Below are 46,597 nucleotides of genomic sequence, written 5' to 3'. Positions count from 1 at the left end.
GGCTGCGGGAGCCTCCCGCAGCCGCCCGGGGGTTCTGCTGAGCAAAACCAGCCAAGATCGGGGCGCTCGGTTACTGTGATCACCGCACGACCGGTCGATCTTGAGCTGAGGAGCGCAATGTTAAGAAGATACGCGGCGGGTGCGGCGGCGGCACTCGCCCTCGCGGCCACCGGACTCGGGGCCACCGGATTCGGGGCGGGCACGGCCTCGGCCGCCGCCGCACCCGTGTACTACCTCGACAGCGTCGGCGGCAACGACGCCGCCGCGGGCACCTCCCAGAGCACCGCGTGGAAGAGCCTGGCCAAGGCCTCGTCCGCCACCCTGCCCCCCGGCGCCAAGCTGCTGCTGCGCCGCGGCGGCACCTGGTCGGGACAACTGCTCATCAGCGACTCGGGCAACGCCGCCGCCCCGATCGTCGTGGACGCCTACGGCACCGGCGCCGCGCCCGTCGTCAAGGGCGACACCGAGGCGTGCGTCCACCTGCGGGGCAACCACATCGAGCTGTACAACCTGCAGATCGGCGTCAGCCAGGACGCGGGCCGCTGCTCGTGGGCCGGGGTCAAGGTCACGGGCAGCGACAACGTGGTCGAGAAGAACCACATCACCGGCGCGGCCGCGGGCGTCTTCATCGAGACCTCCGCCCGCTACACCGCGGTGACGAGCAACGACTTCGTGGACAACAACCACATGAGCACGCTCACGCCGACCGAGCAGAACCCCAACGACGACTCCGGCGCTTTCGCGATCCTGGTGCAGGGCGACGACTCCAACATCGCCTGGAACACCATCACGGGCTCCATCGCCTTCAGCTACGACTACGAGCTGGACGGCGCGGCCGTGGAGATCTTCCTCGGCTCGCGCAACCGCGTGCACCACAACATCGCGGTGGACAACGACACCTTCACCGAGCTCGGCACCTCCACCAACGACGACGGCTCCACCAACGACCCCGACGGCACCTCGGGCAACGTCTTCGAGTACAACGCCATCTACGGCGCCAAGGGCAGGGCGGGCCTGATCACCCGCGGGCCGCGGCACGACGACGGCCGCCTGGAGCCCAACGGCCCGGTGTCCGGCACCGTCTTCCGCAACAACTCCATCAACCTGCCGAACGCCGACGCCGAAGGCGTCGTGTGCGACGCCGGCTGCACGAACGCGCACCTGTCGCTGAGCCAGAACGTCGTCGCCGCCGCGAAGAAGAGCGGCTACGCCGAGGCGGGCTTCACCGACAACCACCACAACGTCTTCTCCGGCGGCCAGTACCAGATGCCGCCCGGCACGGCCAACGTGCACAAGGACCCCCTGTTCGACCCCGCGAACCCGCTGCGCCTGCGCGCGGGCAGCCCGGCCATCGGGCTCGGCGTCACCAAGTACAACGACCTCGACCTGGCCGGAGCCGCCGTCGGCGGGAACGGCACGATCGAGGCCGGGGCCTACGAGTTCTGAGGAGGGCTGTCATGCGATTGTTCACAGTCGGATCCGTGCTGACGGCGCTCGCCGCCGCCGTCCTGATCGCTCCCCAACCCGCCGCGGCGGCCACCCAGCTGGTCGCCAACGGGACCTTCGCCGCCGGGGTGTCCGGCTGGAAGCAGATCGACCAGGCCGAGGTGAGCGCGGACGCGGGCCGGATGAAGGTACGCGCCAAGGCCGCGGTGGACCAGCCGTGGAAGGCGATGACGGCGACCGAGACCACCGCCACCCTCACCCCGGGCAGAAACTACACCCTCTCCTTCGACGCGCAGGCCTCACAGGCGTTCACCGCCACGACCACCGTCCAGTACCTCAAGACCCCGGGCCAGGCGCAGTCCCTCAACCGGCAGGTCGCGCTCACCACCACGAGCAAGCGCCACACGTTCGGCTTCACGGCGCTCGCCCCGGTGGACACCTCCGACCTGACCGTCGAGGTGACCTTCCAGATCGGGCAGCAGAACCTGGCCCCGACCGTCTGGTTCGACAACGTCTCGCTGCTGGAGACGCAGCCGACCCGCCCGACCGCCCTCTACGTCTCCGGCGGCTCCAACCCGGCCCGATGGGTCGCCGCCAACCAGGCCACCGACCCGGACCGGGCCCGGGCGATCGAGAGCAACATCGCCACCAAGCCGATCTTCGAGTGGTTCGGCAACTGGTCCGGCGACCTCACCGCGGCCGTCGACACCTACGTGGGCGCCGCCCAGACGGTCGGCAGGCTGCCGATGCTCGTCGCCTACAACATCCCCAACCGGGACGCGTGCGCCACCGAGTCGACCGGCGGCGCCGGCAACGCGGCCGCCTACCACACGTGGATCACCGAGTTCGCCGGGGCGATCGGCACCAGGCACGCGATCGTCGTCCTGGAACCGGACGCCGTGGCCGCCGCCCCCTGCGTGACCAAGGTCGGCAAGAACCCCGAGGACCAGTACCGGATGCTGCTGGACGCCACGCAGGTGCTCAAGGCCACCGCGCCGAACACCTGGGTCTACCTCGACGCGGGCAACTCCACCTGGGTGCAGAACAAGAGCGACCTGGTCGAACGGCTGGGCAAGGCGGGCATCGCGAACACCCGCGGCTTCGCGCTGAACGTCTCCAACTACAACCTCACCGCCCACACCGAAGCCTACGCCGCGGACGTCAAGAACCTGCTGGCGGCGGCGTACGGCACCAAGACGTACGTGATCGACACCAGCCGCAACGGCAACGGCCCCTACAGCGACTCCACCCCCGGCGACAACTGGTGCAACCCGCCGGGCCGCAAGCTCGGCGCCGCGCCGGTCAAGCCGTCCGGCGGCGCCGAGTACCTGCTCTGGGTCAAGGTGCCGGGCGACTCCGACGGCCAGTGCGGCATCGCGCCGCCGAACACCCCGGCCGGCACCTTCAGCCCCGACCTGGCGATGGCCCTGATCAACGGCACACCGTAAAGGCCGACGCCCGCCGGCGGGTCACCAGGTCACCGGGACCTCGTGGACGCCGTACAGGAAGGAGTCGTGCTTGAACGGCAGCTCCCCGGCCGGCACCGCCAGGCGCAGGCCGGGGATGCGGGTGAACAACGTGCTGAACACGATCTCCAGCTCCAGCCGGGCGAGGTTCTGGCCCAGGCACTGGTGCACGCCGTAACCGAGCGCGAGGTGGTGGCGGGCCCCGCGCGGGAGGTCCAGCCCGGCGGGGCGGTCGAACCGCGCGGGGTCGTGGTTGGCCGCGCCGTTGGCGACGATGATGCCCTCGCCGGCGCCGATCACCACCCCGCCGATCTCGATGTCGGCCAGCGCGACCCGGCAGGTGACCGCGTCGGCGACGCTGAAGTGGCGCAGCAGCTCCTCCACCGCCGGGCCGATCAGGGCGGGGTCCGCCATCACCTCCGCCAGCTGGCCGGGATGTTCCAGCAGGGCGACCGTGCCGAGGGAGATCATGTTCGCGGTGGTCTCGTGCCCGGCGACCAGCAGCACCATGGACAGCTCGGCCAGCAGGTCGTGGTCGTACATGCCCTCCCGGCGGTACCTGTCCACGAGCCTGCCCAGCAGGCCGTCCTCCGGCCGCCGCTCGTTGCGCGTGACCAGCGTGCCGACGTAGGCGCGCAACTCGCCGAAGGCGGCCGCCGCCTCCTCGGGCGGCGTGCCGTGACCGAGCATCGCGCCGGCGCGGCTTTCGAAGAAGTCATGGTCGGCGTACGGCACGCCGAGCAGTTCGCAGATGACCAGGGACGGGACCGGCAGGGACAGCGCCCGCACCAGATCGGCCGGTCGCTCCGTGCTGTCGTGCAGCCTGCCGACGAACTCCCCGGCGATCTGCCGGATGCGGGGACGCAGGGCGTGCAGGCGTTTGACGGTGAACTCGGCGGCGAGCATCCGCCGGTGCACGCCGTGCTCGGGCGGGTCCATCCCGACCAGCGGGGCGGCATTCGCCGAGCGCCTGCCGCCGACCAGGGAGGGATGACCGGGGTGCCGGCGGTCGGAGGAGACCCGCTCGTCGGTCAGGATCCGGCGCGCGTGGTCGTAGCCGGTGACCAGCCAGGGCGTTTGCCCGTTCGGCAGGCGCACCCGGGCGACGGGCCGTTCGGCACGCAGCGCCGCGTAGCCGGGGGGAGGGTCGAAGGGGCAGGTCCGGCGCATCGGGAACGCGGGAAGATTCTGGTACATGACAACAAGCTACATTGCTTCTTGTGTCATGAGTGGCGTTTGCTAGACGGAACTGGATTCCGTATGAGTCGGATCAGTGTTCCGTTTTTGGCGAATGGATCATCGTGTGCCCCATTCGCGTTCGCTCACCTGATATATCACCCGTATGTAACATCTCAAACACTTAGGGTGACAGTTGGGCTCGCGGAGTTGGTAGGCAGAGGGAGGGCGGGGCCCGGACAGCATGGCGTCCGGGCCCCGGGGAGCGTCAGCGCTTCATGAGGGCGAAGACGCCCCAGCCGAGATACTCACGCGTGTAGCGCGCGTAGCGGGCGGGCTCGGTGCGGAGCTCCTCCCGGACCTCGGCGGCCAGTTCGTCGTCCGGGTTCCGGTCCAGCCAGCGGCGCAGGTTGAGCCACTGGGCCGCGGCGTACCGGTCCCAGCTGTCCTGGTCGGACAGCATCATTTCCACGACGTCGTACCCGAGACCCTGGAACTGCTCGATCAGGTCCGGGAGCGGCAGGAAGTCGGCGATGCCGCCGGCGTGGCAGGCCTTGGCGATCTCCTCGTCCTGCGGGGTCCGCCGCCAGTACGGCTCACCGATCAGCATCAGGCCGCCGGGGCGGAGGCTGCGGCCGAGCAGGTCGGCCGTACCGGCGACGCCGTTCCCGATCCACGTGGCGCCGACGCAGGCGGCCAGGTCGACCGGCCGGTCCGCGACATGGCCGGAGGCGTCGCCGTGGACGAACGCGACCCGTTCGGCGACCCCGAGTTCGGTGGCGCGGGCGCGGGCCCGCTCGGTGAAGACCGTGCTGATGTCCACCCCGGTGCCCGTGATCCCGTGGTCACGCGCCCAGGTGCACAACATCTCGCCCGAGCCGCAGGCCAGGTCGAGCGCCCGCGTCCCGGGGGCGAGACGCAGCGCCTCGCCCAGGGCCGCGTACTTGTCCGCGGTCAGCGGGTTGTGGATCCGGTGGCTGCTCTCGCGGATGGTGAAGATGCGGGGAAGGTCCATGACGGGGTTCCTTTCTGTCATGCCTTGCGGTGGGAGAAGTGGTTGATGGCGCGCCGCGGGCGCGCGGACGCGCATCGGCGCGGGAGGCCGATGCCGGCCGGGAACGCGATGAAGGAAGGCTCACGGGCGGCCGGCGTCAGGGCACGCGGAGGTGGGGATGAAGGGGGTTGATGAGACAACGTGGAGACCCTTGAAAAAGGGGGCCCCGCCGGACGGCAGGCGTGCCGGAACTACTCCCGCGGGGAGAGGAGGCAGGCGAAGGTCAGGACGAGGCCCGGGAAGTGAGGATGATCCGGGCGCCGCGCACAGCGGCAGTCTCCATGACAGTCATCAACTCACCTCCTGCGATCTCCGTAAGCGACCTGGTTGTCGCTGCGGCAACGATGATAACACCCGTCGCGGACGTGACCGCCACCTCAACGACAGGCCGGGGATGACGTGGGACCGGCTCAGCCGGTGGTCACCAGGCCGCGCGTGGCGAACCGCCCTCGCCCCGACGTTCGCCGACCGTGATCGGCGCCGAGGTGATCGCGCCGCCGGCCAGGTCGGCCCGGTAGGCGCGCCACCCGTGCACGTACAGGAGGTTCTCGCCCGTCCCGTCGACGCTGAAGCGCAGGCTCAGCGAGGCGCCGGACGGCAACTCCGGCCGGGCCAGGACCTGCGCCGGGCCGCCCGTCAGAGGGATGCGTTCGACGGTGTGCCCGATCGCGTGGATCAGCGCGCCGCCGTCGGGGGTGTGGGCGAGCGACTCCATCGGCAGGGCGCCCGTGGCGGTCTTGATGATCCGGGACGCGGCGCCGTCCGGGACGGTGCCCAGGCGGGCGAGGTCGAGCACGGCGATGGCACGGCCCCCCTGCACGTAGGCGAGCGAGCGGCCGTCCGGGGCCCAGGACAGGCCGCTCAGCATCGGGTACGTCGTCGTCTTCCAGTCCCGGCGGCGGCCGGTGGCGACGTCGAGCACGGAGATCTTGGCGCCGCCTCCGATGAGCGGCGTGGAGTAGGCCAGGCGGGTGCCGTCGGCGCTGAGGGCGAGGTCGTACACCAGCGTCAGCTTGTCGGGGTCGGCCGGTGTGACGGCCACCGGCCGCCCGGGGCGTCCGTTGTCGTCGAGGCGTACCAGGAAGAAGCGGATGGAGGGGTTCGCCGATCCGGTCCAGCCGGCGACGGCGAACGTGCGGTTGTCCCGGGCGGCGGCCACGAGGTGCCAGGAGCCGGCCACGCCGGGCGGCAGCGGGACGTCGGCGATGAACGCTCCGGTCCCGGCGTCGTGCACGGTGGGCGGCACCGGGGTCTGGACGGCGGTCTTGGACCTGCCGGGAAAGCGGGCGAGCGGGGTACGCGCGGAGACGAAGAACCGCGGCGGGCCGGTCGCGGCCAGGGGCGCCGCGGTCGCCATGGGCTCGGCCAAGGACGTCGCCATCGGGAACGGGTGCTTCGCCGGCCCGGAGGACGGCATGGCGGAGGGGAGCGGCGGGGACGCCGAGGGCCGGGACGCGCTGACGAGTGACACCCGGTCGGCCGCCGGGTCGGCGCATCCGGCGGCCAGGACGGCCAGGACGGCCAGGGCCAAGCCCGCCAGCGCGGCGGAGGTACGGGAGGACATGCGGAGATCATCGTACGGAATGGCCGCCCTTGGCCAGGACCGGGCCGGTCGTCAGGCGATGAGCAGGCGGAGGCCGAGATCGGCGGCGTCGAGGCCGGCGAGGTCGCCGTTGCGTTCGGCCCACCGGCCGGAGTCGAGGTCGTCGCGCAGGCTCCGCACCGCCCGCTCCTCGGCCCGCGGCCCGACCCTCGTCCACACCGACATCGCCCGGCGCACGCGCTCCTCCAGGTACCCCTCCGGCCGGCGCCAGTACGCCTCGAACAGGCCGTCGGCGCAGTCCCACGGAACGGGCACCGGCTCGGCGCGGGCGCCGATCGCGCCGGCCATCCGGGCCAGCGAGGGGAATCCCGCCAGGACGGTGACGAACTCGGGCAGGTAGTCGCGGGTGAGCCAGAACCGGTCCTGCCATCCGGGCTCGTCGGTGTCGAACGTGAGCACCACCACGCGGCGGGCCACGCGCCGCATCTCGCGCAGCCCCGCCATCGGGTCTCTCCAGTGATGGACGGTGGAGACGGCCATCGCGACGTCGAAGGAGCGGTCCTCGAACGGCAGGCTCTCCGCGGCGGCGGCCACGCACGGCGCCGCGCCGGCCGGCCGCTGCCCCCGCATGACCGCCGACGGCTCCACCGCGGTCACGTCCCGATCGGCGGGCTCGTAGGAGCCGGTGCCGGCCCCGACGTTCAGCACCGTCCGCGCGTCCCCGAGCGCGTCCCAGAGTCGCGCGGCGATCCGCGGCTCGGTACGCCGCGTCGCAGGATAGGCGCCGCCGATCGCGTCGTACAGTCGTGCACCGAGCATCTCCAGTTGTTCCCGCGGTGTCACCTTCAGTCCCTTCGCCCGTGCCTCGAGTTCCCTGTCGATGGCCGCCACCATGGCGGCGGCGCGGTCACGCCGCTCCAGCAGCAGGCCGCGCAGCCGGCGCAGGTGCGCGACCGCGTCGGTGGACGGGTCGCCGACCAGGTCCGCGACCTCCCGCAGCCCGAAGCCCAGCCGCCGGTAGGCCACCACCTCCCGCAGCCGCTCCACGTCGCCCGCCGAGTAGGCCCGGTACCCGGCCGCGGTCCGCGCCGACGGCCGTACGAGCCCGATCTCGTCGTAGTGATGCAGCGTGCGGACGCTGACGCCGGCCAGGCCGGCCACCCGTCCCACGGTCCAGTGATCCTCCACGGCTCCGACTATGCCGCCTGACGCCGCGTGAGGGTCAAGAACCTGCCCCGCCGCGGCAGGAGCCGAACCAGCGGGAGAGGTGGGCGTCCAGGTCCTGCTGATCGTCGCCGATCCAGGCGACGTGGCCGTCGGGGCGCAGCAGGACGCACGGGACGTCCAGCTCCGCGGTGGGATCGGCGAGGTGGTCGACCCGGTCCGACCAGCCGGCGGCGGTCAGGCGTCCGGTGCGGTCCAGCAGCAGGCCGCGGCCGCGACGCAGCAGGCCGTACAGGTGGCCCTGCCGCACGCCGATGTCGTGCAGGCGGCGGCCGAGCAGGTCGGGGCCCCGGCCGAGGTCGTAGCGGATGCCGGTCCCGGCGATCTTCTCGATCAGATGGCGGTTCACCTCCTCGAAGTCCATCAGTTCGGTGAGCAGCCTGCGCACGGCCCGCGCGCCGGGTCCGGCGGACAGCAGTTCGGACTGGGCGCGGGTGTTGTCCAGTACATCCGCGGCGACCGGACGGCGTTCGGCCTGGTAGGTGTCCAGCAGCGTGTCCGGAGCCCAGCCGCGGACCTGTGCGGCCAGTTTCCAGCCGAGGTTGTACGCGTCCTGAACGCCCAGGTTGAGGCCCTGCCCGCCCATGGGCGGATGGATGTGTGCCGCGTCGCCGGCCAGCAGCACCCGCCCGGCCCGATACCGTTCGGCCAGCCGGGTGGCGTCGCCGAAGCGGGACAACCAGCGCGGGGAGTGCACGCCGAAATCGGTTCCGGCGATGGTGCGCAACTGTTGCCGGAAATCTTCGAGGGTGGGCGGTTCCGCGCGGTCGCTGACGTTCGCGGCGGGGACCAGGACGCTGTAGTTTCCTTCCCCGAAGGGCCGGAGCCAGAACCGCTGCCGGGCTCCGCTGATTCCGGCCACCCTGGCGGCGATCTCCTCCTGCGGCACGCCCACTTTCATCTCGCCCATGAGCGTGTCGGCCCGTGAGGGCTCGCCGGGAAAGGCGACGCCGAGCAGTTTGCGTACCGTGCTGCGCGCGCCGTCACAGCCGACGAGATAGCGCGAACGCAGCTTTTCCCCGCCGGCCAGTTCGACGGTCACGCCCTCGTCGTCCTGATCGAGACCCACGACCGCGCGACCGCGCCGGACCTGCGCGCCCAGTTCTTTCGCATGCTCTTCGAGGAGACCTTCGATGACCGGCTGCGGGATTCCCAGCAGATAGGCGTACGCGGAATCCAGGCTTCTGGGCGCGGGTTTGGGAATGGCGGCGAAGAAACCTCCGGCCGGACGCTTTCTGCCATGCGGGAGAATGCGGTCCAGCAGTCCGCGCATCGCCAGCAGTTCGAGGCTGCGCATATGCAGCGCGACGATGCGGACGAATGACGCGGGCTCGGTCTCCTTCTCCAGGACGAGTACCCGTACATTGTGCAGCCGCAACTCGGCGGCCAGTGTCGCGCCGGTCGGCCCGCAACCGGCGATGATCACATCGAACGTGACCTGATGGGAGTGCATGGGTGTTGCCTTTCGGGAGTGCCTTGGTGGCGAGGCACTCCCGGCGACACCTACGTCAATCGCCCGGCCGCGACGGGAAGGGGAGCACCCACATCGATACAGCGTTCATGGGTCTCACCTCCTCGGGCCGCGTCACGGTCAACCGCAAGGTACAAGCCCGATCATCATGTCGTCCAATCATTTCCCGGCTCAGCCGGTGGCGACCCAGTCCATGTGCTCGATCCAGTGGTCGAACAGCGCCCGATCTCCCCGCACCTCCAGCGTGGCGGCCGCGTCCAGTGGGCGACGCCTGCTGATCACGAGCAGCAGGTCGATGGCCGAGCCGCGCACCACGACGTCCGCCTCGGCGGCGGCCGTGCGCTCCAGCACGATCCGGTCCTGTTCCCGGCGTGCCACCCAGTCGCCGGGCGCGTCGGTCGCGTGGAAATGCAGCGTCTGACCGTTCCCGCGCATCGCGTCGGCGTAGCCGGGCACGTTGTCCCAATAGCCTTGCGACGTCATCGTGTCCAGCCAGTCCTCGGCGGCCGCGACGGCCAGCTCCGGCGCCAGCTCGTACGGCACGCCGAGCGCCACGGCCGCGTCCGCGCGATGCACGCAGACCTCGCCGAACAGCCGGCGTGACCAGAACGGCACGCCCGCGGCGGCGCCCGACGGGTCCCACACCGGCGTGTCATCGGTGGCCGACGCGAACGCCCGGCTCGCCTCGGCCGCGCCGTCGCTCAGCCAGGCGCGCCACTGGCCCGGATCGGTCGGGCCGGGGACGATGCCGGCGAACGCCCTGCTCGGATCGGTCAGCCGCTCACCCACGAGCATCGTCACCATCCGCTGCGTCCCGCCGACATGGTCGACCAGTTCGGCCAGCGTCCACTTCGGGCAGGTCGGCACGGGGGCCGACGCGTCCTTGCCGTCCACCCATTCGGCCAACGTGCTCGTCTGCTCCACAACCGCCTTCAAGTACGCGGATGTGTCCATCACTGCACCTCCAAGTGCTTTGTGGTCCTTTCGGGGCCGGATCGGCCGGTATAGCGCAGCCACACTACGCCCGACCGGCACGGGATGGCAGCCACCAGTTGCGGGCGGATGGGGCCGGAGACGCGCGGCGATGCGACCGCGTGGCTGCCGGCCGTGCTGGCGCTGCTGGACAACGTGATCTGGCTGGGCGTGGTCATCGGCGTCACCACGCGGCCGACGGCCGTACAGGGTAAATGCGGCCGACGGTCGTACAGGGTAAATCTCGTTGCGGGATCTCCGCAGTCACACGATCATGTGTCACAGTCACAACTTCAGTGGTCATAGAGGAGCTCATGTCAGCAGTTGTCGTTGTCGGTGCGGGAATCGTCGGCTCGTCGGTGGCCTACCATCTGGCGCGCCGGGGCGTCTCCGTGACTCTGCTCGACCAGGGACCGTCACCGGCCACGGGAGTGACGGGCGGCTCTTTCGCCTGGATCGGTGGTTGCGGAGGGGATTGGCCCGGCGGAGCGCAGGACCTGCGCGGATCCGTACTCGCGGACTACCGGCGTCTGGAGAGCGAGCTGCCTGACGTCCCGGTCCGCTGGACAGGGTCGCTGACCTGGGCCGATGACCAGGCCGAGGGTGATTCTCCGTTGGGGCCCGGCCGGTCCTGGGTCGGTAGGAGCGATATCGCGGCGCTGGAGCCCCATCTGCTGAATCCTCCCGAGCGGGCCATCCATACGCCGAGCGACGGAGGTGTCGATCCGGTCGCCCTGGCCGGCGCGTTCGTGGATGCCGCTCGCGCCCACGGAGCGACGGTGATCTTCAACTCGGTGGCGACGTCGCTGAAGATGGAGGGTGACCGCGTCGAGGGGGTGGTGTCCTCCACCGGATTCCACGCCGCGGAAACGGTTGTGCTCGCCGCCGGAACCGGCATTCCCCAGCTGGGCGAGCCGTTGCCGCCGGATGTGCCCGTCGCCGTGTCCCCGGCCTGCCTGGTACGGCTCACGGCGCCGGCCGGCCTGGTCAAGACCATCGTGGCCGGCCGGGACTTCGAAGTGCGGGAGGTCCGCGACGGCGAGCTCATCATGACGATCCCGTGCGCCGCGGACCCATCGGCGGCATCGGCCGAGCAGGCGGCGCGGGACGCGCTGCGCCGCTTTCAGGCGGCCTTCCGCGGAAGCGGCGACTGCCGCCTGCTGGACCATCGCATCGGCGGACGGCCGATGCCCGCCCGGGGGCCGGTCATCGGATACCTGACACGAGATCGATCCGCTTACGTCGCCGTCATGCACTCGGGCGTCACCCTGGCGCCCACCGTCGGACGTCTCGTCGCGGACGAACTTGTGACCGGCCGACCGGCCCCCGAGCTACGGCGTTGCCGCCCGGCTCTCCCGCGGGGGTTCAGCCGGTGAGCCGGGCCAGGAACTGGCCCCTGGCGTGCTCGTCGGTCTCGCGGGTGCCGTAGCCGGTGGCCCACAGGCCGCCGCCCGGCACGGCGCCGAGCTGCTTGATCCGGTAGTCGTCGAGCAGTGGCGGTTTCGGCGCCTGCTGCCAGGCGGTGCCGTTCCAGCGCAGCAGCACACCGACGCTGCGCGTGGTGTCGTCGTCCTGCCCGCTGCCTCCGGCCCACACCTCGGTGCCGTTCCAGACCAGCGAGGTGATGGAGGATCCGTACCAGCCGGTGGTCGTCGGGGTCGGCGTCACCGTCCACTGGCTGCCGTTCCAACGCATGGCGAACGCCTCGCGCTGCTTGACCGAAATGCCGTTGGCCTCGTACGTGGTCCGCTGACCGGCCGCCCACACCTCGCCGGCCCGTGCGGCCACCGCGTCCAGGGTGGTCTCGACCAGCGCTTCCTTCGGCGGATCCGGCAGCCGGGACCAGGCGCGGCCGTCCCAGTGCAGCACCAGGGTGTGCGCGTCGGTGCCCGGCCCGTAGCGCTCGGTGGTGCCGACCGCCCAGACGTTGTCCGGCGCCAGAGCGTGCACCGCGGTCAGCTCGGTGTTGCCCGCGAGCGGCGGGAGGCTCATCTTCTGCCAGGCGGTGCCGTTCCAGCGGATCACGCCCGCCGTGGAGACCTCACCGATCGGCCGGTAGGACCTGCCGACCGCGAAGGCGGTGCTACCCACCGCGGCGACATCCTCGAGGTAGAAAGGGTTGTCCTCTTCGGTCGGGTACGGAGTGAGGGTCCAGGCCGTGCCGTCCCAGTGGTAGGCGATGGCCGAACCGGTGGCCCAGACGTTGTTCTCCGCGGTGGCCGACACCGAGGTCAGCGCGCCCCGGCAGGTGTTGTCCGGCCGGTCGTTCACCCACTTCTGGCCGTTCCAGCGGAACAGGTCGGGGCAGAGCGCGCCCGGGGTCGGCCAGCCCTCCGTGCGTACCTGCCCCACGGCCCATGCCTGGGTGCCGCTCAGCGCGACGACATCGTTGAGTTCTTTGAGTTGCCGCTCGGATTCGGTGTATCCGTAGGGGAAGGACAGGTGGTCCCATACCGGCGCGAGCGTCGCGCCCGCCGGGGGAGCGGTCGCCAGGCTCGTCATCGCCAGGCTCGCGGTGAGCGCGACCGCGCCGAGAATTCTGCTGGAGGTCAGGGATAAGATTTTTCGCTTGGTCACGAATGCCTTCGTACCATTGCCGGTCAGTCACGCACATGGGCTCGTGAACGCATAGGGGCCTTGGAGAAATCATAGGGGCCGTAGGGGGCGCACTGGGCGCTTCTATTATCGATACGCGTTTTGAGAAATAGTATTTTCTCGCTGGATCTCGGCCTTCTCCCGCCGTAGCCGGGCAGGTCGGTGCGACGCGCGCGGGCGCGGCCACCGCTGGGGAGCGGTCCCCGTCGGTGGGGCCGATGTTTCTAATTTTCGGACATATGAGGCTACGGGGTGGCATGACCGTTTTCTGACATGGGTCTTGACAAGTCATGCAGGGCTGATCACTGTATAAATCGCACTGTAAGCGCTTACATCAACCCGGCCCGCCTGCAGCCCCACCGGGGGCTTGGCGGCCGAAGGGAGACCCCAGTGGCACGCTTACGACCTTTGCTCAGGAGTGCGCTCACGCTGACGATCTTCGCCACCTCGGCCATGATCGGCACGACCGCGATGAGCGGAACGGCCACCGCCGCCGCGGATCCCGTGATCGGCCAGCCGTGCACGGCCGCCGATCTCGGCAAGCGCTACCCGTTCACCAAGAGCGCGACCATGACGCCGACGATCACGCATTTCAAGACGTTCTTCGTCACGTCCGGCACGACGGGCTCGCAGGTCGTCACCCTGGAGCACACGAACCAGATCCAGGTCGCGGTCGGCACCATCACCCAGATCACGGCCAACTTCAATCTCGGGGTGCTCGGCAGCGTTCAGGCGTTCGTGAACCGTACCGTCACCAAGACGACCTCCTCCACGGACCGCGAAAGCACCCAGATGACCTGGAACTTCGTCGCTCCCGGCTACTACGGCCTGTTCAAGGGGACCCGGAAGGTGACCGGTGAGTACGGCAGCATCAACTGCGGCCGCGTCGACAAGGGCGGTGGTCAGTACGCCACCGAGTGGTTCGAGCGCCCCGGCGGCGCCTACACGACGTACACGGTGATGGAGGAGGGCGCCATCCGGTGCGAGGACGCCGTACCCCCGAACAGCATCATGCGGCAGGCGCAGATACAGCTCGGCTGTGACGGCGCGGCGGCCAAGGAGCGGGCCGCGAAGCAGGCCCGGCAGCAGGCGGACGAGCCGTCCACGGCGGAAAGGACGGCGGGCAACGTGGTGGCGCCGATGGCCGTGCCGCCGGGTTTCACGTGCGAGTCGGGCACCTACCGGATCGGCACCCCCGACCGGCTGCTGAACTGGTGGAACCAGGACGGCACCGACGAGATCCGCCTGCAGGCCTGGTCGAGCTCCAGCCGCGCCCAGTGGAGCCTGTGCCAGGGGCCCGTGAGCAATGGCATGACCGAGCACATCCTCATCACCCGCTATGGCGATGCCAAGTGCCTGACGTTGCACTCCGGGGAGACGGCCAGCGAGGGTGGCAGGCTCGTGGAGGAGAGTTGCCGGACCGTGGACGATCGCCAGCGCTTCTACATCTACCGGGACGTGCCGGACTCGATCAAGGTCGGGTTCCAGATCAAGAGCACCGGCTTCATGGCCGGCCAGTCCGTGGTCGCGAACAACCAGGTGGTGCGGCAGTACAGCATGGGCATGGCCGACGGCACGGGGACGTACCTGCTGGAGAAGGTCTCCTGAAGCGGTGACCAGCTAGATCCGAGTTGTTCCGGGCCTCCGGGGGCCAGGTGAGCAGCCCTGGCCCCCGCGTGAGGACGGCGCTCAGCCTCCTTCGAATTCCTGGCGCACGGTGGCGGCGATGCGGGTGAGTGCGGCCCGGAGGTGGCGGCCCGGAGGTGGCGGCCCGGAGGTGGCGGCCCGGAGGTGGCGGCCCGGAGGTGGCGGCGCGATCGTGCCCCGCTACTGCCGTACCTGCTCAGGTGCGATGCCGCCGCGCCGGGCCAGCACCTTGGTCCCCGGGCCGTAGGCGGCTCCCGGGCCGGGCAGCACCGTCACGTTCGCGGCGGTCACCGGCTGTCCGCACTCCGAGCAGCAGACCTGCGGCGTGAATCCCGCCCCGCAGTCGTGATGGACCAGGGACACGGGCGGACCGCCCACCGGTGTCGCCCACTTGTCGCCCCAGGCCATCAGCGCCATCAGCACCACCACGAGTTCCCGGCCGGCCTCGGTGAGGTGGTACTCGTGCCGCGGCGGCCGCTCCTGATACGCCTGACGCTCCACGATGCCATCCCTGATCAGCCCATCGAGCCGGCGGGTGAGCAGGTTGCGGGAGATGCCGAGGTTCTCCGCGATGTCGTCGAACCGGTGCAGGCCAAGATGGATGTCCCGCACAATCAGCGGCGTCCACCATTCGCCGACGCGTTCCAGGGACTGCCCGATCGAGCAGTGCATCTCCGCGAAGCTGGTTCGTTGCATGGCCTCAGTCTAGAGGGTTGCTTGATTGAACTAACTTCTGTACGTTGCCGCTAAGAGAGTTCAATGAAAGGACTGACTCATGCCGTTCGTAGAGCTGTTCGTTCCCAAAGGCGCACTCGATCAGGCGCACAGGGAGAAGATCGGTGGGCGCTTGGTGTCGGAGGTGATGATCGCCGAGGGCGCCCCGGACACCGAGGTCGCCAGGTCCATCTCGTGGCTGGTGGTGAACGAGGTCGACGCCTGGTTCGTGGGCGGCAGGCAGGTGCCGGCGGGGGAGAAGCCGAAGTACGTCGTACGGGTGGGGGTTCCGGCCGGTTCGATGAACGACGACATACGTCAGGACATCGTGCGACGCGTCACGCGGGTGCTCGCGGACGCCGACCCGGATCCGGGCCGCTTCACCGAGGCCACCGCCGCGTGGGTGCACATCAACGAGATCCCTGAGGGCAACTGGGGAGCGCGCGGGGAGATCGTACGCATCGAGGACATCGTGGCCCTGGTGACCAGCGGCGGTCCGGAAGGGGAGTCAGGCTCGCCCCGGTAGGCCCGACACTTACGGGAGCACGGCCATGAGTCCCTGGGCAAGCCGGATCAGCCGGCACCCGTCCGTGCGGCGGTCCCGTTCCTGCGCTGGTTGGCATTGAAGCGCGCCTTCTTCTGGCGATTCCCGCACGTGTTCATGTCGCACCATTTGCGGGTGCCACTCTGACTGGTGTCGAAGAAGGCGGCCTGGCAGGTCGGCGACGCGCACAAGGCCAGCTTCCCGTCCCGTTCGCCGGCGATGATGCTGATCGCGTCGGCGGCGATGACGCTCAGGGCGTCTTCAACGCGGGAAGCCGAGCTGAGCCGCCATTGCCGATCGCCCTCGGGCGTCAGGACGGCCGCGGCCCGCCCCTGAACACTGCGGTCATTGATGACCTGGACGGCGGACGCGGGGAGAGGCTCCTGCATCGCGGCCGCTGTCGCGGCGGCGTGAATCGACTCCCTCAGTTCCCTGGCGAGTTCGAGCTGGGCGGTGGTGCAGGAGTCCACGGCCAGTCCGTACGCCGCCAGCCAGTCGATGAGCCGCTGCGGCGTGGGAATGCGCTCCACAACATTGCCACGCCGCTCCGTCAGAGTCCCCGTGAAGCTGGTCGCCAGCACGCTACCGAGGCGAAAGTCAGGGAACCCAGCACGCATGAAACCACCCTAGCCTCGATCGTCCATTCGACGACCGCCACAGACCCTGGGCCCTGACGCCGCGAGCGCGGCTGGTTGCACACCGGCGTGAAGACGCGCTAGAACCGTCTTAGCCGGTTCTAACGACAGCCAGGAGGTCTCATGCCCCGTGCAACCAGCGACGTGCACCCATTTGCAGCCCACGCAACCGACGCCGACCTCGACGATCTGCGCGCGCGACTGGCCGCCGCGCGGCTACCGGAGGCCGAGACGGTCTATCGCCCCGCGCCCGACCCCCGCCGATGGGAACAGGGCGTCCCTCTCGCCGACCTCATCGATGTCGTGAACTACTGGCGCACCGGATACGAGTGGCGCTCGTTCGAAGACCGCCTTGACCGGATCGGCCAGTTCCGCACGACCATTGATGGCCTGGGAATCCACTTCCTGCACCGCCGATCCACACGCCCGGACGCCACTCCGCTGCTCCTGACACACGGCTGGCCGGACAGCATCGTTCGGTTCATCGACGTGGTGGACGAACTGGCAGATCCGAAAGATGCGGACGCGCCGGCGTTCCACGTCGTGGTCCCGTCGCTACCGGGCTTCGGTTACAGCGACAAGCCGGCCACCACCGGATGGGGAACCGAAAAGATCGCGGCCGCATGGGTGGAGCTGATGGGGAGGCTCGGCTACGACACGTTCGCAGCCCATGGCGGCGACTGGGGAGGCAACATCACCACGGTTCTCGCCGGCAGGTTCCCGGCGCACGTTCTCGGCATCCACACGACGTTCGCGGAGGGACCTCCCGGGCTGACAATGGACGGGCTGACGGCGGCCGAGCGCAAGTGGGCCGAGGAAACCAACCATTTCTGGCGCCACCGCGCGGCGTACGCGAAGCAGCAGGCGACCCGGCCGCAGACCATCGGCTACTCGCTCGTCGACTCACCGGTCGGGCTTCTTGCCTGGATCCTCGACAAGTTCGCCGAGTGGACAGACACCGAGGACAGCCCGTTCGAGACGATCTCCAGGGACAGAATCCTTGACGACGTCACCCTGTACTGGCTGACGCGGACCGGCGCATCGTCGGCCCGCATCTACTACGAGAGCCACAACTCACTGGACCCCGAACTCCGAGTCGATGTCCCGGCGGCGATCACCATGTATCCCCGCGACGTCGAGAAGTGCCCGCGCCCCTGGGCGCAGGAGCGCTACCGGCGGATCGTCCGATGGCGGACACCCGAATTCGGAGGCCATTTCCCCTCGCTGGAGGTTCCCGACTATTTCGTCAAGGACCTGCAAGAGGGCCTCGCGGCAGTGCTGGCAGCCGGGTTGCACCGAGGATGATGTCCTTCAATTCGCTCAGGCTTCCGATGCGATGGCTGGCCTGCGAAAAGTCGTGTGCTTTCGTGAAATCGTTATGGATGACAGCGCAGTCAATACCGGCCGCCACAGCCGAGTTCAGTCCTCTGAGGGAATCCTCCACGACCAGGGTCTCTTCCTTGGTGGCTTCCAGGCGCTTCAGCCCGGCAAGGTATGGTTCCGGGTGCGGCTTGGCGAGCTTGTAGTCTTCGCGTACAAGGACGAATTCCATGAACTGCCTGATCTGGCGTTTCTCATGGATGATCTCGAAATCCCTGCGTTTTGCGGTGGTCACGATGGCCATGCGCACATGGTCTGACAGCTCGGCAAGCGTTTCGACGACGCCTTCGATCTCAATGGCTTCCGTCCTGAGATATTCCTGATAATAGTCGTCGCGAACCTTCCGCTGTCTGTCGATGGTCTGCTCATCGACGCCTGCCGCCCTGGCCTGAGCCCAAGTGCCCATTCCCTGGTTCATGTCGCTGAGATACTGATCCTTGTCCAGGGTCAGGCCGATGTCTGCCAGCGCGCGTTCTCCGGCTTTGTAATACCAGAACTCGGTATCCACCAGAACACCGTCATGATCGAAGAGCACACACTTTTTCACGGTCTTAATCTTTCCCGATAGGAGGCCGCGGGCCTGGTTGACGATACGGAGGCGCGGGCGGGCAGGAGCCCCTCGCCAGTGGTGGGAGAGCTCAGAAATTGGTATTAAGAGCGTTGTAGGCAACCTTTTCGGACATCCCCCCAGCAGAAGAGGCAAGCGTGCATCGAGCGGACGCGGCGCGAAGAAGAAGGACGTTACTGCTCTCCCTGACGGCCGCCGTCCTACTCTCGGGAGGCATCATGGCAGTCCCCGCCCAGGCCGAGGAGCCCACCCCTGACGCTCTGACCGAGGTCGCCGAAGCAGATGCCGAGGTCGTGAGGTCTCCGGACGGGAAGCTGCGGGTCGCGATCACCACCGTGGACGGGCGCCTCACCTACAGCGTGAACCGTCGTGGCAAGCCTGTCGTCGGCGCGTCCGGGCTCGGCGTGGATCTCGCGGGCCGCCCCAGCCTCACGCAGGACATGAGCATCGAGTCCGTCGAACGGCGCACGATCGACGAGACGTGGAAGCCGGTCTGGGGGACGTCGGGCAAAATCAGGAACCACGCCCGCGAGCTCACCGTCCACGCGATCCAGGCCGGCACGGGGTTCAGGCTCGACCTGGTGTTCCGGGTCTTCGACGACGGAGTCGGCTTCCGCTACCACTTCCCCGCTCAGAGCGGCCTGGACGCCTACACCGTCACCGCCGAGCAGACCGAGTTCGCCCTCGACCCCACCGCGCGGAGCTGGTCGATCGCCGCGGGCACGACCTGGGCCGCGGATGAGAAGCACTACCGCGACCTGCCCCTGTCCGACGTCCCCACCGCCCAGACCCCCATCACGCTCTCGCCCGCCGCCGACTCCTACGTGGTGGTGCACGAGGCCGACCTGACCGACTACCCCAGCATGACGCTGAAGTCGGTGCCCGGACGGCCCGGCCGCTTCTCCAGCGAACTGATCGCCCTGCCCGACGGCGCGAAGGCCAGGCTGAACGGCGAGTTCTCCACGCCGTGGCGTACCCTGACCGTGGGTGAGCGCCCCGGCGACCTGGGCGAGTCGCATCTGATCGAGAACCTCAACGACCCGTGCGCGATCTGCGGCGACACCTCCTGGATCAAGCCCGCGACGTACGTGGGCGTCTGGTGGGAGCTCCAGCGCAGACACACCACCTGGACCGCCGGGCCCAAGCACGGCGCGACCACCGCACGGGTCAAGCAGTACATCGACCTGGCCAAGCAGGCGGGCGCGAAGTTCGTCCTGGCCGAGGGCTGGAACACCAACGCCGGCGGCGCCTGGGCGGGCCAGGATTTCCTGACCCCGCAGGCCGACTTCGACCTGCCCGAGGTGCTCCGGTACGCCGCCGACAACGGCATCGGGTACATCGCCCACAACGAGACCCGCGGCGACGTCGACTACTACGACCGGAACCTGGAGAAGATCTTCTCCCGGTACGAGGAACTCGGCGTCCACGCGGTCAAGACCGGCTACGCCACGAAATTCCTGCTCGGCGGCGTCAACCGCAGCCACTACGACCAGGAGGCCGTACGCCACTACCAGCGGGTGATCGACGCGGCGGCCCGGCACCGCATCACCATCAACGCCCATGAGGCGATCAAGCCCACCGGCCTGGCGCGTACCTACCCGAACATGATGACGGGCGAGGGCGTCGCGGGCATGGAACAGCAGAATTACATGGGCGTCAACGGCAATCCGCCCGCTCAGGCCACCATTCTCCCCTTCACCCGCTTCATGGGTGGACCCGCCGACTACACGCCCGGCGTCCTGAACGTCACCTGGGACCCGGCCCGGCTCGGCACCCGCGTCCAGACCACCTCGGCCGCGCAACTCGCGTTGTACCCGACGTTCTTCAGCCCGGCGCAGATGCTCGCGGACACTCCCGAGAACTATGCCGCCCACCCGGGATTCGCCTTCCTCAAAAACATGCCCGCCACCTGGGACGAGACCCGCGTCCTGGACAGCGTCATCGGGGACTACACCACGACGGCGCGCCGCAGCGGCGACACCTGGTACCTCGGCGCGATCACCGATGAGAACGACCGCACCCTTCAGGTCCCGCTGTCGTTCCTCCCTCGCGGCATTTTCGTGGCGGAGATCTACGCCGATGCCCAGGAGACCACCTGGAAGACAAACCCGCTGCCCGTCGAGATCCGCGAGACGCTGGTCCGCTCGTCCACCCGGTTGTCCATGTCGCTGGTCGCCGCCGGCGGCCAGGCCGTCAAGATCAGGCCCGCGACCGCCCGGGACCTGGCCCGCCTGTCCTGGTACGCCGGCCCGCGCGCCGGGTACGGCACCCCCGAAGCCGTGCTGGACCCGGCCACCCAGCGGCTCACCGTGCGGGCGCCCCTGACCAACAAGGGCAGCACCGTGGCCGAATTCCAGGCCCGGCTGTTCGTCGACGGCCGCGCCGCGGGCCAGGTGCGGCGCCTCCGCGTCGCGGGCGGCGCGGCCGGGACCGTCGAGTTCGTCCTGCCCGCCTCCGAGGTTCCCGACCAGGACTTCCGGGTCGCCGTGGGCACACCCGGCGGCGAGCGCGGCAGATCGGTTCTGGTCAGGCAGCCGCGTTCACTGCTCGGCCTGGTCAGGGAACTGCGCACGTCCGGCGGGGTGACGTCGTCCGCGATGGCGCTCCTCCAGCCGCCGATCTCCCGGGCCAAGACCGCGCTCCGTCAGGGTGACGTGATCGGCCGTCTCCTGGCGCTGCAGGAAGTACGGCTGTCGCTCTACGGTCTTCCCCTCACCGAGGTGAGCGCCCAGGCCCGTACCGCCATCGACGACCGGCTCGCCGCCCCGCTCGGCACACCGACGGCGCTCTTCTCCCTCGCGCTGAAGGTGCGCCTCGCCACCGACACGGGAGCCCTCGGCCCGGCACTGTCCGGCAGACTCGGCACCGAGGTCAGAACCTCGATCACCGCTGCGGCCGCGAACGACCCGGCACAGATGAGGGAAGCGCTCGACCGGTTCACGGCCCTGGTCACGGCCGGCCCGATCCCGGCGGACGTCGCGGCCGACCTCCTGGCCGTCAGCGGCGTGCTCACCGCCGGGCCCCGCAGGATCGAAGCGGAGTCCGCGCAACTCCTCGGCGGGGCGTGCCTGCGTACCGACCACACCGGCTACACCGGGACCGGCTTCGTGGCCTGCATGAAGACCAAGGACAGCGGCGTACGGTTCGACGCCCCCGTCACCGTCGGCGGCCCCTACACCCTCCGCCTCCGCTACGCCAACGCCATGGGCACCGCCCAGACCATGACCCTCGGCGCCGGCACCCGGTCCGTCCAGCTCACCCTCCCCGCCCTGGCCGACTGGGACACCTGGTCGGAGCACCGGCTCAGCCTCCCCCTCACCCCGGCCACCCCGCTCACCTTCACCTTCGGCCCCACCGACAACGGCAACGTCAACCTGGACTCCATCAGCCTCGACGCCGACCCCGGAGTCATCCACCGATGACCTGACCATCCCGGCGCGGTGGTCCTACCAGGCCACCCGCAGGGAGGTCAGCCCGTACACAATGCTGGAGGAGCGGAACACGGGAGGTGGGGCGACCTCCCGCAACCCCGGAAAGCGCGCGAACAAGGCGCTGAAAGCGATCCGCAACTCCATCCTGGCCGGCGGCGCGCCCAGGCAGTGGTGCACGCCATGACCGAACGCCACATGACCCAGGTCGCCGTGGCCGGAGGCGCGCCGGCAGAGGTCGAGCCGATCGGGGTTAGGGACGAGCGCCGGGTTCCCGCTCGCGTACGGTCACGAGCTCTGAGCACGGCTCGAACAGAGAGCGGCGCAGGTACAGAGGTAAGGTCGCGGGCGGTCCTTCGATGCTTTGCGGCCCGTACTTCCAGGTGCGCGGTTACCGCCCGTCATGCCTGCCTGTCCATGCCCCTGGCAACCTGCGCGTGATCTAGTCGGCGGCCATTGGTGCCACCTTCGCCGCGACAATCTCGGCGACCTGTCTCGGAGTGAGCGCGGAGGAGTCGACAACGTGCGCATTGCTGCGGAGCCAGGGCAGAGCCTCGCGATACTTCGGAAGGTGATCAAGCCGCCAGTTCGTCCCGAGGCCCTTGGCGTCGGTTTCGATGCGGTGGGTCAGGGTGTCTTGATCGGTGTGCAGCAGGAAGTGATGGAGGGGAACGCCGGCCTTCTCCAGGCCGGTGCGGATCTCTGTCCAGTACTGCTCGATCAGGACTGTCTGAGGGATCACGAGGATTCCACCGAGGTAGTCCAGCAGGTGGGTAGCGGTTTGAACGACCAGGCCTCGCCACGGGGGCCAGTGCTGGAAGTCGCCGACGCGTGGCAGGGCCTGCACATGACGCAGCATGAGGCCGACCTCCTCGGTGTCGAGGATCGTCGACTCCGGCACGACCTGGACAAGTTCGGCAGCGGTAGTCGTCTTGCCTGCGCCGAAAGCTCCGTTCAGCCAGATGATCATGCGGGTCAGCCTATCGACGGGAAACCAAGCAACCCAGAACGATGCCTCGTGCATCTCCCCGTCCAGCACTAAGCCGGGGTGATCGTCGGGGCTTCTCGGCAAGCCGGTCCTGATGACCGCAGAAGGCGGAAGCCAAGACCCGGTCCTCGGCTTCGATCCCGTTGCCGGCAGGGTCGTCCTGCTCGGAGATCCGGCACCCAACTGACGTCGTCATCGCCGGAGCCGGGAGGCGCCGCGAGTTCGGGCGGCAGGGCTTGGAGCGATATCTTGAGACCGAGGCCGTACAGGCTTGAGCGCTACTGGACCGTTGCCTGTCCACTGGCCTGTTTCTGCAGTTCAAGGGGTAGCTGTCCCGTGTCCGCGCCACCGGCGGAGGGGACGCCGGGGCAGGGGGAGCATGATGGGGGCGAGTGGGTCCGGGGATCTTGACGAGGCCGTGGCGATCTTTGACGAGGTGCGGCCGCGGCTGTTCGGGATCGCGTATCGGATGCTGGGCAGCGCGTCCGAGGCCGAGGACCTCGTACAGGATGTCTGGTTGCGCTGGCAGTCCTACGACCGTGACACGGTGGACAATCCGGCGCCGTTCCTGGCGACGGTGACCACGCGGCTGGCCATCAACGAGGTCAAGTCCGCCCGCGTGCGCCGCGAGACGTACGTCGGGCCGTGGTTGCCCGAACCGGTGGACACCAGCGCGGACCCGTACCTGGGGGCCGAGCGCGGGGAGGCGCTCGAGTTCGCGGTACTGCTGCTCCTGGAACGGCTCGCGCCCACCGAGCGCGCCGCGTACGTGCTGCGCGAGGCCTTCGACTACCCCTACGGGCAGATCGCCGAGATCATCGGGCACAACGAGGCGTCGGTGCGCCAGCTCGTCAGCCGGGCCCGCAAACGCGTGCTCGACGGACGACGCACCCCCGTGCCCGCGGCCGACCAGCGCAGGTTGCTCGCGGCGTTCGTGGCCGCCGCCCGCTCCGGCGACCTGGCCGCGCTGGAGGAGTTGCTCGCCGAGGACGTGACCAGCTACTCCGACGGCGGCGGCAGCGCCGCACGGGCCGCCAAGTTCCCGGTCGAGGGCGCGTTCCGGGTGGCGAAGTTCATTGCCGCGTTCGCCGGTCATTTCTGGACGGGCGTGGAGGTGTCCTGGGCGGACGTCAACGGCCAGGCCGCCGCGTTGCTGAGCCGCGATGGCGTGGTGTTCACGGTCCTCGCGCTCGACACTTCGGAGCAGGGCATCGACCAGGTGCTCTGGATGATGAATCCGGCCAAGCTCACCGCGGTGTCCGTCGGCCCAGACCTGCCACCGGATGATCTGTGACGACGAAGGCCGCTGTCACGGGCGCTGGGTGGCGGTGCCGTGGACGTGGGCGAGTCGTATGAGGACGCGGCGGCCCGTGAGCTGTCCGAGGAGCTGGGCGCCGGTGTCCCGGTGCGTTTCATGTTCAAGTTCCTGTGCCGGAACGGGGTCAGTCCCGTCTGGTTCGGGGTGCACGAGGCCGTGATCACTGAGCCATTGCTTCCAGATTCGTCCGAGATCGCCTGGCATGCCTGGCTCACAGAGCTCGAACTGCGCGAGGTCGTTGATCGATGGCCTTTCGTTCCCGGCGGGCGAGAGGCGTTACGCCGATATTTGGTATCCGGGAACGAGGACCAGCCGCCGGCTGGCTGATCGGCGGCATCATGTCGAGTGGGGTGCCTCAGCCGCGACCGGCCTACCTACCTACGCATTCGGGGGAGTCAAAGAAACCCAAGGTGTGCCGTGTCAGGCTTGGCGGGCGCAGGACGTGAGGCGATCGGCGAGCGCGATGACGAGGTCGCGTAGTTCATCGGGGCGCTCGATGACGAACGGCCGGTCGAGTGCGGCGAGGATCCGGGGCAACCAGTCGAGCCGCTGCGCCCGTAGCTCGACGCGCAGCCAGCGCCCGGCCGCCGGATCCTGGCCGGCCGCGGGCTCGTGCTCCTCCAGGCTCGCGACACTGGCGGGCAGGTGCGCGCGAATCTGCTCAACCGTCCCGTGGATCCGCAAGATCACCTCATGCCGGTACTCGGCCGTGACGAATCCCGACAACACACGCTGTGCCGGATCGGGACCCACGGGCGTTTCGAAGGAGCCGGGCAGGGCTCTCGCGGCTGCGATGCGGTCGAGCCGGAAGGTCCGGTCCTCGCCGATCTGGGGGTCCTTGCCCGTCACGTACCACCGGCCCGCATGGGCGACGATCCCGTACGCGTGCAGTGTGCGCTCGCTGCGCCGACCGTCACGGTCGGTGTAGCGGATCGACACCGGTCGGCGGTGGCGCACCGCATCGGCGATGGTGAGCAGGAGCCCGGCGTCCGGATGCTCCAACTCGCCGGGCTGATCCGTGAAGGCGAGAGTTTCCAGAAGTGTGTCGAGCCGGCGGGCGATGTGCTTGGGCAGCACCCGCCGGATCTTCGCCGACGCTGTCTCGTTCGCCGTGTGCTCCGTCGTCGTCAGCCCTGCCCGGCGGCCGGTGACCAGGCCGAGCAGCACGGCCAGTGCCTCGTCGTCGCTGAGCATGAGCGGAGGCAGGCGGTACCCGGGAGCCAGCCGGTACCCGCCGTAGCGGCCGCGCACCGACTCGACGGGCACGTCCAGGTCGATCAGCTGGTCCACATACCGCCGCACAGTGCGCCCTTCGACGCCGAGACGGTCGGCGAGCTCGGCCACTGTCCGGATGCCGCCCGACTGCAGCAGTTCCAGGAGTGTCAGCACGCGGCCGGTGGGTCGGGACATGTTCGCAGACTAACGCGAATACGGGACCGATTCTGTCCACTATTTCGCCTAGCCTGCGACGTGCACGCCTCCAGCACAGCCAAGGAGATTCCCATGGAATTCGTCTCGATCCGCATCATCACCAGCGACGTCGCACGCCTCGTCGAGTTCTACGAGCGGGCTACAGGGATGCAGGCGGTACGAGCCACCGAGGACTTCGCCGAACTCAAGACCGCGGGCGCGACCCTCGCGATCGCCGGCACCCGCACCGTCCCGCTGTTCGCCCCGGGCTCTGCCCGCCCGGCGGACAACCACAGCGTGATCACCGAGTTCCTCGTGGACGACGTGGACCGCGTTCACCAGAACCTGACCGGCTTCGTCACCGACTTCGTCAACGAGCCCACCACGATGCCCTGGGGCAACCGGTCGCTGCTGCTCCGCGACCCCGACGGTAACCTCGTCAACTTCTTCACCCCCGTCACCCCGGCGGCCATCAAGAAGTTCGCCCGCTGACGCCACGCACAGCCGCTCACGCGAAGAGCCAGAAATCCCAGAGCTCCCGGTGAACGCGGCCGCCCAGTCCGGCAGCGCCATGAGCAGGGCAAATGGCCGTCCAGTTCAAACATGGTGGTCTGTCTGGCCGCCCGCATCCATGGCCGGCGGTTCCGGTCTGTCGCGGAGCCGGTAACCAATCGACCGGAGGTGCCGGTATTCGACGATGGCCAGCACCAGCGCCGTGGCCGTGCCGCAAGGGAAGGAGCACGGTGGCGGGGACGCGCGTGGTCGCGGGATCGCCGGCATCGGGGTGGGCCTGTCGCAGGTTTCGAGGGTCACGTCGCCGCAGCAGCGGCGCCACCTTTGGGACGCGGGGCGGCGGCGTCCGCGTGCGAGGCAGGAGATCAACTGTCTGCGGTGTGGTCCTGGGCCAGGAGTTCAGCCGCGAGTTCCATGCAGCGGATCCGGGCGGGGGAGAAGCCGTAGGGCATCTTGGTGACCGCCTCGGCAGCACTCATCTGTGCGGGCTCCTCACCCTTCAAGTCGGCGTCGTAGATCTCGAAAAGCTTCTCCTCGTCCGTGTCCAGCCCGGCCGCCTCGATGGCCCTCTCCAGGGCTTTGTGGTGGGCGTATCGCTGTGCGGCGAGTTCTTCCACGCGGGGGTCATGGGGATCAACACCGTCGTCGAGGGCGGCCTCGGCGGCGTCGAGACGGTCGTCCTCCGCCCTCAGCTCAGGGTGGCCGGCCAGCACGATGAACACGCTCGCCTGGACGGCGGCGCCCAGCGGGCCGAAGACCCGTTCCGTGACCAGCAAGGTGTCCAGGTCGGAGGGGCGCAGTGCCCCCGGGGGCAGGTGGCCGAGCCGGTCCGTCACCAGTTCGGAAAGCAGCCCGAGCGGACTGCCCACGGCCCGCAGGCGCCGGACAACGACACGCTGGCGTTTGACCTCGGCTTCCTTGACGGCCAGGGCTTCCTCCAGCCGGTCAAGGTTCTCCTCGATGTCCGGGGCTTCGCCGAAGGCGGTCCTCATGTCGTCCAGGCTGATGCCGACCTCTGCCATCTTGCGGACCCACAACAAACGAATCATGTCGTCGTATCCGTAACGGCGGCGGCCGTCCCCACCTCGCTCGGGCTCCGGCAGCAGACCGATCTCGTGGTAATGGCGAATCGCGCGCGGGGTGGTCCCGGCGAACGCGGCCGCGTCACCGATCTTGACCTGGCGGGGAGGCGTGAAGGAGGAGCGCATCGCGGAGGGAGCCTTTCGTGCTGTGGTACCTCTACGACATCACATGCCGCTACGTCATCTGCAACAACACACCACTCAGTCACCACCAACAGACCGGCAGGCCACCGTGCCGGAACCGGCCGCACTGATGACGCGCACACAGCCCGCTGGTCGCGGTGGCGGAGGGCAGCCGCCTGCCGGGGAAGGTCACCCTGCAGGCGCTCATGGATGGGCTGCAGGGCTGTCGGCGGCGGTCACGGATGGTGACGTTCCTCTTCATGCCTTGGCGGTCGGCGATCACGCCCGTATGTTGGTGATCGTTTTGCTGGCTCTCCGAACCGTGAGGTGATCATGGGATCCACGCGCACGAACCTGACCATTCTGGCGAGCATCCTCCTCATGGCCGGCCAGGTGGCGGGCGCGGGCCCGGCGCTGGCGGACGGCTGCCCGGCGACCACCGGCCAGTGGGAGGTCACCGACCTGGGTGTCACCGGGAACGCGCTGGACATCAACGACCTGGGACAGATCGCCGGCTCCAGCGTGAGCGCGACCGGCGAACAGCGGGCGACCGTCTGGGACGGCGCACAGGTGATCGATCTGGGCAGTCTCGGCGGTGGCCACGCCTACGCCGGCGCCCTCGACGAGGACGGCAACGTCGTCGGCAGCAGCTACACGGCGACGGAGAAGGGACACGTCTTCCACTGGCGCGCCGGAACGATGACCGACCTCGGGCCCTTCGGCGGCTCCCCCGCCCACGTGCACGACGTCAACGCGGGCATCATCGTGGGCGAATACCGGTACCGGCAGCCCAACGGCACGGTCCGCTACCAGGCATTCCGCATCCAGGACGGCGTCAGGACCGACCTCGCCGCCGTATCGGGCAGCTATGCGGCGGCCGTCAACCCGGCCGGGCAGATCGCCGGCACCCAGCGCCGCCTCGAACCGCCCGGCCCGGCGAACCAGCGAACCCACCGGGCCTTCCTCTGGGAGGACGGCGTCATCACCGAACTCGGCACGCTCGGCGGCCAGTGGAGCCAGGCCGAGGCGATCAACGGCGACGGCCACATCGTCGGCCAGTCGGCGCTCGACGCGGACGGCGTACTCGCGGGCGGCTACATCTGGAGCGCCGAGGACGGCATGCGGCGCCTGCCCGACGCCGGCGGCCTGGCCACGCCCAAGGCCGTCAACGACGACGGCGTGATCGCCGGCACGCACACCTGCACGGAGGCCGGCACCGCCGCCCACGCGGCGGTCTGGACCGGCCCCGGCGCGGCGCCGGCCCTGCTGCCCGACCCGGCGACCGGCACCGCCACGATGGCCAATGCCGTCAACGCGCAGGGCGAGATCACCGGCTGGGCGCAGGCCCCCGACGGCACTCGGCGCGCCCTCGTGTGGCGGCCCGCGCCCGGCAACTCCTGAGCTCAGCCGGCGGCAAGTTCGGCTGTGGGAGACGTCGTGTCCGGGGCGGGATCTCTGTGGTCAGAGGACTTGGTAGATCGTGGTGAGGTAGCGGGCGAGGCGGTGGAAGGGGATCAGGCCGCCGTCGGTCATCTTGTTCATGGCGTAGGCGAAGGTGAGGCGCCGGTCGAGGTCCATGACGGCGAGGGAGCCGCCCCATCCGCCCCACCAGGCGACCCTCCCGTTCGGCAGGAAGGGGGCGACCGGGGAGGGGGTCAGGCCGAAGCCGGTGCCCCATCTCACGGGTGCGCCGTTGACGAGGTCGGGGGCGTCGGCCTGGACGTCGAAGATCCGCTCGATGGTCGTCTCCGACAGCAGCCGGACGCCGCCGGCGGTGCCGCCGAGGGTGACCACGCGCAGCAGGTCGACCAGCCCGCGGGCGTTGGCGTGCCCGTTGGCCGCGCCGATCTCGGCGCGTCGCCACTGCGGGGTGTCGACCACGGCCGCGTCCGGTGCGGGGCCGGTGAAGGTACGCACCGCGACGCCGGCCGGGTCCATCCCGGCCAGGTCGAACGCGAGCGGGGGCGGCGGTACGACCGGGGCGATGCGGTGCCAGTCCTGCTCGCGCGCCCCGATCTGCACATCCGCGCCGAGCGGGCCGGCCAGCTCCCGGGCCACGAAGTCGGTCAGGGAACGTCCGTCGACACGGCGCACGAGCTCGCCGAGCAGGTGGCCGAAGGTGAGGACGTGGTACCCGGGGGCCGTGCCGGGCTCCCACCAGGGCGCCTGGGCGGCGAGCCGCGCCGTCGAGGCGGGCAGGTCGTACAGGTCGGTGGCGGTGATTGGCTGGTCCCAGCCGGACACGCCGGAGGTGTGGCCCAGGACGTGACGGACGAGCACGCCCGATTTGCCGTTGGCGGCGAAGTCCGGCCAGTAGGCGGCGACCGGGGCGTCCAGGTCGATCAGGCCCCGGTCGGCGAGGGTGAGAACGGCCAGCGCGGTGACGTTCTTCGTGGTGGAGAAGACGTTGACGATCGTGTCGGCCGTCCAGGGCTGGGTACGTCCGGCGTCGCGGTGGCCTCCCCACAGGTCCACCACGCGTTCGCCGCCCACATCGACGGCGAGACTCGCGCCAAGCTCCTCGTTCTTCAGGGCGTCGTCGAACAGGTCCCGGACGGCGTCGAACGCCTCGTGGGTAGTCCCTTGTGCGGACATGTCGGGCTGTCTCCTCAATGGTGGTTGCTGAATGCGGAGTCGTGATTCGCCGGCCGGTGATGGTGCGCGAGCGCGCCAGCCGTGGAGTGGATCAGAGGCAGGAGGATGGCCCGCCGTCATCGACGGTCAGGATGCCGCCGGGGCGATGGTGTTCACGCGGATGCCGTGGGCGGCTCTGAGGGCAGATAAGGTCCGACGACTTTCATGCAGTGGGCCCAGACCGCCTGCTCGTTCGCGGGAGTGTGGTGGCGCTCGCTGACCCTCTCCTGGCCCTTGGGCCCGAAATAGCGATCCGAGAGCCCTTCCACCTCGGGCGAGGTCGCGGCGTGGATCGTGGGCTCCGCGCCCTTCTCCACCGAGCTCATGAAGGGGACGGCGGCGGCGAACACCAGCTTCATGAGGAGGGGCCGCTGGTCGCTCTCGCCCAGGTTCGTACGCGCCATCCCGGGATGGGTGCAGTTGACGTCGATGCTGCCGATGCCCTGCCCGGTGAGGTGCTTGCGGAGGCTGCGCATCGCCCAGATGACGTAGAGCTTGGACAGCCCGTACGCGCGGGTGTAGGAGTAGTGGTCCTTCAGCTCGATGTCGTCGAGGTAGGGCCGGCCGCCCTGCGCGTGCGAGGCGGAGGAGACGGTGACGATGCGTCCATGCCTGCTCTTCTTGAGACTGTCGATCAGCAGCAGGGACAGCAGCACCGGGGCGAACAGGTTCACCGTCATGGTCTTCTCGTGGCCCTCGGCGGTGGCCTGCCAGGTGCCGCCGTACTGGTTGCCGGCGTTGTTGACCAGCACGTCCAGCTGGTCGTACGTGCCGTTGAACTCCTCCGCGAGCCGCCGCACGGCCGCCAGCGACTCCAGGTCCGCGACGAGCACGTCGACGTCGCCGTTGCCTGTCTCGGCGGCCAGCTCCCTCCGCACATTAAGCGCTTTGTCCCGGTTCCGGCCGTGGATGACGACCGTGTGGCCCTGGACGAGGAACGCCCTGGCCGCCTCCCGCCCGATGCCGCTGGTCGCACCCGTGACGAGGATGATCTTCTTGTCCATACGATTGCTCTCCATGACAACGGGTTGCGCTTCAGCGGGCGTCGAGCCAGGACTGGGACAACTCCCACAGGCGGCGGGCGGCGGCGGGGTCGCTGGCGTGCGGGGCGACGCCGCGCTCGAAGTCGCCGCTGTCGACGGCGGCCTCGTTCGCGTCGGCGAAGTACTTGCCTGACACGCCTTCCATGAGCGGGGAGGAGGCGGCGAACACGATGGTGGCGACACCCTGTTCGAGGGTCTTCCACTCCGTGGCGTCCACGACGGCCTGGAACTCGGGGGTGATGTCGACGTGGCGCAGCAGGCCGGTGTCGTAGATGCCGCCGGGATGGACGGCGTTGACGGTGATCCCGTCATCGGCCCACTGCTTGGCGGCCTCGACGGCGAACAGGGCGTTGGCGGTCTTGGACTGCGCGTAGGCGGCCCACCCGTCGTACGGGCGGTGCTCGAAGTTGATGTCCTCGAACACCACCGGGGACCGGTGGTGCGTGGCGGAGGTCAGCGCGACCACCCGGGCGCTCCCGGCGGCGGCCAGAGCGCCGTGGAGCCCGACGGTCAGCGCGAAGTGGGCAAGGTGGTTGGTGGCGAACTGCAGCTCCCAGCCCTCCGGCGAGAGCTGCCTGCCGGGCAGGGCCATGATTCCGGCGTTGTTGATCAGTACGTGCAGCGGCCCCTCCCACCCGCTCACGAACGCATCGATCGAAGCGCGGTCGTTCAGGTCGAGGTGGGCGACGCGCACGTTGCCGTTCTTCGCGCTGACGTCGGCCGCGGCCCTGCGCCCGGCATCGAGGTTGCGCACCGCGAGGGTGATCTCGGCCCCAGCCCCGGCGAGAACCCGGGCGGTCTCGGCTCCCAGGCCCGAGGAGCCGCCGGTGACGACGATCCGCCTGCCGGTCAGGTCGATGCCGGCGATGACGTCATCGCCGGTGCTGGTCTTGTCAAAGCCGGTGATGACTCGGTCTGTGCTCATGGTGCTGTCCCTTTTTGGTGAGTAGGCGGTCGTGCGGTTCGATGGGGCCGGTGCGGGTGGCCGGCGGAGTCGGCTCCGGTACGGGGTCAGGGGCGGACAAAAGCGCCGCCATCGACGTCGAGCCGGTCATGTACCGCCACGCCGCGAAGAACCCGGACTCGAAGGGCCGGCGGCGGCGATGTTGGTGGCGGCGTTGCCGGGATGCGCGCCGGCCGACGGCAGCGGCCAGCCGCGCTCGGCCGCGAGCCGGGCCAGGTGCCGGCCCAGCAGCAGGTCCGCCGGCTTCGACCGCCCGTAGGCGCGGATGGGGTCGTAGCCGCGCCGCCAGTTCAGGTCGTCGAAGTCGATCTGGCCGCGGGCGGCCATGCCGCCGCTCATGGTCACCACGCGGGCGGCGGCCGGCTTGGTTGCGGCAGCCTGGCCGGTTCCGCTGTTCGCGCCGGTCACCACGGCGAGCTTGCCGGCCTGGTCGGGTGCCTGGTACACGACGGAACCTCCCTAAAAGACTGTCGGTCTGTAACAGTCTTCACCGTAACAGACCGCCGGGCTTTTAACAAAAGACCGCCGGTATGTAGGATGGGGACGGTGACCTTCAAGCGCGCCCGCACCGAGGAACAGCGGACCGAACGACGACGCCAGATCCTGCGGACCGCGGCCGCGATGCTGACCGAGATGCCGGTCGCCAAGCTCACCCTGAACGAGCTGAGCCGCCGCATCGGCCTGGCCAAGTCCAATGTGCTGCGCTACTTCGACTCCCGCGAGGCCGTCCTGCTCGATCTGCTCGACACCGAGATCCAGGACTGGATCGCCGACCTGGAGCACTCACATCGGCCCACCGAGGGCACGTCACGAGCGCGCGGCGACCGGCTGGCCGACATCCTGGCCACCTCGCTGGCCCGCCGACCGGTGCTGTGCGACCTGCTCAGCGCGCAGACCGCCGTGCTGGAGCACAACATCTCCACCGAGGTCGCCGTCCGGCACAAGCACGCCGCCAAGCACGCCATGCAGGCCCTGATCCAGCTGGTCCTGCGGCACGTGCCCGAACTCGGCGCCCACGGCGCGCCCCAGGTGGTGGAGACGACCCTGCTGATGGCCACCGCCGCCTGGCCCTGCGACCGCCCGTCGGAGGCCATGCTGGCCGCCTACGCCTCCGACCCGAACCTGGCCGCCATGCGCCTCGACTTCACCGACGTGATGCGCCGCACGGTGAAGGTGACCATCTCAGGGGTGCTGGCCCGCCGGGAAGAACCGACAAAGGCGAGCCCGGCCCTCTGAGCGTCGGCCACGCCACCCGTCACATCGCTCAAAGCCCCGGCCAACCCGGCCGCGGGCAGATCATGCTCCCTTTCGCCCAGAGCGCCGAACTTCCGGGGGGCGGCGGGATGCCGAAGCTCGTACGCACATCGGTTGCTGTACCGATTGCTCGGCGGCTGTTTCTATCCGGACCCGCGGTGGACGCAGAAGAGCTGATCTTCGGTGCCTTCGGGTTCGCGGTAAGCGGCGATGGCGGGGCTGTGGGAGCTCATGTGGCCGGGCAGCCGGGTGTCGGTGCTCCAGCTGGTGCCGTTGAAGCGGGTCCACCACAGGTGCTGGTCGTTGCCGGCGCCGCGGTGCACGCAGTACAAGTGGTTGTTGAAGACGGCCAGCGCGGGGCCTTGGCTGCTCATGTGGCCGGGCATCTGGGGGTTGCCGGCCCAGCTCGTGCCGGTGAAGCGGGTCCAGTACAGGTTCTGGTCGTTGCCGCCGCCGCGGTGCACGCACCACAGATGGTTCTGGAAGACGGCCAGAGCGGGATTGGCGCTGGTGCGGTGGCCGGGGAACACCGTCTCGGCACTCCAGGTGGTGCCGTTGAAGCGCATCCACCACATGTTGGTGTCGTTGTCCCGGCTCTTGTAGACGCAGTACAGATGGCCGTTGAAAGTGGCCAGGGCGGGGCCTCGGCTGGACCCGGCGTTCATACGGGTGTCGGCGCTCCAGCTGGTGCCGTCGAAGCGGGTCCACCACAGGTGCTGGTCGTTGCCGGTGCCGCGGTGCACGCAGTACAGGCGGTCGTTGAAGACGGCCAGGGCCGGGCCGTCGGCGCTGAAGTGGGAGGGGAACCATCTGTCGGTGGTCCAGCCGTCATTGCGGGCCGGGTCGTAGACGGTCCACCAGAGGCTGTCGTTCTGGTCCCCGCGGTACACGCAGTACAGCCTGCCGCGGAACTCCGCCAGCGCCGGATGGGCCCTGGTCAGGTGGGCGGGGAACTTCTCGTCCTGGTTCCAGTTGTTGGAGGCGTTCATGACCGTCCACCACAGCGAGGTGTCCGGCTTGGGGGCCAGGGGGATGGGGATGAGCATCAGCGGGGAGACCCAGGGCGAGACCAGACGGCAGCCGTGGTCCCCGCCGATCGCCCGGATGACGATTGCGCGGATCTTGAAGGCGGCTTCGATCAGTGCCCCGATCGGCCGGGGGAGGAGGTTCCCGACGAGGTCCCCGACCAGCTCGGAGATGTCGGCGGCGGCCTGGGCGGCTGCGGCGTTGAGTACGAGCTCGAACCCCCACCATCGCGTGATGGGGTACACCTCGCGCCCATTGGCGTTCAGCTCCAGTTCGGCCCGGCGGACGGTGTCCTGCCCGGCCCGGGCCAGTTGCCCGGTCTGCTGCTCGAATTCCTTGCGGGCCGCGTCCAGGTACTCGCGGGAGATCCGCTGCGCCTCCTCGTGGGAGACTGAGTACGGGATGGCCTCCCAAGCGGCGAGGGCGTCGGCCTCGGCGCGGGCTTGATCCTGGCTGGTGCTTTCATCGGGCATGAGATCACGTTCCTACTCGGAGGAGGATCCGCCGCGAAGCTCGTCAGCGGCCTTGAGTATCCGGCCGTGTTTTGCCCTTGGCAAGGGCATGCGGGTGACAGTCTGGCTCTCACTGGTTCCGCGCCGCGAACGTGGACGCCGTCGAGGATGCGATCAAGGCCGAACGTAGAGGTGAATGCGCCGTCGGCGAGTGCCTTGGTCAGAGCGGGGAAGCGATCGCTGTGGCGGTTGAGTAGTTCGCACGGCCGCCCGGCTCACCCTCTGACCCCGCTCGTTCGGTCAGGGCCGCGTGCCGGTGCCGAGTGCGGCCTGGAGCTGGGCGCGCAGGGTCTCACCGGAGCCGGGAAGCCGGGCCAGGAGAGCCTCCAGCGGGGCGTCGCCCGCGTGCTGGAGCCCGGCGTCGATCGGTACGTCCGGGTAGACGGCCAGCAGGATGCCACGTACCCCCTGCCATACGGCGTCGTCGGCCGCGATGTCGCGCAGGGGAGACTGCAGGGACAGTTGCATCGAGGTGCCGTAGTCGGCCGGCGCCGGGTAGGACCAGGTGTGTGTGCCGGGGCCGGCCTCCTCGGTACGGGCGTCGGGATGCAGCGGCAGCTCGACGATCGCGGTGGCGCCTTCGGGCACGGTGACGTCGAGGTGCACGGTGCCGTCCTCGACCCGCCAGTGCACGGCGGCGCGCCCGAGCACGGTGTCATGGATGGCCTGCGCCCAGGTCAGGTCGCCGCCGGGCCGCGGCGCGACACGGATGCGCCGCCAGCCGGGCTCCAGGCGTTGCAGCCCGCCGACGACGCGGTGCAGCCAGTCGGCCACGGCGCCGAGCGCGTAGTGGTTGAGCGAGGTCATGCCGGTCTTGTTCACCGTGCCGTCCGGGAGCACCGAGTCCCAGCGTTCCCAGATCGTGGTGGCGCCCATGGTGACGGGGTAGAGGAACGACGGGCATTTGGTCTGCAGCAGCAGCCGGTAGGCGGTGTCCAGGTGGCCGGTGGCGGTGAGGGCGTCGGTGACGAGCGGGGTGCCGGCGAAGCCGGTCCGGATGGTGTGGCCGGCGTCGGCGATCAGGGTCGCGAGCCGGCGTCCGGCGGTCGGGAGCTGGTCGTCGTCGAGGATGCCGAAGCAGATCGCCAGCGCGTAGGCGGTGGCCGACTCGTTGGTGACGCGGCCCTTGGGGGTGACGTACTCGTCGCGGAAGGCTTGTCGGACGCGCTCGTGCAGAGCGCGGAAGTGTTCGGCGTCCGCGTTCCGGCCGAGCACGCCGGCGGTGGCGGCGAGTTCGCGGGTGGTCTTGCATAGGTACGCGCTCGCCACCAGGTGCGCGTCGGTCTTGCCGCCGGCCGGGTTGTCGGCGGGGGCGTCGGGGTCGAGCCAGTCGCCGTACTGGAAGCCGCTCGACCACAGCCCGTCCTCATCCAGCAGGCCCTCGACCTGGCGCATGAACGCCGTCATGGAGGGATAGGCGCGCCGCAGGATCTCCACCTCGCCGTACTCCTCGTACAGCAGCCACGGCAGGCTGACGGCGACGTCGCTCCACAGGGCGGTGGGCAGGTTCTTGGGTTCGGCGAGGATGTCGGGCATCGTCCAGGGCACCGAACCGGTGGCGGCCTGTTCGGCGGCCAGGTCGGTCAGCCAGGAGCCGAGTACGGCGCGCACGTCGTACAGGTAGGCGGCGGTGGGGGCGAAGGCGTTGAGGTCGCCGGTCCAGCCGAGCCGTTCGTCGCGTTGCGGGCAGTCGGTGGGCACGCCGACGAAGTTGCCGCGCATGCCCCACACCGTGTTCTCGTGCAGCCGGTTGACCAGGTCGTGGCTGGTGGCGAACCAGCCGGTGCGGGTCATGTCGGTGTGCACGACGATGGCGCGCAGATTGTCGGCCTCCGGTATGCCGGGCCAGCCGTCGATTTCGACGTAGCGAAAACCGTGGAAGGTGAACTGGGGCTCCCACGTCTCCGGTGCCTGCGCGGTGGAGCCGCGCAGCGTGTAGCGGTCGGTCGCGGTGGCCTTGCGCAGGGTCTCGGCCTCCAGTTCGCCGTCCGGGGTGAGCAGTTCGGCGTGGCGTAGCGTGATCGTGGTGCCCGCCTGCCCGGCGACGGTCAGCCGTACCCATCCCGAGATGATCTGCCCGAAGTCGACGATCACCCGTCCGCCGGCGAGGCGGCGGATCTCGCGGGGCGAGAGCTCCTCGATGCGGCGGATCGGCGGCGCGGCGTCATCCCGCAGGGTGGCGAGGTCCCAGTCGTGGGGGCGGGCCGCGGCCCAGGTGCTGTCGTCGAATCCCGGTCGCGCCCATGGGCTCTCCCGGCGGGCGTCGTAGGTCTCGCCGGCGTAGACGCCGTTCTCGCGCACCGGCCCGTCCCCGGCGCGGAACGTCTCGTCGGTGCCGATCACCTCGGTGCGGTCGGCGTACTCCAGCTCCAGCTCGGCGTACAGGGCGGGCCGGTCGCTGTAGTGGTGGCGGGTCAGCTCCCACGACAGCGGGCCGACGGCCCAGCCCTCGCCGACCACCGCGCCGAGGGTGTTGTCGCCCGTGGTCAGCAGGCCGGTGACGTCGTGGCGGGCGACGTTGATGCGGTGCCGGTAGGACGTCCACGTGGGCGCGAGCACGTCGTCGCCGACCCGGGTGCCGTTGACGTACGGCACGACGATGCCGAGCGCGGTGCTGCGCAGGGTGGCGCGGCGCAGGCCGGCGGCGACGGTGAGGTCTTTGCGGAAGTACACGGCGGGGCCGCCGTCCGACGGCGCCGGGCCGCTGATGAACTGGGCGCGAGTCATGATGATCTCCTCGTCGGTTCAGTACGCCGTCAGCGGCACGGAGGCGGGGGCGCAGCCGTCGGCGGAGACGGTCACGGTGATGGCGCCGGGGCCGGTCGGGCGCACGATCGCCAGCGCCCGGCCGTCGAAGGTGTGGCGGGTGGGGCCGGTGAACGGCTCCTCGGTGACGGGCCGGCCGCTGCCGAGGGCCGCCAGCTCGCCCGCGCCCTCGACGGTGACCGTCACGGCCCGGTCCCACCCGGTGTGCACGGTGCCCTGCCCGTCGGTCAGCGTGATGGCCACGTAGGCCAGGTCGCCGCCCCCGGCGCGCAGCGCTTCCCGGTCGGCGGCGGCGCCGAGCAGGAGCTCCTCACCGGCGGTGCGCAGGCTGGTACGGCCCACCTCCACCCCCTCCCGGGTGGCGACGGCGACCAGCTCGCCGGGCCGGTAGGTCACCTCGAAGGAGGCCAGGTACGGCACCTGCTCGCCGACCTTCGCCCGACCGATCGGCCGGCCGTCCAGCAGCAGCCGCACCTGTTCGGCGTCGGCGTACACCTCCACCGTGACCGGGTCGTCCTCGTGTCCCGACCAGTTCCAGGAGGCCACCGAGTCGCTCCACGCCCACGGGGTGCGCAGTTGCGCCCTGCCGTGGTGCTCGGGGCGCTGCACCGCGATGTACGGCGTGGTGCGCAGCCCGAAGACGATCTCGCGGTAGTACGACACGGGCCGCCGTACGCCGGTGATGTCGTGGTCGCCGGTGTAGGCGATGAGCGCAGGGTAGGGCTGGGACATCGAGGGCACGATCATGCCGTCGGCACCCGCGTAGGCCACCATGCCGATGCCGACCTCGCCGAGGTAGTCCCAGCCCGTCCAGGTGAAGTCGCCGATCACCTGCGGCAGCCGCTTGACCAGCGCCCAGTTGGGCGCGATGCGGGTGGGGAACGTCTCGGTGCCGACGATGACGCGGTGCGGGAACTCGCTCGCGTCGAGGTCGTAGCGGCCGTCGCCGTAGTTGAAGCCCGCGACGTCGAGCGCGGCGACGGCCTCCTCGGTGCGGGCGGTGACCGGCGGTGCCGCGGAGATGAGGTTCATCTGGTCGGCGATCTGCGCCATCATCCCGTTGACGCCGCCGCCCTCCTGCGACGACGCGGCGTCGGCCATCGCCGCGCGGCGCTCCGCCATCCCGGCCAGGACCAGGTCGAGGGCGGCGACGAACCCGTTGACGCCATTGGTCACCGGCCGCGTCGGGTCCAGCTCGCGTACCTTCTCGGCGATCAGGCGGCTCCACCGGCCGCCGTCGGCGCCCCCGAGCTCGGGAATCTCGTTGCCGATCGAGTACATGATCACGCTGGGGTGGTTGCGGTCCTTGGCCACCAGCGCCTCGACGTCGCGCTCCCACCACTCGGCGAACGCGGCCGAGGCGTCGAAGTCGGTCTTGCCGATCGTCCAGGAGTCCCAGGTCTCGTCCATGACGAGCATGCCGAGCCGGTCGCAGGCGTCCAGCAGGGCCGGGCTCGCCGGGTGGTGGGACATGCGGATCGCGTTGAAGCCGGCGGCCTTGAGCAGTTCCACCCGCCGTTCCTCGGCGCGGGCGAGCGACACCGCGCCGAGTGGGCCGTTGTCGGCGTGCACGCACGCGCCGCGCAGCAGCACCGGCTCGCCGTTGACGCGCAGCCCACGCACGGCGTCGACCTGGACCGTGCGGATGCCGAACGCCACCTCCTCGGCATCGCTCTCGTCCAGCTCGACCCGGGCCGTGTACAGGACGGGGGAGTCCACGCTCCACCGAGCCGGCGCCGTGACGGGCAGCCGTAGCCTGGTGGTCCCGCCCTCGCCGGGGCGCAGCGTGATCGGGTTCGACCCCCGGGCCACCTCGGTGCCGCCGGGGCCGAGCAGCGTGACGGTGGCGCGCGGGGTCGCGGTGAGCGCGGAGGCGTTCGTGACGCCGACCGCCACCTCGACCAGCGCCAGCTCGTCGTCCACATCGGGCGTCGTGACGACCACGCCGTCGTGCGTGAGGTGCACCGGCGGCTTGACGACGAGGTACACATCCCGATGGATGCCCGCTCCGGCGTACCAGCGGCTGTCCAGGTGGGTGCGGCATTCGATACGCACCTCGTTCTCGGCACCGAAGCGCAGGAACGGGTCAAGGCGTACGGTGAAGCGCGAGTACCCGAACGGCCACTGACCGGCCAGCGCGCCGTTGACGAACACCGCCGCATCGCGGTAGACGCCGCCCAGCTCCAGCAGCACCTGCTTGCCCGCGTCCTCGGCGGCCACGGTGAACGTCTTGCGGTACTCGAACGCGCCGCCGGGGAAGTAGCCGTTGGTGTGCCCGCCCGGAGCCTCGGCGTGGCGTTGCCCGGAGATGAGCGCGTCGTGGGGCAGGGTCACGGGGCTCCACTCGTGGCTTGAGCCGCCCAGTTCCTGGAACACCGACACCCGGCGCCGGAAGGCCCATCCGTCGTTCCATGTGCTGCGAGTCGCGTTCAATGGACCCTTCTTCCTGGATAGCCCCTAGTATCGCGCGTTACCTCCCGCACCTTAAAGAGGTGATGTAACGCGCGTCAACTAGAGTGGATCTCGAATGAGGGGAGCCAGGTGGTCACCAAAAGCGAGGATGTCGCCCGCGCCGCCGGCGTCAGCCGGGCGACGGTGAGCCAGATCCTCAACGGCAGGGGTGCGCGCTTCTCCGAGGAGACCCGCGCCCGCGTACTTCAGACGGCGGAGGAGATGGGCTACCGCCCGTCCATCGCCGGGCGGGCGCTGGCCACCGGCGCGAGCGACATCGTCGTCGCGCTGCTGCCCTACACCCACCTCGGCGGAAACCTGCAAGCGGTGCTGGAGCAGGCCACCGAGGAACTCTCCCGGCACGGCCTGACCCTGCTCCTGCGGCTGACGACCAGGAACCCGACGTCACTGGAGCAGTTGGTCACGCAACTACGCCCACGGGCGGTCTTCGCCCTGTGGCCCTTCACCGCCGACGAGCGCGCCGTGCTCGAACGACAGGGAGTCGCCGCGATCAGCCCCGGCGAGCTGGACGACGGGTTCGACCGCAGGATCGGGCGGGCGCAGGCCGAACACCTCGCGGCGAAGGGTTACCGCCGCCTGGCCTACGTGCACCTGGAGGACGAGCGGTTCCGGATCTGGGGTCCGCCGCGCGAGCAGGGCGTCGTCGAGGTCTGCGCCGAGCTCGGGCTGCCCGCGCCGGTGGTGCTCCGTCCTCGGCTGGACCAACGTGAGGTGCTGGACGTCCTCGACGCCCTGCCGCCGGGGAGCGGGGTCGCCTGCTACAACGACGACCTCGCGATCGCCCTCATGCAGGCCGCGGCCGTCCGGGGTCTTTCGGTTCCTGGTGACCTCGGCATCATTGGCATGGACGACACCCCCCTCGCGGCCGTGACACATCCCCGGCTGGCCACGGTGAGCGTCGATGTGTCCGCCGCCGCGCTGCGTGCGACGCGGCAACTGCTCGCGGGCCTGGACATTCCCGCCGGGCTCGCCGACGTCCGGCAGGTCGGCCCGCAGGTGATCCCGGGCGAGTCCGCCTGACCCTTCCTGGGCGGTCGGCGTGCATGCCGGCTCGGACGGGGCCGCATTAGGGAAGCCATCGCCCGGCCTTGCCGGGGCGGGCCAGGCATGGGCGCGCCGGAGGCTTTGCCGGTTGAGCGAGGCACCGTTCGGGCTGAGGTCTTGGTATCGCGCGTTACCTGTGGCACTCTATGCCGTTAACGCGCGATACATCCACGTAACGCGCGATACACGCGTGTACGGGAGCTGACCCGGCACACGGATTTGCACCCGCCTCGACCCCTGAGAGGCCCTCATGACCTTGCCTCCTGCCAACGAGCCACCGATCGGTGGCCCCGCCCTTCACGACGGCGCCGACGACCAGCCCAAGGTCGGCGCCAAGTACATCTGGCTGCTGATCGGCGCCCAGTTCGGGGTGTACATGGCCCTCGTCGCCCCGATGAGTTACTCCCTGACCGTGCGCATCGCCCAGTTGAGCCCCGGCAACCCGGAATTCCTCGGCTTCGTCAGCGGCGCCGGCGCACTCGCCGCCGTCTTCGCCGGCCCGCTCTTCGGCATGCTGAGCGACCGGACCCGCTCCCGCCTGGGCCGCCGCCGCCCTTGGCTCCTCGGCTCCGTCCTGGTGGGACTGCTCGGACTGGCCGTGGTGGCGCTGGCCGGTGACGTGTGGACCCTCGGCCTCGGGTGGATCATCACGCAACTCGGCCTGGCCACGACGCTGGCGATGCTCAGCAACTCCATGGCCGACCGGCTCCCGGAGTCCCAGCGCGGCAAGATCGCGGGACTCAACGGGGCCGCGACGATGGTCGCCGCGATCCTCGGTGTGGGAGTGGCGAGCGTCCTCGTCTTCTCCAACCTCGCCCTCCTGCTGGTGCCCGGCGTGGTCGGCGTACTGCTGGTCGGCCTCTTCGTGCTGCTCGTCGAGGAACCGGACAGCCGCGGCGCCCTCCTGGAGGGCCGCATCACCGTCAAGAAGGTCTTCGCCAACTACATCTTCGACGTCAAGCGCTACAGCGACTTCTCCTGGAACTGGCTGGGCCGCTTCTCCTTCAACTTCGGCCTCACCCTGACCTCCACCTTCACCACCTTCTTCTTCGCCGGCAAGCTCGACGTGCCGGTGACCGAGATCGGCGGCATCGTGGCGATCACGGGCTTCCTGGGCGTGATCGCCACGGTGATCGGCGCCGCCGGCAGCGGCTTCCTGTCCGACAAGCTCCGCCGCCGGCGCGGCTTCGTGCTCGCCTCGGGCCTGATCTTCGGCCTGGGAACGGTGATCATGGCCTTCGCGCCGGGCGGCCTGACCGTGCTGCTCATCGGTTCGTTCGTCTCCAACCTCGGTCTGGGCGTCTTCTCGGCCGTGGATCAGGCTCTCGTACTGGACGTGCTGCCCGAGCGTGCCACCGAGGCCGGCCGGTTCAACGGCATCAACCAGTTCTCCACCACCATCCCGCAGTCGCTCGCCCCGCTCCTCGCCCCCGCCTTCCTGGCCATCGGCGCCGCCGAGGGCCAGAGCAACTACCCGCTGCTGTACCTGGTCTCGGCAGCATTCGCCGTCGCCGGCGGCGTGGTCATCCTGCTGCGCGTGAAATCGGTGCGATGACGCCCCTTCCCCTACGAAGCCGACCCTGACCACCCCTCGCCCGACAAGGATGAGAGCCCACGTGACCGACCTCGACACCCTCGTCCGCAAGCTCGATCTCGACGAGAAGATCGCCCAGCTGCACGGACTGATCCTGCCCGCCTTGTTCGCCCCCGGCTCCGGGCCCGGCGGCCCCGCGTTGACCATCGACGCCGACCGGATCCCGCTGCTGCGGCCCCACGGCCTGGGCCACCTGTCGTTGTCGTGGATGTTCCCGCTCGGTCAGGACGGGCTCCGGAACGCCTACACCGCCATCCAGGCCAAGGCGCGAGAGCTGAGCAGGTTCGGGATCGGCGTACTGATCCACGCAGAAGGGCTCAACGGCCTGGTGTACGGCGGCGCCGCGCAGTACCCCACCGCCTGGGCACAGGCGGCGACCTGGATGCCCGAGCTCATCGAGCGCAGCACCACGATCACCAGTGCGCAGTTTCGCGACTACGGCATCCACCTGTGCTTTTCGCCGGTGCTCGACCTGGCCCGAGACCCCCGCTGGGGCCGCGTGCACGAGACCTTCGGCGAGGACCCCGAGCTCGCGGCGCAGCTGGGCGCCGGCTTCATCCACGGCATCCACGGCCGCGGCCTCGACTCCGGGGTCCTTGCCACCGGCAAACACTTTCTGGGCTACGGCCACTCCGAGGGCGGACTCAACCAGGCCAGGACCAGCCTGGGCCGCCGCACCCTCGCCGACGAGCACGCGCTGCCGTTCCGGCGCGCGATCGAGGAGGCGGGGCTGTCGGTGGTGATGAACTCCTACAACGACATCGACGGCATCCCCGTCGCGGCGAACCGCCGGCTGCTGACCGACCTGCTGCGCGACCAGCTTGGCTTCACCGGCCTCGTCGTGAGCGACTACGACGCCGTGACCATGCTGCACGCGGTCTACCACACCGCCCGCGACCGGGCCGAGGCCGCGGCCCAGGCCGTCACCGCCGGTCTGGACGTCGAACTGCCCGCCGACGAGAGCTTCTCCCGGCTCCGCGAGGCCGTCGAGAACGACCTGGTCAGCGAGGAGGCCGTGGACACCGCCGTACGCCGCGTCCTGGAGATCAAGCAGCGGCTCGACCTGATCCCCGGCCTTGCCGCCGGGCGGCCGCTGCGCCCGCCGACCGCTCCGGACGGCGCCGCAGCCGCGGCCATCGGCCGCGAGATCGCCGAGCACGCCCTGACCCTGCTGCAGAACGACGGCACCCTGCCGCTGCGGCCCGGCACCAAGCTCGCCGTCGTCGGTGACCTCGCCGACGAGCTGCGCATCCACTTCGGCGCATACACCGACGTCGCCAACACCGAGGTGCCGCCGGCGGCGCAGATGATCAGAACGGGCCGGGTGCCCGGCATCGACCCGGACAAGTACCTGTTCACCGAACTGTTCCAGACCCGCATCCCCGACGTACGGGCCCGCTGGGAGACCATGACGCGCGAGCAGTATCCGCAACGCCGACGCTCCTCGCCGCGCTGCGCGCCAACCCCGCCATCGAGGTCAGCTTCGCCGGCGTGGACCCGGCCGGCCCGCTCGATCGGGAAACCCTGCGGGCGGCCGTACGCGATGCCGACGTGATCCTCGCCGTCGTCGGCGAACGTACCGGCTGGGTGGGCAACAACACCGCCGGAGAAGGACAGACCAGCGCGCGGCTCCGCCTGCCCGGCAACCAGCACGAACTGATCGCCGCCCTGGCCGAAGCGGACACCCCGCTCGTCACCGTGCTCGTCTCGGGACGCCCGCTCGTGATCACCGACGTGGCCGAGGCGTCCGCCGCCGTCCTGCTGGCCCCGCTGCTCGGCGACAAGGGACCGCAGGTCATCGCGGACGCGCTCACCGGAGTCGTGGAGCCGGGCGGACGGCTGCCCTCGACGTTCCCGCGCCACGCCGGCCAGATCCCGCTCTACCACGGGCACCCCTTCGGCAGCGGCTACGGCCACCCGACCGGCACCCGATACGGCTACAACGACCTCGACCAGAGTCCGCTCTACGCCTTCGGGCACGGACTCGGCTACACCGATCTCGACGTCGAACTCCACGGCATCACGCCGGCACAGGACACGATCGTCGTGAACACCCGCACGCACAACCGCGGCGATCGCGACGGCTCCACAGTGATCCAGGTGTACGCCCGGGACGAACACGGCTCCATCGTCCGTCCGGTGCGGCAGCTCATCGCGTTCGAACGCGTCGCCGTCCCCGCCGGGAGCTCCGTCGAAACGGTGCTGCGGGCGCCACTCAGCCGGCTGTTCTACACCATGGCCGACGGCAGCCGCGGCATCGAGGACGGCGACGTCACCGTCCTCGTGGGCACCAGCAGCGCCCGCCTCACCGCCGGCCAGACCCTGACCGTCACGGCGACCCGGGAAGTGAGCATTGACCCTGCCCCTTGAGGCGAACCTGCCTGGTTCGGCATGGGGCGCTCGTTCAGCGGAAGGACTCATGGTGATCGCGCGCCCACTGCTGGAAGCTGCGCGGTGGTCTCCCGGTGAGATCCGCGACGGTCGAGGTGACCAGAGTCGAGGCCGAGCGGTTCTCGGCGGCCGACAGCAGTGCGTCCACGAGGGCGGGCGGGCGGCCGTCGGCCAACATCTGCGCTCGTGAGTCCTGGACGGGGACCTCTTCGAAGCGGAGCTCGCGGTCGATCGCTGCGCCGATCGCCAGGACCTGCTCGGGGCGGCTGATCGTCCGGGGCCCGGTCAGCCGGTAGGTCGAGCCCAGGTGGGTGTCGTCGGTGAGCGTGCGTACGGCGACGGCCGCGATGTCGCGCGGGTCGATGACCGCGGTCGGCGCCGTGAGCGGGCCACGCACCACTCCGGTGGCGCGGATCTGGTCGGCCCAGCTCAGGGTGTTGCTGGCGATGGTGTCCGCACGCAGTACGGTCCGGGGCAGGCCGGACTCCTCGATCAGCCGTTCCATGCCGGCGTGCAGTTTGAAGATGGGGTCGTCGCGTTCCTCAGGGCGGCCGTCCACGCCGATCGACGACAGGTAGACCAGGCGCCGGGCGTTCCGGGCGATCGCCTCCAGCACAGCGGGCGCGCCGCGGGTGCTGAGGAACGGCCACACCAGGAAGACCGTCTCGATTCCGGTCAGTGCCTCGGCCAGCCCATCCGGGGCATCGAGGCTTCCGACCGCGACCCCGATGCCGTTGGGCACTCGGGCCGATGCGGCAGCTCTCGGCAGCACCAGGGCGCGAACGTCGGCCGTACCCATTGCGTGGAGCTGGGAGAGCACCTGCCGCCCGACATTTCCCGTGGCCCCGATCACCAGAATCATTGCCTCATCCCTTTCAGAGGTCTCCGTTCCCCGGCAATCTTTCAACCTGATGGGCCGCTCAGCTCTTCCGCGGGTATGGTGATGCGCTCATGCTCCCTTCATCAAGGCACATCTGCGACAATCCGGCGTCATGAACCTTGACCCCATGCCTCAGTTGTCCCGCCTGGTCATAGACCTGCGCCGGCACCCCGATATCGAGGTCGTCAAGGAGTGGGGCAGGTTCGTCGAGCCGATCGACGATCCGGCGGCGGACTATGACCTGCGCTGGCAGCGGACCCAGGAGGCGGCCACCAGCGCCGTCCCCGGTTGCGAGCTTGACCCAGCCTTGCGCCCGCTGACGGACCGCCTGGTCGCGGGCAGGGAGGACAGAGTGGGAGTGGCCTGGCGCTACCGCCTGGACGGCGTGGAGCACAACGGGGGCGAGTTCTGCTGGGTGACCCCGGCCCCGCCGATCCGCGCGCCCGCCTGGTGGAACGATCTGCCCGCCGAACTGCGGGACTTGCATGAGCGGCTGTGCGTGCTCGAATATCACCCTCGAGCGGGCGACGGCGTGGCGGTGATGCTCGAATTGCGGGCGGGGTCGGCTCCGCTGTGGCTGGAGCATCGCGGGCAGCTGTTTCCGCTGTCCATCGGGGTCGCCGAGTACTTCGAGCGGGCGATCGAGATGCGCGGGGTGTTCGGCTGGCAGGCGCTGTACTGTGACTGGAAGGACCAGCTCGACTCCACCCACGAGCGCCT

At 69.9% G+C, this 46,597-nt stretch carries 38 protein-coding genes and 1 pseudogene (1 of these 39 only partly in view); 17 read left to right on the top strand and 22 right to left on the bottom strand.

Annotated features, from left to right (window positions below):
* The first annotated feature begins 117 nt into the window (after positions 1-117).
* Entirely contained in the window at positions 118-1,446 is a 1,329-nt protein-coding gene (locus AB0I81_RS51755) for a hypothetical protein (protein ID WP_360674991.1), read from the top strand.
* Positions 1,447-1,457: 11 nt separating this feature from the next.
* Positions 1,458-2,894, top strand: coding sequence for a glycoside hydrolase family 6 protein (locus AB0I81_RS51750; protein WP_360674988.1), 1,437 nt, complete (start codon positions 1,458-1,460; stop codon positions 2,892-2,894).
* 21 nt (positions 2,895-2,915) lie between these two features.
* On the opposite strand, the gene AB0I81_RS51745 is transcribed toward AB0I81_RS51750, so the two are convergent.
* The 6 genes from AB0I81_RS51745 to AB0I81_RS51720 all read right to left on the bottom strand — a co-directional run bounded on the left by AB0I81_RS51745 (position 2,916) and on the right by AB0I81_RS51720 (position 10,334).
* On the bottom strand, positions 2,916-4,109 hold the full coding sequence (locus tag AB0I81_RS51745) for a cytochrome P450 (RefSeq protein WP_360674985.1): 1,194 nt from the start codon (positions 4,107-4,109) through the stop codon (positions 2,916-2,918).
* A gap of 247 nt (positions 4,110-4,356) precedes the next feature.
* The gene (locus tag AB0I81_RS51740; protein WP_360674982.1) at positions 4,357-5,103 is read right to left on the bottom strand and encodes a methyltransferase domain-containing protein; all 747 of its coding nucleotides are present in this window, start codon (positions 5,101-5,103) and stop codon (positions 4,357-4,359) included.
* 460 nt (positions 5,104-5,563) lie between these two features.
* A complete protein-coding gene (locus AB0I81_RS51735) occupies positions 5,564-6,706 on the bottom strand; it encodes a hypothetical protein (RefSeq protein WP_360674979.1) in 1,143 nt (380 codons plus the stop codon).
* Positions 6,707-6,757: 51 nt separating this feature from the next.
* Positions 6,758-7,873, bottom strand: a complete 1,116-nt coding sequence (locus AB0I81_RS51730) for a MerR family transcriptional regulator (RefSeq protein WP_360674976.1) — start codon at positions 7,871-7,873, stop codon at positions 6,758-6,760.
* Positions 7,874-7,907: 34 nt separating this feature from the next.
* Entirely contained in the window at positions 7,908-9,362 is a 1,455-nt protein-coding gene (locus AB0I81_RS51725) for an FAD-dependent monooxygenase (protein ID WP_360674973.1), read from the bottom strand.
* A gap of 189 nt (positions 9,363-9,551) precedes the next feature.
* On the bottom strand, positions 9,552-10,334 hold the full coding sequence (locus AB0I81_RS51720; protein WP_360674970.1) for a maleylpyruvate isomerase family mycothiol-dependent enzyme: 783 nt from the start codon (positions 10,332-10,334) through the stop codon (positions 9,552-9,554).
* 332 nt (positions 10,335-10,666) lie between these two features.
* Here AB0I81_RS51720 and AB0I81_RS51715 point away from each other — a divergent pair, with 332 nt between their 5' ends.
* The gene (locus AB0I81_RS51715) at positions 10,667-11,728 is read left to right on the top strand and encodes an FAD-dependent oxidoreductase (protein ID WP_360674967.1); all 1,062 of its coding nucleotides are present in this window, start codon (positions 10,667-10,669) and stop codon (positions 11,726-11,728) included.
* On the opposite strand, the gene AB0I81_RS51710 is transcribed toward AB0I81_RS51715, so the two are convergent.
* Positions 11,718-12,929, bottom strand: coding sequence for a hypothetical protein (locus AB0I81_RS51710; RefSeq protein ID WP_360674964.1), 1,212 nt, complete (start codon positions 12,927-12,929; stop codon positions 11,718-11,720). The genes AB0I81_RS51715 and AB0I81_RS51710 overlap by 11 nt on opposite strands.
* A 408-nt stretch (positions 12,930-13,337) precedes the next feature.
* Between AB0I81_RS51710 and AB0I81_RS51705 the strand changes: the two genes are divergently transcribed.
* Complete coding sequence (locus AB0I81_RS51705) at positions 13,338-14,555, top strand: hypothetical protein (RefSeq protein WP_360674961.1); 1,218 nt, start codon at positions 13,338-13,340, stop codon at positions 14,553-14,555.
* Between the two features lie 219 nt (positions 14,556-14,774).
* On the opposite strand, the gene AB0I81_RS51700 is transcribed toward AB0I81_RS51705, so the two are convergent.
* Entirely contained in the window at positions 14,775-15,290 is a 516-nt protein-coding gene (locus tag AB0I81_RS51700) for a helix-turn-helix domain-containing protein (RefSeq protein WP_360674958.1), read from the bottom strand.
* A 79-nt stretch (positions 15,291-15,369) separates the two neighbouring features.
* Between AB0I81_RS51700 and AB0I81_RS51695 the strand changes: the two genes are divergently transcribed.
* Complete coding sequence (locus AB0I81_RS51695) at positions 15,370-15,834, top strand: hypothetical protein (protein ID WP_360674955.1); 465 nt, start codon at positions 15,370-15,372, stop codon at positions 15,832-15,834.
* Between the two features lie 47 nt (positions 15,835-15,881).
* Here AB0I81_RS51695 and AB0I81_RS51690 read toward each other — a convergent pair whose 3' ends face one another.
* A complete protein-coding gene (locus AB0I81_RS51690) occupies positions 15,882-16,469 on the bottom strand; it encodes a CGNR zinc finger domain-containing protein (protein ID WP_360674952.1) in 588 nt (195 codons plus the stop codon).
* Positions 16,470-16,610: 141 nt separating this feature from the next.
* On the opposite strand from AB0I81_RS51690, the gene AB0I81_RS51685 reads away from it, so the two are divergent.
* Complete coding sequence (locus AB0I81_RS51685; protein ID WP_360674949.1) at positions 16,611-17,792, top strand: epoxide hydrolase family protein; 1,182 nt, start codon at positions 16,611-16,613, stop codon at positions 17,790-17,792.
* Here the strand turns inward: AB0I81_RS51685 and AB0I81_RS51680 are convergent.
* A complete protein-coding gene (locus AB0I81_RS51680) occupies positions 17,734-18,402 on the bottom strand; it encodes an HAD-IA family hydrolase (RefSeq protein ID WP_360675010.1) in 669 nt (222 codons plus the stop codon). The two genes, AB0I81_RS51685 and AB0I81_RS51680, sit on opposite strands and share 59 nt — an antisense overlap.
* A gap of 251 nt (positions 18,403-18,653) precedes the next feature.
* Between AB0I81_RS51680 and AB0I81_RS51675 the strand changes: the two genes are divergently transcribed.
* Entirely contained in the window at positions 18,654-21,857 is a 3,204-nt protein-coding gene (locus AB0I81_RS51675) for a glycoside hydrolase family 97 catalytic domain-containing protein (protein ID WP_360674946.1), read from the top strand.
* Between the two features lie 24 nt (positions 21,858-21,881).
* Here AB0I81_RS51675 and AB0I81_RS51670 read toward each other — a convergent pair.
* Positions 21,882-22,121: pseudogene (locus AB0I81_RS51670) on the bottom strand (cytochrome P450); the annotation flags it as partial.
* A gap of 184 nt (positions 22,122-22,305) precedes the next feature.
* Positions 22,306-22,833, bottom strand: a complete 528-nt coding sequence (locus AB0I81_RS51665; RefSeq protein WP_360674943.1) for an AAA family ATPase — start codon at positions 22,831-22,833, stop codon at positions 22,306-22,308.
* A 436-nt stretch (positions 22,834-23,269) separates the two neighbouring features.
* Here AB0I81_RS51665 and AB0I81_RS51660 point away from each other — a divergent pair, with 436 nt between their 5' ends.
* Together AB0I81_RS51660 and AB0I81_RS51655 are read left to right on the top strand one after the other, a co-directional pair.
* The gene (locus tag AB0I81_RS51660) at positions 23,270-24,145 is read left to right on the top strand and encodes an RNA polymerase sigma-70 factor (RefSeq protein WP_360674940.1); all 876 of its coding nucleotides are present in this window, start codon (positions 23,270-23,272) and stop codon (positions 24,143-24,145) included.
* Between the two features lie 12 nt (positions 24,146-24,157).
* Positions 24,158-24,496, top strand: a complete 339-nt coding sequence (locus AB0I81_RS51655) for an NUDIX domain-containing protein (RefSeq protein WP_360675007.1) — start codon at positions 24,158-24,160, stop codon at positions 24,494-24,496.
* A 93-nt stretch (positions 24,497-24,589) separates the two neighbouring features.
* Here the strand turns inward: AB0I81_RS51655 and AB0I81_RS51650 are convergent, their stop codons facing one another.
* Positions 24,590-25,579 (bottom strand): YafY family protein, encoded by a 990-nt coding sequence (locus AB0I81_RS51650; RefSeq protein ID WP_360674937.1) that lies wholly within the window; start codon positions 25,577-25,579, stop codon positions 24,590-24,592.
* Positions 25,580-25,672: 93 nt separating this feature from the next.
* Between AB0I81_RS51650 and AB0I81_RS51645 the strand changes: the two genes are divergently transcribed.
* Positions 25,673-26,071: a VOC family protein gene (locus AB0I81_RS51645; protein ID WP_360674934.1), complete on the top strand. Its 399-nt coding sequence runs from the start codon at positions 25,673-25,675 to the stop codon at positions 26,069-26,071.
* 386 nt (positions 26,072-26,457) lie between these two features.
* Here the strand turns inward: AB0I81_RS51645 and AB0I81_RS51640 are convergent, their stop codons facing one another.
* Positions 26,458-27,300, bottom strand: coding sequence for a MerR family transcriptional regulator (locus tag AB0I81_RS51640; protein ID WP_360674931.1), 843 nt, complete (start codon positions 27,298-27,300; stop codon positions 26,458-26,460).
* A gap of 330 nt (positions 27,301-27,630) precedes the next feature.
* Between AB0I81_RS51640 and AB0I81_RS51635 the strand changes: the two genes are divergently transcribed.
* Positions 27,631-28,698, top strand: a complete 1,068-nt coding sequence (locus AB0I81_RS51635; protein ID WP_360674928.1) for a hypothetical protein — start codon at positions 27,631-27,633, stop codon at positions 28,696-28,698.
* Positions 28,699-28,758: 60 nt separating this feature from the next.
* Here AB0I81_RS51635 and AB0I81_RS51630 read toward each other — a convergent pair whose 3' ends face one another.
* The 4 genes from AB0I81_RS51630 to AB0I81_RS51615 form a co-directional block, all read right to left on the bottom strand.
* Positions 28,759-29,892: a serine hydrolase domain-containing protein gene (locus AB0I81_RS51630; protein WP_360674925.1), complete on the bottom strand. Its 1,134-nt coding sequence runs from the start codon at positions 29,890-29,892 to the stop codon at positions 28,759-28,761.
* Between the two features lie 152 nt (positions 29,893-30,044).
* A complete protein-coding gene (locus AB0I81_RS51625; RefSeq protein WP_360674922.1) occupies positions 30,045-30,935 on the bottom strand; it encodes an SDR family NAD(P)-dependent oxidoreductase in 891 nt (296 codons plus the stop codon).
* Positions 30,936-30,966: 31 nt separating this feature from the next.
* On the bottom strand, positions 30,967-31,899 hold the full coding sequence (locus AB0I81_RS51620; RefSeq protein ID WP_360674919.1) for an SDR family NAD(P)-dependent oxidoreductase: 933 nt from the start codon (positions 31,897-31,899) through the stop codon (positions 30,967-30,969).
* Positions 31,900-32,025: 126 nt separating this feature from the next.
* Entirely contained in the window at positions 32,026-32,385 is a 360-nt protein-coding gene (locus tag AB0I81_RS51615) for a hypothetical protein (protein WP_360674916.1), read from the bottom strand.
* 99 nt (positions 32,386-32,484) lie between these two features.
* On the opposite strand from AB0I81_RS51615, the gene AB0I81_RS51610 reads away from it, so the two are divergent.
* Positions 32,485-33,174 (top strand): TetR family transcriptional regulator, encoded by a 690-nt coding sequence (locus tag AB0I81_RS51610; RefSeq protein WP_360674914.1) that lies wholly within the window; start codon positions 32,485-32,487, stop codon positions 33,172-33,174.
* A gap of 161 nt (positions 33,175-33,335) precedes the next feature.
* Here AB0I81_RS51610 and AB0I81_RS51605 read toward each other — a convergent pair whose 3' ends face one another.
* The 3 genes from AB0I81_RS51605 to AB0I81_RS51595 all read right to left on the bottom strand — a co-directional run bounded on the left by AB0I81_RS51605 (position 33,336) and on the right by AB0I81_RS51595 (position 39,929).
* Positions 33,336-34,691: a hypothetical protein gene (locus AB0I81_RS51605; protein ID WP_360674911.1), complete on the bottom strand. Its 1,356-nt coding sequence runs from the start codon at positions 34,689-34,691 to the stop codon at positions 33,336-33,338.
* Positions 34,692-34,970: 279 nt separating this feature from the next.
* On the bottom strand, positions 34,971-37,457 hold the full coding sequence (locus tag AB0I81_RS51600; protein ID WP_360674908.1) for a glycoside hydrolase family 78 protein: 2,487 nt from the start codon (positions 37,455-37,457) through the stop codon (positions 34,971-34,973).
* Positions 37,458-37,475: 18 nt separating this feature from the next.
* On the bottom strand, positions 37,476-39,929 hold the full coding sequence (locus tag AB0I81_RS51595; protein ID WP_360674905.1) for a glycoside hydrolase family 2 TIM barrel-domain containing protein: 2,454 nt from the start codon (positions 39,927-39,929) through the stop codon (positions 37,476-37,478).
* Between the two features lie 108 nt (positions 39,930-40,037).
* Here AB0I81_RS51595 and AB0I81_RS51590 point away from each other — a divergent pair, with 108 nt between their 5' ends.
* From AB0I81_RS51590 to AB0I81_RS51575, 4 genes are all read left to right on the top strand, one after another.
* Entirely contained in the window at positions 40,038-40,988 is a 951-nt protein-coding gene (locus tag AB0I81_RS51590; protein ID WP_360674902.1) for a LacI family DNA-binding transcriptional regulator, read from the top strand.
* A gap of 274 nt (positions 40,989-41,262) precedes the next feature.
* Complete coding sequence (locus AB0I81_RS51585; protein ID WP_360674899.1) at positions 41,263-42,567, top strand: MFS transporter; 1,305 nt, start codon at positions 41,263-41,265, stop codon at positions 42,565-42,567.
* Between the two features lie 61 nt (positions 42,568-42,628).
* Entirely contained in the window at positions 42,629-44,161 is a 1,533-nt protein-coding gene (locus AB0I81_RS51580) for a glycoside hydrolase family 3 protein (RefSeq protein ID WP_360674896.1), read from the top strand.
* A complete protein-coding gene (locus AB0I81_RS51575) occupies positions 44,098-44,976 on the top strand; it encodes a glycoside hydrolase family 3 C-terminal domain-containing protein (RefSeq protein WP_360674893.1) in 879 nt (292 codons plus the stop codon). The genes AB0I81_RS51580 and AB0I81_RS51575 overlap by 64 nt, the downstream gene beginning before the upstream one ends.
* A gap of 34 nt (positions 44,977-45,010) precedes the next feature.
* Here AB0I81_RS51575 and AB0I81_RS51570 read toward each other — a convergent pair whose 3' ends face one another.
* Positions 45,011-45,859 (bottom strand): NAD(P)H-binding protein, encoded by an 849-nt coding sequence (locus AB0I81_RS51570; RefSeq protein WP_360674890.1) that lies wholly within the window; start codon positions 45,857-45,859, stop codon positions 45,011-45,013.
* 130 nt (positions 45,860-45,989) lie between these two features.
* Between AB0I81_RS51570 and AB0I81_RS51565 the strand changes: the two genes are divergently transcribed.
* On the top strand, positions 45,990-46,597 hold the 5' portion of the coding sequence (locus tag AB0I81_RS51565) for a hypothetical protein (RefSeq protein WP_360674887.1). Its footprint extends 28 nt past the window's final position; only the first 608 of its 636 coding nucleotides appear in the window; its start codon is at positions 45,990-45,992; its stop codon lies beyond the right edge, outside the window.

The sequence above is a fragment of the Nonomuraea sp. NPDC050404 genome, from assembly GCF_040655495.1.
Taxonomy (GTDB): Bacteria; Actinomycetota; Actinomycetes; order Streptosporangiales; family Streptosporangiaceae; genus Nonomuraea.
This window is presented reverse-complemented; position numbering and strand designations above follow the sequence as displayed.

Bases quoted from the DNA above. Each gene is read 5' to 3' on its own strand.
- AB0I81_RS51755 (WP_360674991.1), top strand. From the start codon at position 118: ATGTTAAGAAGATACGCGGCGGGTGCGGCGGCGGCACTCGCCCTCGCG.
- AB0I81_RS51750 (WP_360674988.1), top strand. From the start codon at position 1,458: ATGCGATTGTTCACAGTCGGATCCGTGCTGACGGCGCTCGCCGCCGCC.
- AB0I81_RS51745 (WP_360674985.1), bottom strand. From the start codon at position 4,109: ATGTACCAGAATCTTCCCGCGTTCCCGATGCGCCGGACCTGCCCCTTC.
- AB0I81_RS51740 (WP_360674982.1), bottom strand. From the start codon at position 5,103: ATGGACCTTCCCCGCATCTTCACCATCCGCGAGAGCAGCCACCGGATC.
- AB0I81_RS51735 (WP_360674979.1), bottom strand. From the start codon at position 6,706: ATGTCCTCCCGTACCTCCGCCGCGCTGGCGGGCTTGGCCCTGGCCGTC.
- AB0I81_RS51725 (WP_360674973.1), bottom strand. From the start codon at position 9,362: ATGCACTCCCATCAGGTCACGTTCGATGTGATCATCGCCGGTTGCGGG.
- AB0I81_RS51720 (WP_360674970.1), bottom strand. From the start codon at position 10,334: ATGGACACATCCGCGTACTTGAAGGCGGTTGTGGAGCAGACGAGCACG.
- AB0I81_RS51715 (WP_360674967.1), top strand. From the start codon at position 10,667: ATGTCAGCAGTTGTCGTTGTCGGTGCGGGAATCGTCGGCTCGTCGGTG.
- AB0I81_RS51700 (WP_360674958.1), bottom strand. From the start codon at position 15,290: ATGCAACGAACCAGCTTCGCGGAGATGCACTGCTCGATCGGGCAGTCC.
- AB0I81_RS51695 (WP_360674955.1), top strand. From the start codon at position 15,370: ATGCCGTTCGTAGAGCTGTTCGTTCCCAAAGGCGCACTCGATCAGGCG.
- AB0I81_RS51690 (WP_360674952.1), bottom strand. From the start codon at position 16,469: ATGCGTGCTGGGTTCCCTGACTTTCGCCTCGGTAGCGTGCTGGCGACC.
- AB0I81_RS51685 (WP_360674949.1), top strand. From the start codon at position 16,611: ATGCCCCGTGCAACCAGCGACGTGCACCCATTTGCAGCCCACGCAACC.
- AB0I81_RS51675 (WP_360674946.1), top strand. From the start codon at position 18,654: ATGGCAGTCCCCGCCCAGGCCGAGGAGCCCACCCCTGACGCTCTGACC.
- AB0I81_RS51665 (WP_360674943.1), bottom strand. From the start codon at position 22,833: ATGATCATCTGGCTGAACGGAGCTTTCGGCGCAGGCAAGACGACTACC.
- AB0I81_RS51650 (WP_360674937.1), bottom strand. From the start codon at position 25,579: ATGTCCCGACCCACCGGCCGCGTGCTGACACTCCTGGAACTGCTGCAG.
- AB0I81_RS51645 (WP_360674934.1), top strand. From the start codon at position 25,673: ATGGAATTCGTCTCGATCCGCATCATCACCAGCGACGTCGCACGCCTC.
- AB0I81_RS51640 (WP_360674931.1), bottom strand. From the start codon at position 27,300: ATGCGCTCCTCCTTCACGCCTCCCCGCCAGGTCAAGATCGGTGACGCG.
- AB0I81_RS51635 (WP_360674928.1), top strand. From the start codon at position 27,631: ATGGGATCCACGCGCACGAACCTGACCATTCTGGCGAGCATCCTCCTC.
- AB0I81_RS51630 (WP_360674925.1), bottom strand. From the start codon at position 29,892: ATGTCCGCACAAGGGACTACCCACGAGGCGTTCGACGCCGTCCGGGAC.
- AB0I81_RS51625 (WP_360674922.1), bottom strand. From the start codon at position 30,935: ATGGACAAGAAGATCATCCTCGTCACGGGTGCGACCAGCGGCATCGGG.
- AB0I81_RS51620 (WP_360674919.1), bottom strand. From the start codon at position 31,899: ATGAGCACAGACCGAGTCATCACCGGCTTTGACAAGACCAGCACCGGC.
- AB0I81_RS51605 (WP_360674911.1), bottom strand. From the start codon at position 34,691: ATGCCCGATGAAAGCACCAGCCAGGATCAAGCCCGCGCCGAGGCCGAC.
- AB0I81_RS51600 (WP_360674908.1), bottom strand. From the start codon at position 37,457: ATGACTCGCGCCCAGTTCATCAGCGGCCCGGCGCCGTCGGACGGCGGC.
- AB0I81_RS51585 (WP_360674899.1), top strand. From the start codon at position 41,263: ATGACCTTGCCTCCTGCCAACGAGCCACCGATCGGTGGCCCCGCCCTT.
- AB0I81_RS51570 (WP_360674890.1), bottom strand. From the start codon at position 45,859: ATGATTCTGGTGATCGGGGCCACGGGAAATGTCGGGCGGCAGGTGCTC.